Origin of the sequence: Streptomyces griseoruber (assembly GCF_001514205.1) — a bacterium.
GTDB lineage: Bacteria > Actinomycetota > Actinomycetes > Streptomycetales > Streptomycetaceae > Streptomyces > Streptomyces griseoruber.
The window spans coordinates 1-57,671 of record NZ_KQ948790.1 but is presented as its reverse complement, the minus strand read 5'-3'; the positions used below and the strand labels follow the sequence as shown (position 1 = coordinate 57,671).

Genomic DNA, 57,671 nt, shown 5'->3' with positions numbered 1-57,671 from the left:
CAGCGGCGGCGGACCCGGACCCCGCTCCTCCGGTTACGTCGACCCCAACAAGAGCGTCCCCGAAGCCCTGCGCGAGCACATCAACAGCAATGCCGGAGCGGCCCAGAGCTACTCCCGCATCCTCTACAGCAACGACAAGGACTCCCAGCCGGCCCTCGTCATCGGCAAACAGCTCAACGACCCCAACGGCGACCCCTACGAGCTGTACTACCTCTTCCCGCTCACCCAGGAGGAGAAGTCCCTCAGCCTCGTCAAGGGCACCCTCGCGACCGCCGGCCTCTTCGTCGTCGTACTCCTCGGTGCGATCGCCTGGCTCGTCGTACGGCAGGTCGTCACACCGGTGCGGATGGCCGCGGGCATCGCCGAACGGCTGTCCGCCGGGCGGCTTCAGGAACGTATGAAGGTCACCGGCGAGGACGACATCGCCCGCCTCGGCGAGGCCTTCAACAAGATGGCGCAGAACCTCCAGCTGAAGATCCAGCAACTGGAGGACCTGTCGCGGATGCAGCGCCGGTTCGTGTCCGATGTGTCGCATGAACTGCGGACGCCGCTGACCACCGTGCGCATGGCCGCCGACGTCATCCACGAGGCACGTGAGGACTTCGACCCCGTCACCGCGCGGTCCGCGGAACTCCTCGCCGACCAGCTCGACCGGTTCGAGTCACTGCTCGCCGACCTGCTGGAGATCAGCCGCTTCGACGCCGGCGCCGCCGCCCTGGAGGCCGAGCCCATCGACCTGCGCGAGGTCGTCCGGCGCGTCGTCAGCGGCGCCGCGCCCCTCGCCGACCGCAAGGGCACGACCATACGCGTCCTCGGCGACCAGCAGCCCGTCGTCGCCGAGGCCGACGCCCGGCGGGTCGAGCGTGTGCTGCGCAACCTCGTCGTCAACGCCGTCGAACACGGCGAGGGCAAGGACGTCGTCGTCAAGCTCGCCGCGGCCGGCGGGGCCGTCGCCGTCGCCGTGCGCGACTACGGCGTCGGACTCAAGCCCGGCGAGGCCACCCGTGTCTTCAGCCGTTTCTGGCGCGCCGACCCGGCACGCGCGCGTACCACCGGCGGCACGGGCCTCGGACTGTCCATCGCCCTGGAGGACGCCCGGCTGCACGGCGGCTGGTTGCAGGCCTGGGGCGAACCCGGCGGCGGCTCACAGTTCCGCCTGACCCTGCCCAGGACCGCCGACGAACCGCTCCGGGGCTCGCCGATACCCCTGGAGCCCAAGGACTCACGGCGCAACCGCGGCCTCGACGACTCCGGACAGGCCGGCCGGGGCGGCGAGAAGAGCGCCACCGTACCCGTGCAGCCCGCCCGGGAACCGCTCTCGGCCGCACACGCCCCGCTCGCCCCCCGCATGGCCACGGTCACGCCCACCGCCGACCCGACGGCCCTGCCCGGCAACGGCGCACGCGTGGTGCCCCGGCCCGCCGCCTCGGCCACCCGGAACACCGACGAACCGGCCGGGGGCACCGCCGCGGAACGCACCGACACGGCACGTGGCGACACGGCACACAGCGACACCATGGACCACACCCCGGACCGGCCGGACGCCGGACCGCAGGGCCCGGACAAGCAAGGGGAGGCATTCCGTGGGCGCTGACCGCCAGAAGCGCGACCGGCGCACACCGGCGCGCATGGTGGCGTACGCCGCTTGTGGCGTCGTACTGCTGGCCGGATGCGCCTCCATGCCCGACCGCGGCGATCTGCGTGACGTCGAGTCCACACCGCGCCAGGACACCCAGGTACGGGTGTTCGCCATGCCGCCCCGCGACGACGCACCGCCCTCGGAAATCGTCCAGGGCTTCCTCGAGGCCCTGACCAGCGACGACCCCAGCTTTGCGACGGCGCGGCAGTACCTGACCACCAAGGCCGCCCAGAGCTGGCAACCGGAACTCTCCACCACCGTCCTCGCCGACGGACCCGGTGCCGAGGCCGGGCGGTCGGGCGGCCGGGAGGATGGCGACGACTACTCCTTCACCCTGACCGGCACGAAGGTCGCCACCGTCGACGCCCAGCAGTCGTACACACCCGCCTCCGGCGGCTACGACCAGACGGTCCACCTCACCCGCGACAAGAAGACCGAACAATGGCGCATCGACGTGCTCCCCCAGGGAGTCGTCATGGGCAAGTCGGACTTCCAGCGCAACTACATGTCCGTCAACAAGTACTACTTCGCCTCCAACACCACCTCCGCCGCCTCCGGGCAGCCCATGGCCGTCGCCGACCCCGTCTACGTACGGGAACGTGTCGACCCCACGACCCAGATGGTCCGCTCCCTGCTCGGCGGACCCACCAGCTGGCTCCGCCCGGTCGTCAGATCCAGCTTCCCCACCGGCACGGCACTGCGGAAGGGCGTCAGCGCACTCACGCCCGACGACCAGAACAAGCTCACCGTGCCGCTCAACGACAAGGCCGCCCACATCGGCCGGAGCAAATGCTCCGAGATGGCCGCCCAACTGCTCTTCACCATCCAGAGCGTCACCCCCACCGTGGAGGAGATCGCCCTGCGGGCAGGGGGCCGGCAGCTGTGCTCCCTCAACGAGGACGCCGCCGCCGGCGTCGCCGCCCGCGGCAGCGAGGCCGACCCCGAATACCTCTACTTCATCGACGGCCACCACCAGCTCCTCCGCATGCCCGCCGGCGCCGGCGGCAACGCCAAGGCCGACCCCGTCCCCGGAGCGCTCGGCGACGGCACCAAACCACTGCTCTCGGTGGCCGTGGCCCGCGACGAACACAGCGCCGCCGGAGTCACCCTCGACGGCAGGAGCCTCTACGTCACCTCCACCGTGGCCAGCGGCTCCCTCGGCGACCCCCTCCTCACCAGCACCGGCAAGACCGAGGCCGACCGCCTCACCACCCCCACCTGGGACGCCCAGGGCGACCTGTGGATCGCCGACCGCAACCCCCTCGACCCCCGGCTCCTGCTCCTGCAGAAGGGCGGCGGCAAGCCCGTCGAGGTGCTCACACCGCGTCTGGACGGCCGTATCAACGCCGTACGGGTCGCCGCCGACGGGGCGCGCATCGCGCTCGTCGTGGACAAGGACGGCAAGCAGTCCCTGCTCATCGGGCGCATCGAACGGGCCGCGGGCAGCGGGGACCAGCCGTCCGTGTCCGTACAGGAACTGCGCTCCGCCACACCCGAACTGGAGCAGGTCACGGCCGTGGCATGGGCCGGCGACAGCCGTCTCGTCGTGGTCGGGCAGGAATCCGGCGGCGTCGAACAGGTGCAGTACGTGCAGTGCGACGGCTCGATCCCCGAGTCCGGGACCCTGCCCGGCCTCACCGAGGTCACCAGCATCGCCGCCTCCGAGGACGGCGACAAACCACTCTTCGCGACCTCCAAGGACGGACTGCTGTGGCTGCCCGGCGGGAGCGGGTGGCGCACGCTGAAGGAAACCGCCTCGGCCGCGTTTTATCCGGGGTGATCCCTTCGACGTCCGCCTTTCCGGGGCGGCCGTCCGATTTGGCCGGCTGAGCTGTCCGCGTGAGAGCTCGGTCGGCCTTTTATCTGACTTACCGGTCGGTTTTCCACAGGCCGGAGCCCGCGGCTTTCCACAGGGGTGGCCGCCGCCTCCACCACTCGGCACAGTGGACCACGTGGAAGGCGTTCGCAGGTGGTGGCAGGAGCTCGCCGGCCTGGTACTGCCGGCCGAGTGCGCGGGCTGCGGGCGGGTCCGTACGGCGCTCTGCCCGCAGTGCCGGGCCGCGCTCCACGGAAACCGGCCGCAGCAGGTACGGCCGGAGCCGGAACCGGCCGGGCTGCCCGCCGTCCACGCGGCGGCGCCCTACGCGGACGAGGTCAGGGCGGTGCTGCTGGCGCACAAGGAACGGGGTGGGCTGGGGCTGGCGGGGGTGCTGGGGGTGGCGTTGGCGGGGGCGGTGCGGGTGGGGTTGGGGGAGGCGGGGGTGGGGGTGGGGGAGGGGCCCCCACCCCCACCCCTCCTCCTGGTCCCCGTCCCCTCAGCCCCCGCCGCCACCCGCGCCCGCGGCCACGACCCCGCCCGCCGTATCGCGCTGACCGCGGCCGGTGAGCTGCGGCGGGCCGGGGTTCGGGTGCGGGTGGCCCCGGTGCTGCGGCAGCGCGGGGCGGTGGCCGATCAGGCCGGGCTGAACGCGCGTGAGCGGCAGGAGAACCTGGTGGGCGCGCTGGCGGTGGTGCGCGGGGGCGGGCGGTTGTTGTGCGGTGGGCCGGTGGTGCTGGTCGACGACCTGATGACGACGGGTGCCTCGCTCGCGGAGGCGGCGCGAGCGGTACGGGCCGCGACGGCGGCGCAGCCGGTGAGGCGGGCGCTGGGGCACCTCGGGACGGCGGCTGGGCGGCCGCGCGGGGCCGCCGGGGTGGGGGACACCGGTGTGGAGGGGGTCCTCGGGATGACGGGGGATCCCGGTCCGGAGGAGGTGTCGGGGGCGGCGGGGGATGACCGTCCGGAGGGGGTCCTCAGGGGTGGTAGTGGTGGGTCGGCCGTGTACGTGGGGGCGGGTCGGGAAGGGAGAGGGGTACGGCGGTTCGGGGCGACGGAGGGAGGTGTGGGCGTGGGACGTGGTGGTGACGTGCTCTGCGCGGCCGTGGTCGCGGCGTCGCCGGATTCCTTCGGAATAAACCGGAACTGACTGAGAACTTGCGTCGTTGCAGGTAATGACAGGGGCAATTCACCTGAACGGAGGTATGGCGCAGTAGAGGGTGACGACATCCGTCCGAGCGAGATATGTTCGGTTGTGAGGGAAAGCCGCAGGCCACACCTCTCATATCCGAATGCCGTGCTGCGGGTTGGGTAATCCTCCGTGGCACCTGGGGTGTAGATCTCGCCCATGGGGGAGGAGGAGGTGGAAGTCACCAAGTCCGAGGTTCCGGTGCTCACCGGGGCCTGGTGCAAAAGGGAGACGCTCCGCACTGAGGCGGAGTGATCCGGGAACGGAGTTCTGCGTGGACATCGTCGTCAAGGGCCGCAAGACCGAGGTGCCCGAGCGGTTCCGCAAGCACGTGGCCGAGAAGCTGAACCTGGAGAAGATCCAGAAGCTCGACGGCAAGGTGATCAGCCTCGACGTCGAGGTGTCCAAGGAGCCCAACCCCCGACAGGCCGACCGGTGCGAGCGGGTGGAGATCACGCTCCGCTCCCGTGGCCCTGTGATCCGGGCGGAGGCCGCGGCCAGCGACCCGTATGCGGCACTCGACCTGGCGGCGGAGAAGCTGGACGCCCAGCTGCGCAAGCAGCACGACAAGCGGTACACGCGCCGTGGCGCACGCCGGCTCAGCGCGGCAGAGGTTCCCGACCATGTTCCGGGCGTGGCGACGCTCAACGGCAACGGACACCCCGTTCCGGCCGAAGCGTCGGACAGCGTGCCGACGAAGAAGATCGGTTCGCTGGAAGTGCAGGGCGATGGCCCGCTCGTGGTCCGCGAGAAGACCCACGTCGCCGCTCCGATGACTCTCGACCAGGCCCTCTACGAGATGGAACTGGTCGGCCATGACTTCTATCTGTTCGTCGACTCCGAGACCAAGCAGCCGAGCGTCGTCTACCGGCGCCACGCCTACGACTACGGTGTGATCCACCTCGACACGGACCCGATGGTCGCCCAGGCGCACTCTCCCGAGGCGGGCGGGGCGCTGGGTGGCTGACCCCGCCCGGTGACAGTTGGTTGACGCGGTGTGCCCCTGGAGCGCTGTTGTGCGCCCCCAGGGGCACCCGTGCGCGACCCCTTGGGGCAGCGCTCTGTCACCGTGTTGTCGTACGGGCATGGAATCATGGCCGGTGTGGCTCAATCGGTGGGCCGCAGCCTTGGGTTGGCGATGGCTCAGGACCACAGCCGCAGCCTTCAGGGGGAGGAACGATGGCGGACAGCTTCGGACCGATGCGGGACGAGGATGCCGACGACGGCGTCGTCGGCATGGGCCCGGACGCGGGTGCTTCACGCAAGGAGCCGATCAGAGTCCTTGTCGTGGACGACCACGCCCTGTTCCGCCGGGGGCTGGAGATCGTGCTCGCGGCCGAGGAGGACATCCAGGTCGTCGGTGAGGCCGGGGACGGCGCGGAGGCCGTGGACAAGGCGGCCGATCTGCTGCCGGACATCGTGCTGATGGATGTGCGGATGCCCAAGCGTGGCGGTATCGAGGCGTGCACCTCCATCAAGGAGGTGGCTCCCAGCGCGAAGATCATCATGTTGACGATCAGCGACGAGGAGGCCGATCTCTACGACGCGATCAAGGCGGGTGCGACGGGCTATCTCCTGAAGGAGATCTCGACGGACGAGGTCGCCACCGCGATCCGGGCGGTCGCGGACGGGCAGTCGCAGATCAGCCCGTCGATGGCGTCGAAGCTGCTCACCGAGTTCAAGTCGATGATCCAGCGCACCGACGAGCGCCGGCTGGTGCCCGCGCCCCGGCTGACGGACCGTGAGCTGGAGGTGCTCAAGCTGGTGGCGACCGGGATGAACAACCGGGACATCGCCAAGGAGTTGTTCATCTCCGAGAACACCGTGAAGAACCATGTGCGCAACATCCTGGAGAAGCTCCAGCTGCACTCCAGGATGGAGGCGGTGGTGTACGCGATGCGGGAGAAGATCCTCGAGATCCGCTGAGGCCGCCGGGGGCCGGTGAGGTCGTTCAGCGCAGGGCGGTGACCAGGGCGCGCGTCACCGCCTGGGTGAGGGCGTCGCGCAGTTCCGGTGCGTCGACCCGTTCCACGCGTACGTCCGTGCAGTCCACCCAGCTCGCCGCCTCGACCAGTGCCTCCGCGACCGCGGGCACGGCCTTGGGGCTGTCCAGGCTGACCTGTCTGGCGACCAGGGTGCGGCCCTCGCGGGCCGGGTCCACGCGGCCCACGAGCCGGCCGCCGGCCAGGACGGGCATCGCGAAGTAGCCGTGGATCCGCTTGGGCTTGGGGACGTAGGCCTCGAGGCGGTGGGTGAAGCCGAAGATCCGCTCGGTGCGTGCCCGTTCCCAGATGAGTGAGTCGAACGGGGACAGCAGGGTGGTGCGGTGGCGGCCGCGTGGCGGTGTCGCCAGGGCCGCCGGGTCGGCCCAGGCCGGTTTGCCCCAGCCCTCGACGGTGACCGGGACCAGGCCCGAGTCGGCGATCACCGCGTCGACCTGTTCGCCCCTGATGCGGTGGTAGTCGGCGATGTCCGCGCGTGTGCCGACGCCGAGGGACTGGCCGGCCAGGCGGACCAGGCGGCGCAGGCATGCGGTGTCGTCGAGTTCGTCGTGCAGCAGGTCGGCGGGGACGGCGCGCTCGGCGAGGTCGTAGACGCGTTTCCAGCCGCGGCGCTCCACGCAGACCACCTCGCCGTACATCAGGGCGCGTTCGACGGCGACCTTGGTGCCGGACCAGTCCCACCATTCGCTGGTCTTCTTCGCGCCGCCGAGTTCGGTGGCGGTGAGGGGGCCTTCGGTGCGGAGCTGTTTGACGACCTGGTCGTAGGTGCCCTCGGGGAGGTCGTGGTTCCAGTGGGGGCGGTTGCGGTAGGCGCGGCGGCGGAAGGCGAAGTGGGGCCATTCCTCGATGGGGAGGATGCAGGCGGCGTGGGACCAGTACTCGAAGGCGTGGGTGTCCTTCCAGTAGGCGTCCTCGACGGTCGTGCGGCCCACGCGTCCGAGGCGGGCGTAGGGGATCAGTTCGTGGGAGCGGGCGAGGACGGAGATGGTGTCGAGTTGCACCGCGCCGAGGTGGCGGAGGATGCCGCGGACGCCGGCCTTGCGGTCGGGGCTGCCGAGGAAGCCCTGGGCGCGCAGGGCGATCCTGCGGGCTTCGTCTGCGGAGAGCTCGGTGGCGGGGCGCGGGGTCGTCATGGGGCGCACGATAGGCGGTGGCACTGACAGTGCGGGGTGAGCTGGGGATTCGTCCCGTGGGGGCCTATGGCGTGTGCCGGGCCGGTGGCGGCAGGTAGGGGGCCGCCGAGGGCAGGCCGAGGTCGGAGGGGAGGAGGGAGCCGACCCAGCAGTCGCGTCGTACGCCCTTGTTGTTGAGGGCGGAGCGGAGGGTGCCCTCCAGGGTGAAGCCGGCGTGCCGGGCGACCGCGAGGGAGGCCTGGTTGCCGACTTCGGCGCGCCATTCGACGCGGTCGACGGCTAGGTGGGTGAAGGCCCAGCGGGTGGCGCTGAGGGCGGCCTCGGTGGTGTAGCCGTGGCCGCGGTGTTCCTTGGCGGTCCAGAAGCCGATCTCGGCGGTGCCGAGGGAGCGCATGGTGAGTCCGAGCATGCCGGTGAGGGTTCCGTCGGGGAGGAACACGCCGAAGGTGTACATGGAGGCGTCGGCCCAGCCGTCGGGGGCGACCTGTTCGGTGAAGCTGCGGGCGTGTTCGGGGAGGTAGGGGGAGGGGATGGTGGTCCAGCGCCGGATGTCGGGGTCCTGGGCGGCGGCGTGGACGGCGTCGGTGTCCTGGGGGCCGAGGGGGCGCAGGACCAGGCGGTCGGTGGTGAGGGTGACGGGCTCCATCGGGAGATTGTGGTGGGGTCCGGCGGGCGGGCGCCATCGGTTTGCGGGCGGCGTCGGTGCGCGGGGTTCGCCGGTCGCGTGGTTGGCGTCCGTCCGTGGGGCCGGGGGCGTGTCGGCCGTGCCGGTTTTGCGGGGCGTGAGCGGGTGATCACAATTCGCGCAATTCGTGGAGGGGGAGCGGCACCATCGGCGGGGGCCGGACGTTGTCCTGTTTGAAGAAGATTTTGGCGCGTGTGCGCGACAGTGTGCGGTCCTCGTCACGGCAGGCCTCCCGGCGTGGCGGGGTCCTCGCATACGATGGCCGTTGCTCAGTGAGTCAAATGGAAACCGACCGTGCCAGGCCCGACCGGCAAGGAGACCAACCCCCGTGTCCGTCCTCTCGAAGATCATGCGTGCAGGCGAAGGCAAGATCCTGCGCAAGCTGCACCGCATCGCGGACCAGGTCAACTCCATCGAAGAGGACTTCGTCGACCTCTCCGACGCCGAGCTGCGTGCCCTCACCGAGGAGTACAAGCAGCGGTACGCCGACGGTGAGTCCCTGGACGACCTGCTGCCCGAGGCGTTCGCCACGGTGCGTGAGGCCGCGAAGCGTGTTCTGGGTCAGCGTCACTACGACGTGCAGATCATGGGTGGTGCGGCCCTGCACCTCGGCTATGTCGCCGAGATGAAGACCGGTGAGGGCAAGACCCTCGTCGGTACGCTGCCCGCTTATCTGAACGCCCTGTCCGGCAAGGGTGTCCACCTGATCACGGTCAACGACTACCTGGCCGAGCGTGACTCCGAGATGATGGGGCGCGTCCACAGGTTCCTGGGTCTGGAAGTGGGCTGCATCCTGGCCAACATGACGCCGGCCCAGCGGCGTGAGCAGTACGCGTGCGACATCACGTACGGCACGAACAACGAGTTCGGCTTCGACTACCTGCGCGACAACATGGCGTGGGCGAAGGACGAGCTGGTGCAGCGGGGCCACAACTTCGCGATCGTGGACGAGGTCGACTCGATCCTGGTCGACGAGGCGCGGACGCCGCTGATCATCTCCGGTCCGGCCGACCAGGCGACGAAGTGGTACGGCGATTTCGCCAAGCTGGTGCTGCGCCTGAAGAAGGGCGAGGCGGGCAACCCGCTGAAGGGTCTCGAGGAGACCGGCGACTACGACGTCGACGAGAAGAAGCGCACGGTCGCCATCCATGAGGCCGGTGTCGCCAAGGTCGAGGACTGGCTGGGCATCGACAACCTCTACGAGTCGGTGAACACGCCTCTGGTGGGCTACCTGAACAACGCCATCAAGGCGAAGGAGCTCTTCAAGAAGGACAAGGACTACGTCGTCATGGACGGCGAAGTCATGATCGTCGACGAGCACACCGGCCGTATCCTCGCCGGCCGCCGCTACAACGAGGGCATGCACCAGGCGATCGAGGCGAAGGAAGGGGTGGACATCAAGGACGAGAACCAGACGCTCGCCACGATCACCCTGCAGAACTTCTTCCGCCTCTACAAGCGGCACGACCACGACGGCAAGGACGTGCCCGGTCTGTCCGGCATGACCGGTACGGCGATGACCGAGGCCGCCGAGTTCCACCAGATCTACAAGCTCGGCGTGGTGCCGATCCCGACGAACAAGCCGATGATCCGCAAGGACCAGTCGGACCTGATCTACCGCACCGAGGTCGCCAAGTTCGAGGCGGTCGTCGACGACATCGCGGAGAAGCACGAGAAGGGCCAGCCGATCCTCGTCGGCACGACGTCCGTCGAGAAGTCGGAGTACCTCTCGCAGCAGCTCTCCAAGCGGGGTATCCAGCACGAGGTGCTGAACGCCAAGCATCACGAGCGTGAGGCGTCGATCGTCGCCCAGGCGGGTCGCAGGGGTGCGGTGACGGTGGCCACCAACATGGCCGGCCGTGGTACGGACATCAAGCTCGGCGGCAACCCCGAGGACCTCGCGGACGCGGAGCTGCGCCAGCGCGGCCTGGACCCCGAGGAGCACATCGAGGAGTGGGCGCACGCGCTTCCCGCCGCCCTGGAGAAGGCCGAGCAGGCCGTCAAGGCGGAGAAGGAAGAGGTCGAGGAGCTCGGCGGGCTGTATGTGCTGGGCACCGAGCGGCACGAGTCGCGTCGTATCGACAACCAGCTGCGTGGTCGTTCGGGTCGGCAGGGCGACCCGGGCGAGTCCCGGTTCTATCTGTCGCTGGGTGACGACCTGATGCGTCTGTTCAAGGCGCAGATGGTCGAGCGTGTGATGTCGATGGCGAACGTCCCGGACGATGTGCCGATCGAGAACAAGATGGTCACGCGTGCGATCGCGTCGGCGCAGTCGCAGGTCGAGCAGCAGAACTTCGAGACCCGTAAGAACGTTCTGAAGTACGACGAGGTCCTCAACCGTCAGCGTGAGGTCATCTACGGCGAGCGCCGCCGTGTCCTGGAGGGCGAGGACCTGCAGGAGCAGGTCGTGCACTTCATGGACGACACGATCGACGCGTATGTGTCCGCGGAGACCGCCGAGGGCTTCCCGGAGGACTGGGATCTGGACCGGCTGTGGGGCGCGTTCAAGCAGCTGTACCCGGTGAAGATCACGGTGGACGAGCTGGAGGAGGCGGCGGGTGACCGGGCGGGTCTGACGGCCGAGTTCATCTCCGAGTCCATCAAGGACGACATCCACGAGCAGTACGAGGAGCGTGAGGCGCAGCTCGGCTCCGAGATCATGCGTGAGCTGGAGCGCCGGGTCGTGCTGTCGGTCCTGGACCGCAAGTGGCGTGAGCACCTCTATGAGATGGACTACCTCCAGGAGGGGATCGGTCTGCGCGCGATGGCGCAGAAGGACCCGCTGGTGGAGTACCAGCGTGAGGGCTTCGACATGTTCTCCGCGATGATGGACGGCATCAAGGAGGAGTCGGTCGGCTATCTGTTCAACCTGGAGGTCCAGGTCGAGCAGCAGGTCGAGGAGGTTCCGGTCGAGGAAGCCGAGCCGGTCGACATGGAGAAGCAGGACGTGGTGCCGGCGCAGGCGGGTGCGCGTCCGGAGATCCGTGCCAAGGGGCTGGACGCTCCGCAGCGGCGGAACCTGCACTTCTCGGCGCCGACGGTGGACGGCGAGGGCGGCACGATCGAGGGTGACTTCGACGAGGAGGGCGAGCCGGTGCGGTCCGAGGCCGACGGTCTCACGCGGGCGGAGCGCCGCAAGCAGGCGAAGGCCCGGGGGCGTCGCAAGAAGTAGCCGTCGGCGGTGGTGAGGGCCGGGTCGCCTCGGGTGACCCGGCCCTTTCGTGTGTCCGGACCCGGGTGGGGTTCAGTCGTCCTGGTCGCGGGGCCTGCGGGGGCCGTCGAGTTCCACGGCGGTGCAGCGCCAGCGGTGGTCGGTGCCGAGTTCCAGGCGGAAGGCCATGGCGCGCAGCCGGTCACCGGTGCCGATGCGGGCGAAGGCCTCGATGGCGCCGGGGCGGGGGACGTAGTAGCCGATGTCCCGGACGGTCGGGCCGGCGCCGCGGGGGGTGCGCAGGGGGCCGCGTTCGGCGAGGTGGGAGAGGTCGTCGTAGGCGCTGCCCAGGGTGTGGCGGAGCATCGAGTGGACGGGGCGCCGGCCGCTGAGGACCGCGAGGAGGCGGTCGGCGAAGAGATCGGTGGGGCGGGGCTGGGGCGGGGCGGGAGAGGGGCGCTGGGGGCTGTGCGGATGGGTCTGGCGGGTGCGGGGTGGGGTGGCTGCGGGGCGGCGGGGGTCGCGGCGGCCCGGTGGGCGGGTGCCGGCGGTGCCGGGTGCCGTTGTGCCCGCCTGTGCCGTCCCGGCGGCACGACTGCCCGCCGTCGCACCTGTGACAGGGGTGGCGGCTCGGGTGGCGGGGGTGTGCTTCCTCGTCATGACCTTGTTCATCGTGTCCCCGTCGGATCGACTTGATGGGTTGGCCGGCCCGACCTTCTACCGGTCGGTAACTTGCCGTCGTCGATCTTGTATGTGGTTGCGGTGAGTGAGGGCAAGTGGGCGGAAAGTAGCCGAGGGGGTGGGGGGCGGTTCACCTATCAGGGTGGTCGGCGGAGGGGAAAGTCCCGGTGAGGGCGGTGTGGGGGGTGAATTTCGAGGCGTGGGGTGGACGCCTTGCGGTGTGCGGGGAGGGGCCCGAAAGGGGACGGCCGCACGTATCCTGAAGGTCCTCCGGGCCGAGCGTCCGGGCCGAATCCGACGACGAAAAGAGCGGCCTGCCATGCGCGTCTACGTCCCCCTGACCCTCCCCGGCCTCGCCGAGGCGCACAAGACGGGGGAGCTGGGGTCCGGGCCGCTCGTCGCCTACGCCGTCACGCCCGCGTTGCGCGAGTGGTACCTGTCCGACGACATCGAGGAACTGGAGTACGCGGCGCTGAGCCGGGCCGCGCTCGCCTCGCTGCGGCTGCTCGCGGCGGACCGGGGCGCGCCGCGCCGCAGGGTCGTGGTCGCCGTCGACGTGCCCGACCGCGCGACCGAGGTGGACCCCGACCGGGGGCTGGACCCGGCGGCGCTCGGCGAGGTGCGGGTGTCGGGGACCGTGACGCTGGCCAGGGCGGCCGCGGTGCACGTCGACGCCGGGGACGCGGAGGCGGACGTGGCCGCGGCGGCGGAGGCGCTCGGGGCGGCGGACGGCGGGGACGACGACGCCCAGTTCGTGGTGGACGGGGCCGAGGACCACGAGCTGCTGTGGTTCGCCACGCAGGAGATCCCGAACCTGGTGGGTGCCGGCGACTGAGGGGCGGAGGGCGACCGAGGGGGCGGGCGCCCGGAGCGGGGGCGCGAGGTGGTCTGCGCTCTTGACTGTCGGTGCCGGCGGGTACGTTTGCTGCATGGGGAAACAGCAGGTGGCGGCGCACATCGTCTGGGACTGGAACGGGACGCTGCTCAATGACAACGACGCGATCATAGGGGCGACGAACGCGGCGTTCGCGGAGCTGGGCCTGGAGCCGCTGACGCTGGAGCGGTACCGGGCGCTGTACTGCGTGCCGGTGCCGAAGTTCTACGAGCGGCTCATGGGGCGGCTCCCGACGGACGCCGAGTGGGAGCTCATGGACGAGATCTTCCACCGGTACTACGCCCAGCACCGGGTGAGGTGCGGGCTCACCGAAGGGGCGGTGGAACTGCTCACGGGGTGGCGTTCGGCGGGGCACAGCCAGTCCCTGCTGAGCATGTATGTGCACGAGGAGCTGGTGCCGGTGGTGCGGGGCTTCGGCATAGAGCCGCACTTCGTGCGGGTGGACGGACGGGTCGGGCCGTCCGGGGGGAGCAAGGCGGAGCACATGGTGCGGCATCTCGCCGCACTGGGGAGGTCGGTGGAGCCCGCCCGGACCGTGGTGATCGGGGATGCCGCCGACGACGCGGTGGCGGCGCTGCACGCGGGTGCGCACGCCGTGCTCTACACCGGCGGCTCGCACAGCCGGGCGAGCCTGGAGGCGGTGGGCGTACCGGTGGTGGACACCCTCGAGGAGGCGGTGGAGGTCGCCTCCCGGGCCGCCGCGTGACGGTCCGGGCCGAGGGCCTGTCCGGCTCGCGCATCGCCGAGGCGGGCGAGCGGGTCGGGGTCCGCGTCCCGTCCGGCCCGCGTTTCGGGGCCGACGGCGCCTTCGAGGGATTCGTCCGCCTCCCCCGCACGGCGGGCGGCGAGGCACCGCGCACGGTGCGGCGCCCCCGCGGAGCCGGCGCCGCACCCGGGAGCGGTCAGCCGGCCGGGGCCTTCTCACGCAGCACCCTCAGGAACGCGCGCATCCAGGCCGGGTGATCGGGCCAGACCCGGGCCGAGACGAGGGTGCCGTCGACCACGGCCTCGCTGTCCTGGAAGGTGGCGCCGGCCGACTGCATGTCGAGCTCCAGCGCGGGATAGGCGGTGACCCGGCGCCCGCTCAGCGCGTCGGCGGCGGCGGTGAGCAGGGGGCCGTGGCAGATCTGTGCCACGGGTTTGTCGGCGTCGAAGAACGACTTGAGGATCTTGCGGAGTTCGGGGTCGTTGCGCAGGTACTCGGGGGCGCGGCCGCCGGGGATGACGACGGCGGCGTACTGGCCGGGGTCGACCTCGGAGAAGGCGAGGTCGGCGGGCCAGGTGTAGCCGGGTTTCTCGGTGTAGGTGTCGAAGCCGGGCTCGAAGTCGTGGACGACGAACCGGAGCTTCTTTCGGGTGGGGGCGGCGATGTGGACCTCGTAGCCCTCTTCGCGCAGGCGCTGGTAGGGGTAGAGGACTTCCAGGGACTCCGCTGCGTCGCCGGTGACGATGAGGATCTTCGCGGACATGGTGGCGGCTCCTCTCTCGCGGGCGCTGTCAGCCTCAGGGTCCCTCGGCCGAGGCGCCGGCGTCGACTTCTCCGTCCCGGGCACCCTCGGTTCCCCGCCCCCGTCCCCGTCCCTGTGCAGAACGTCAAAGTTCTGCCCCTTGTTTTGTACACATACGGCTCATGACGGGTCCCCGGTGGGGAGCGATAGCCTTAGTGGCGTGATCAGCGCGATAGTTCGCGGGGGTTCTGTTGCCCCTGCCCTGCGCCCGGTGCGTGCGGACCATCTCCGCGGCCGGGCGGCGGACGCTGGTTCTTGCGGGCGGGACAGGGGCGCAAGGGACCCCGGGACGCCGGACACACGCACAGAAGGCGCGGCGCGGAGAGCAGCGTCACACCCTGCGGCGGTGTCGAGAATGGCCGATAACCCCCCGCTCATCTCATCTTGCGGCATAGCGTCGGAGCGGACCGGAGACCCCGGGCTGTGGCGTCGAGTCGCAAGGGAAGAGACCGTACTTCCTTCTACGTCACGCAACGGCGCGCGACAGGAGTCAGAGGACAATGCAGACCAAGCTGGACGAAGCCAAGGCCGAGCTGCTCGAGAGGGCGGCGCGGGTCGCTGAGAACAGCCCGGTCGGGGGGTACCTACCGACTGGGACGACGGGCGAGGGCACGCCAGGAGCTCCGGGCACCCCGGACCACGACGCCCTGCTCGCGTTCCTCCAGCGCTACTACCTGCACACCGCCCCGGAGGACCTCAAGGACCGCGACCCGGTCGATGTCTTCGGAGCCGCTCTCTCCCACTACCGGCTCGCCGAGAACCGACCGCAGGGAACCGCCAACGTCCGGGTCCACACCCCGACCGTCGAGGAGAACGGCTGGACGTGCAGCCACTCCGTCGTCGAGGTCGTCACCGACGACATGCCCTTCCTCGTCGACTCCGTCACCAACGAGCTGACCCGGCAGGGACGCGGCATCCACCTCGTCGTGCATCCGCAGGTCGTGGTGCGGCGCGATGTGACCGGCAAGCTGATCGAGGTGCTGCCCGCGGCGCCCGCCGCCGGTCTTCCGCACGACGCGCACATCGAGTCGTGGATCCATGTCGAGATGGACCGCGAGACCGACCGCGCCGACCTCAAGCAGGTCACCGCCGATCTGCTGCGGGTGCTCTCCGACGTCCGGGAGGCCGTCGAGGACTGGGAGAAGATGCGGGACTCGGCGCTGCGGATCGCCGACGGTCTCACCGAGGAGCCCAGGCCCGGCGATCTGCCCTCCGCCGATGTCGAGGAGGCGCGGGAGCTGCTGCGCTGGCTCGCCACCGACCACTTCACCTTCCTCGGCTACCGCGAGTACCAGCTGCGCGAGGACGACTCCCTCGCGGCCGTGCCCGGCACCGGGCTCGGCATTCTGCGCGCCGACCCGCACCACTCCGGTGAGGACGCCCACCCCGTCAGCCCGTCGTTCGAGCGGCTGCCGGCCGACGCCCGCGCCAAGGCCCGCGAGCACAAGCTGCTCGTCCTGACCAAGGCCAACAGCCGGGCCACCGTGCACCGGCCGTCGTACCTCGACTACGTCGGGGTGAAGAAGTTCGACGCCGAGGGCAACGTCGTCGGGGAGCGCCGTTTCCTCGGACTGTTCTCCTCCGCCGCCTACACCGAGTCCGTGGTGCGGGTCCCGGTCGTGCGGCGCAAGGTCGCCGACGTCCTGACGGGCGCCGGGTTCTCGCCCAACAGCCACGACGGGCGCGACCTGCTCCAGATCATGGAGACGTATCCCCGCGACGAGCTGTTCCAGACCCCGGTCGACGAGCTGCGCTCCATCGTCACCTCGGTGCTGTACCTCCAGGAGCGCCGCCGGCTGCGGCTCTACCTGCGCCAGGACGAGTACGGGCGCTACTACTCGGCGCTCGTCTACCTGCCCCGCGACCGCTACACCACCGGGGTACGGCTGCGGATCATCGACATCCTGAAGGAGGAGCTCGCCGGGACGAGCGTCGACTTCACCGCCTGGAACACGGAGTCGATCCTGTCCCGGCTGCACTTCGTGGTCCGGGTCGCGCCGGGCACCGAGCTGCCGGAGCTGTCGGAGTCCGACAAGGACCGTATCGAGGCGCGTCTCGTGGAGGCCGCCCGGTCCTGGGCCGACGCGTTCGCCGAGGCGCTCACCGCCGAACTCGGCGAGGAGCGGGCCGCCGAGCTGCTGCGCCGCTACAACAACTTCACCGAGGGCTACAAGGCCGACCACACCCCGCGCGCCGCGGTCGCCGACCTCGTCCACCTCGAACGGCTCACCGAGGAGCAGAGCTTCTCGCTCAGCCTGTACGAGCCGGTGGGCGCCGCGCCCGACGAGCGCCGCTTCAAGATCTACCGCAAGGGCGACGCGATCTCCCTGTCGGCGGTGCTGCCGGTGCTGAACCGGCTCGGTGTCGAGGTCATCGACGAGCGGCCGTACGAACTGCGCTGCTCGGACCGGTCGGTGGCCTGGATCTACGACTTCGGGCTGCGCATCCCCAGGGGGCTGGGCGGCGGGAGCACCGATCTGCTCGGCGACGACGGGCGTGAGCGGTTCCAGGAGGCGTTCGCCGCGACCTGGACCGGCCGCGCGGAGAACGACGGGTTCAACGCGCTGGTGCTGGGTGCCGGGCTGAACTGGCGGCAGGCGATGGTGCTGCGCGCCTACGCCAAGTACCTGCGGCAGGCCGGGTCCACCTTCAGCCAGGACTACATGGAGGACACCCTCCGTACGAACGTCCACACCACCCGCCTCCTCGTCTCCCTGTTCGAGGCGCGGATGTCGCCGGGCCGGCAGCGGGCCGGGCTGGAGATCGTCGACGCGCTGCTGGAGGAGCTCGACGCCGCGCTCGACCAGGTGGCCTCCCTCGACGAGGACCGGATCCTCAGGTCCTTCCTCACCGTCATCAAGGCGACCTTGCGTACCAACTTCTTCCAGACCACCGAGGACGGCGCGCCGCACGCGTACGTGTCGATGAAGTTCGACCCGCAGGTCATCCCGGACCTCCCGGCGCCCCGGCCGGCGTTCGAGATCTGGGTGTACTCGCCGCGTGTGGAGGGCGTGCACCTGAGGTTCGGGAAGGTCGCGCGCGGCGGTCTGCGCTGGTCGGACCGGAGGGAGGACTTCCGCACCGAGATCCTCGGCCTGGTCAAGGCGCAGATGGTGAAGAACACCGTCATCGTGCCGGTCGGCGCCAAGGGCGGCTTCGTCGCCAAGCAGCTCCCCGACCCGGGCGTGGACCGCGACGCGTGGCTCGCCGAGGGCATCGCCAGCTACCGCACCTTCATCTCGGCGCTGCTCGACATCACCGACAACATGGTCGCCGGGGAGGTCGTGCCGCCGTCCGACGTCGTACGGCACGACGAGGACGACACCTACCTGGTGGTCGCGGCCGACAAGGGCACGGCGACGTTCTCCGACATCGCCAACGAGGTCGCCGGATCGTACGGCTTCTGGCTCGGGGACGCCTTCGCCTCCGGCGGCAGCGCCGGCTACGACCACAAGGCGATGGGCATCACCGCCCGCGGCGCCTGGGAGTCCGTCAAGCGGCACTTCCGTGACATGGGCGTCGACACCCAGGTCGAGGACTTCACGGTCGTCGGCATCGGTGACATGTCCGGTGACGTGTTCGGCAACGGCATGCTGCTGTCCGAGCACATCCGTCTGGTCGCCGCGTTCGACCACCGGCACATCTTCATCGACCCCAACCCGGACGCCGCGGTCTCCTACGCCGAGCGCCGCCGGCTGTTCGAGCTGCCGCGCAGCTCCTGGGCCGACTACAACGCCGACCTGATCTCCACCGGCGGCGGCGTCTTCCCCCGTACGGCGAAGGCGATCCCCGTCAACGCGCACATCCGGCAGGCCCTCGGCATCGAGGCGGGCGTCACCAAGCTGACCCCGGCCGACCTGATGAAGGCGATCCTGTCCGCGCCGGTGGACCTGCTGTGGAACGGCGGCATCGGCACCTACGTCAAGGCGGGCACCGAGTCGAACGCCGACGTCGGCGACAAGGCCAACGACCCGATCCGCGTCGACGGCCAGGACCTGCGCGTCAAGGTCGTCGGTGAGGGCGGCAACCTGGGTCTGACCCAGCTCGGCCGGATCGAGTTCGCCCGCCAGGGCGGCCGGATCAACACCGACGCCATCGACAACAGCGCGGGCGTGGACACCTCCGACCACGAGGTGAACATCAAGATCCTGCTCAACGGGCTGGTCACGGACGGCGACATGACGGTCAAGCAGCGCAACAAGCTGCTCGCCGAGATGACCGACGAGGTCGGCGCGCTGGTCCTGCGCAACAACTACGCGCAGAACACGGCGATCGCCAACGCCCTCGCCCAGTCCAAGGACATGCTCCACGCCCAGCAGCGCTTCCTGCGCCACCTGGTGCGCGAGGGCCACCTCGACCGGGCGCTGGAGTTCCTGCCGACCGACCGGCAGATCCGCGAGCGCCTCGGCTCCGGCCACGGCCTGACCGGCCCGGAGACGGCCGTCCTGCTGGCGTACACGAAGATCACCGTCTCGGACGAGCTGCTGCAGACCTCCCTGCCGGACGACCCCTATCTGCGCGGCCTGCTGTACGCGTACTTCCCGACCGCGCTGCGCGAGCAGTTCCCGGAGCACATCGACAGCCACCCGCTGCGCCGTGAGATCACCACGACCGTGCTGGTCAACGACACGGTCAACACGGGCGGTACGACGTATCTGCACCGGCTGCGGGAGGAGACCGGGGCCTCGCTGGAGGAGATCGTGCGGGCGCAGACCGCGGCCCGGGCGATCTTCAGGTCGGCGCCGGTGTGGGACGCGGTGGAGGAGCTGGACAACACGGTCGAGGCGGCCGTGCAGACCCGGATCCGGCTGCACTCGCGCCGGCTCGTCGAGCGCGGTACGCGCTGGCTGCTCAACAACCGGCCGCAGCCGCTCCAGCTCGCCGAGACCGTCGAATTCTTCGCCGACCGCGTCGAGCAGGTCTGGTCGCAGCTGACCAAGCTGCTGCGCGGCGCGGACCTGGAGTGGTGGCAGAAGATCTACGACGAGCTGAGCGGCGCCGGGGTGCCGGACGAGCTGGCCTCCCGGGTGGCCGGGTTCTCCTCCGCCTTCCCGGCGCTGGACATCGTGTCGGTGGCCGACCGGATGGGCAAGGACCCGCAGGACGTCGCCGAGGTCTACTACGACCTCGCGGACCGGCTGCACATCACCCAGCTGATGGACCGCATCATCGAGCTGCCGCGGGCCGACCGCTGGCAGTCCATGGCCCGTGCCTCCATCCGCGAGGACCTCTACGCGGCTCATGCGGCGCTGACCGCGGACGTCCTGGCCGTCGGCAACGGCACCTCGACGCCCGAGCAGCGGTTCGAGGCGTGGGACGAGAAGAACGCGGCGATCCTGGGCCGGGCGCGGACGACCCTGGAGGAGATCCAGGGCTCGGAGACGTTCGACCTGGCGAACCTGTCGGTGGCGATGCGGACGATGCGGACGCTGCTGCGGACGCATTCGTGAGGGAACGCGGCATTTGCGGTAATGCGGTAGTGCAGTAATGCGGTAAGGGGCGCCTCCCAGGGAGGCGCCCCTTACTTTTCGTCCGGTCGGCTCAGACCGTCGCGGTCGGCTCGGGAGCCGGCTTCGCCGCCCGCTTCCGCGCGGCGGGCTTCTTCCTGGTCCGCTGGTCGCCGCTGAACTCCTCGTAGGCGTTCATGACCTCCTCCGTCGGACCGTCCATCCTCAGCTCGCCGCGCTCCAGCCACAGCACGCGTTCGCAGGTGTCGCGGATCGAGCTGTTGCTGTGGCTGACGAGGAAGACGGTGCCGGCGTGCTCGCGCATCTCGCGGATGCGGTCGGCCGAGCGCCGCTGGAACTTCGCGTCACCGGTGGACAGCGCCTCGTCGATGAGGAGGACGTCGTGGTCCTTGGCGGCGGCGATGGAGAAGCGCAGCCGGGCCTGCATGCCGGAGGAGTAGGTGCGCATCGGCAGGGTGATGAAGTCGCCCTTCTCGTTGATGCCGGAGAAGTCGACGATCTCCTGGTAGCGCTCCTTGATGTGTTCCCGGGGCATGCCCATGGCCAGACCGCCGAGGTAGACGTTGCGCTCGCCGGTCAGGTCGCTCATCAGGGCCGCGTTCACGCCGAGGAGGGAGGGCTGGCCGTGGGTGTAGATACGGCCGTTCTCCACCGGCAGCAGGCCCGCGACCGCCTTGAGCAGCGTCGACTTGCCGGAGCCGTTGGTGCCGATCAGCCCGATGGCCTCGCCCTTGTAGGCGACGAAGGAGACGTTCTTCACCGCGTGGACCCGGCGGACGCCCGCTGCCTGCTCGGCCTTCTTGCGGCGCAGGATGCGGTTGAGGGCGGCGGTGGCGGTGCCCCGGCCGGCGCCCGTGCCGTTGACCCGGTAGACGATGTCGACGCCGTCCGCGATGACGGTGGGGGTCGGCTCGGCGGTGCCGTGCCCGATGTGCGTTGAGTTCTCAGCCACGGCCGTACGTCTCCTCAGCCTTCCAGAAGTAGATGAAGCCGCCGACACCGGCGAGCAGCGCCCAGCCGGTCGCCCACACCCACACGTGCGGCGGCAGCTGGCTCGCGTGGAAGGTGTCGATCAGGGCGAAGCGCATCAGGTCGATGTAGACGGCGGCCGGGTTGGCGCGCAGCAGGTCCGTGGCCCAGGCCGGCCAGTCGCTGTGCTTGCTGAGGAGGTTGTCGATGCTCCACATCACGCCGGAGATGTACATCCAGGTGCGCAGCACGAACGGCATCAGCTGGGCGACGTCGGGAGTCTTCGCGCCCACCCGGGCGAGGATCATCGACACACCGGCGTTGAAGATGAACTGCAGCAGCAGGGCCGGCACGGCGAGGACCCACGAGACGGCCGGTGGCACCCCGACGGCGAGCAGGATGAACACCAGTGCGGCCATCGAGAACAGCAGCTGCTGGAGCTGCTGGAGACAGTACGAGATCGGCAGCGCGGCCCGCGGGAAGTGCAGGGCCCGCACCAGGCCGATGTTGCCGGAGATGGCCCGGGTGCCCGACATGATCGAGCTCTGCGTGAACGTCCACACGAACACGCCCGTGACCAGGAAGGGGATGTAGTCCGGGACGCCCTTCTTGGTCTGCAGCAGCACACCGAAGATGAAGTAGTAGACCGCCGCGTTCAGCAGGGGGGTCATCACCTGCCAGACCTGGCCCAGCTTCGCCTGGCTGTACTGCGCGGTCAGCTTGGCGGTGGCGAAGGCGGTGATGAAGTGGCGGCGCGCCCACAGCTGGCGGATGTACTGGGGCAGGGAGGGGCGGGCACCGCTGACCGCGAGGCCGTGACGGGCGGCGAGGGCCGCCAGGTCGTCGTCGGGGGGTCCGGCCTGCGTCGTGGGCGGTGTGTGGAGTACCTGGCTCACATCCGCTGCTTTCACTCGGGGGTGGGGGTGCGTGCAAGGTCGTTCCGGCTGCACTCTGCCGTCGCCCGGCGTTCTCTTACGCTTCTCTTTACGTTTTCTTACGTCGGGACGGGACCGTATCGTCGCAACGTGAGCGTAGGCCTATTCGACGTCGGAACGCAACCGTTTCGTCGTAACGCCCTATGCTGGAGGGCATGACGACGAACGCGACGAACGCCGACGAACCGCAGGCGAAGCCGCGCCGCCGGGCTCCGGCGGGCGCGGCCGTGCTTCGCGAGGATGTGACGGAAGCCATCCGGGCGGCCGTGTTCGAGGAGCTCGCCACCGTCGGCTACGCGCGGATGTCCATCGAGGGCATCGCCCGGCGCGCCGGCGTGGGCAAGACCGCGGTGTACCGGCGCTGGCGCTCCAAGCTGCACCTGGTCCTCGATCTCGTCTCGGCGCTCGCCGTGCAGGGCCTGCCGGCCCCGGAGACGGGGAGCCTGGAGGGCGATCTGCGGATGCTGTACGAGGTGACCTCCCGGGCGCTGCGGCACCCCGCGGCCTCGCAGATCATCCCGGACCTCCAGGCCGAGGCGGCCCGCAACCCCGAGATCGCCGAGGCGCTGCAGAAGACGCTGCGCGAGGGTCAGGAGGGGGTCGCGCTGAAGATCGTGGCGGCGGCGGAGCAGCGCGGCGAGGTCCGGATGGGCCTCGACGACGAGCTGGCGCTCGATCTGATCTCCGGTCCGCTTTACTGGCGTTCGGTGGTGATCCGCAGTCCGAAGCTGCCCAAGGGCTATCTGGGCGCGCTGGCGCGGGCGACCGCGGAGGCGATCAAGGCGCTGTGACCGGGGGAACTCCGGGCGCCGTGACGGGAGTCGACAGGGGTCGACGGGAGTCGAGGTGGCATGAGAGTCGTGTTGGCCGAGGACAACGCCCTGCTCAGGGAGGGACTCGTCCTGTTGCTGACGTCGGCCGGGCACGAGGTGGCGGCCGTCGCCGGCTCCGGCCCCGAGATCCTTCCGGCGCTGCTGGAGCACCGCCCCGATGCGGCCGTGCTCGATGTGCGGATGCCGCCGGGCTTCCGTGACGAGGGGCTGCGGGCCGCGCTGGAGGCCCGCGAGAAGATCCCCGGCCTCCCGGTCCTGGTCCTGTCCCAGTACGTCGAGGAGTCCTACGCGGCCGAACTGCTCGGCGGCGGCGCGAACGGCGTCGGCTATCTGCTCAAGGACCGCGTGGGCCGCGTCGACGAGTTCCTCGACGCCCTGCAACGGGTCGCGGGCGGGGGTACAGCCCTGGACCCCGAGGTGGTCACCGAACTGCTGACCCGCCGCAAGGACTCCCCCCTCGACCAGCTCACCCCCCGCGAGCGCGAGGTCCTCAAACTGATGGCCGAGGGTCACGACAACACCACCATCGCGGGCACGCTCGTCATCACCGAGCGCTCGGTCAGCAAACACATCGGCAATGTGTTCCTGAAACTGGGCCTGCCCCCGAGCGACAGCGGCCACCGCCGGGTGCTGGCGGTACTGGCGTATCTCAACAACGCCTAGGCCACGCGCGAGGCCCGTTCCGCCGGCCGGGCCTCCTCCGGCCCGAACCCGAACGGCGCCCCCGGTGCGTCCCCCGCGGCGGAGCCGACGGCACACCCGACGGCACGTGCGCTGTCGATCATCCCGTCGGTGTACGGGGCAGGCCGTGGGCCCGCCGCGCCTGCGGACGCAGTCGCAGCCACCCCTCCCAGGCCGACGTGATCATGTCCTGGACGTCGTGTCCCGCCTTCCAGCCCAGCTCTGTGGCGATGCGGTCGGCGGAGGCGATCACACGGGCCGGGTCGCCGGGGCGGCGAGGGGCGATCGCCGGGGGGCGGGTGTGGCCGGTGACGGTGTTGACGCGGTCGATCATCTCCCGGACCGAGACGCCCTCGCCGCGGCCGATGTTGAGGGTGAGGTCGCGGCCGGGGGAGGTCCGCAGGGCGTGGGCGGCGGCCACATGGGCCTCGGCCAGGTCGGCCACATGGATGTAGTCACGGACGCAGGTGCCGTCGGGGGTGGGGTAGTCGTCGCCGAAGATGCGGGGCCGCGCGTTCTCGGTGAGCCTTTCGAAGATCATCGGGATGAGGTTGAAGACGCCGGTGTCGGCCAGGTCGGGGGAGGCCGCGCCCGCCACGTTGAAGTAGCGCAGGCAGGCCGTGGACAGGCCGGTGGCCCGGCCGGTCGCGCGGACCAGCCACTCCCCGGCCAGCTTCGTCTCGCCGTACGGCGACATCGGCAGGCACGGGGTGTCCTCGGTGACGAGATCGACGTCCGGCATGCCGTACACGGCGGCCGAGGAGGAGAACACGAAGGACCCGACCCCGGCCTCGGTGACCGCCTCCAGGAGGACTCTGAGGCCCTCCACGTTCTCCCGGTAGTAGTGCAGGGGCCGCTCCACCGACTCGCCGACCTGCTTCTTCGCCGCGAGATGGACGACGCCGGTGACCGCGTGCTCGGCGAGGACGCGGGCGACCCGCTCCCCGTCCAGCGTCGAGCCCGTCACCAGCGGCACCCCCGCCGGCACGCGCGCGGCGATGCCGGTCGACAGGTCGTCGTACACCACCGCCCGCTCGCCCGCCGCGGTCATCGCCCGGACGACGTGCGCCCCGATGTAGCCGGCGCCGCCGGTGATCAGCCAGGTCATGTTGGATTCCCCCAAGCAGGATGGCCGGTTGCGGTGGGTTTCGTCCGCGATCGGCCCGTTCGTCTCACAGTGAAGCAGGCGTGCGGCTCTCCCGCAGGGCCTGTGGACAACTCCCGGCGCGCTCGGGGGCGCGCGCCGTGGTCGCGCGCCACAGGCGGACGTAGGACAGCACGGCCGCCGCGAGCAGCATGCCGTTGCGCAGGACCATCAGCCCGGTTCCGGTCCAGGTGCACTCGATGACCTTGCCGTACTCGACCGGGAAGATCACGGCGCTGACCGCGGTCGACGCGAGGATCAGCGCCACCACCGGACGCTGGGTGGTGTGCCGGGAGGTGAGGCAGACGGCGGCCAGGCCGACCAGCCAGATCATGTACTGCGGGCTGATCACCCGGCTGGTCACGGTGAACAGCAGGACCGCGCTCAGCGCGGCGTCGAAGGGCACGGCCTCGGTCCAGTGCCGGGCGCGGACCCGCCACAGCAGGAGCAGGCCGAAGGCGACGGCGGTCAGGGCGAGCGAGGCGTGCGCCACGCTGGAGACGTACGGCCCCGTGAACTCCATCGCGCCGTACCGGTAGTGGACCCTGCCCGGCCACCCGGCGTGGGTCGCCAGCGAGAGCAGCGTCCCGCCCAGGGACTCGATCTGCACGCCCCGGCCGCCCTGCTGGCGCACGAAGGCGAGCGGATTGCGGAACACGAACACCAGCAGCAGGAACAGCGAGGCCCCGGTCAGGGCCACCGACGACCACACCGACCGGGAGTCGCGCCCGCGCCGTACGCCGATCAGCACCAGCGCCGGCCACACCTTCACCAGCGCCCCCACGGCCGCGAACGCCCCGCACACGCGCGTGGAGCGGGCGAGCGCCAGCAGGGAGATCACCGCGAGCGCCGTGACCTGCACGTCGTAGCGGGCGAACGGGACGCGGACCAGCAGGGGCAGCCCGCCCACCCAGACCGCGGCCCCGGCCAGGGTGCGGCCGGGCCGGGTGCCCGCGTGGGCGAGCGCGCAGGCGACCGCCGCGTCCGAGAGGACGGTGAGGGCGACGAACGCCTGGAAGTACGTCCACCACGGCAGCACACCCGGCGACAGCAGTACGAGACCGGCGCCCGGCGGGTACTGCCACAGGGTGTCGTGCGCGGGGAAGGCGCCGTGCGCGAGGACGCCGTACCAGTGGTGGTACAGGTGCCACACCTCCCGGCCCACCCGGCCGCCCAGGATTCCCAGGGAGTCGTGGGCGAGCAGCCACAGCATCAGGGCGCGGGAGGCCAGCCAGGCGGCGCCGAGGGCGACGAGAAGGTGACGACGTCTCATGACGGCGGATCGTAAGGCGCCCGAATGCCTCTTTAGTTCAGATACTCCGTCAATAGCCAAGAAGCGGTACTAAATCCAACAAAATGGGGTCCGTGGACATCAGGAACAGGGCCGGCGCGGTGGTGCTCCCTCCCGTCGGCGCCGGGCTCGCGCTCGGTCTGTGGGGGCTGGACCGCGGGGGCATGTGGCGCGACGAGGCCGTCACCTTCCAGGTGGCGCGGCGCTCCGTGCCGCAGATCTGGCGGCTGCTGCACGGGGTGGACGCCGTGCACGGCCTGTACTACCTGCTCCTGCACGCCGTCCTCGCCGTCCGCCCCGGCGAGGTCCTCCTGCGCCTGCCGTCCGTCTGCGCGGCGGCCCTCGCGGCGGGCCTGGTCGCGGCCCTCGGCGCCCGGCTGGCCCGGCCGCGCGTCGGCCTGTGGGCGGGCCTGCTGTACGCCGTCACACCGCTCGTGGGTCACTACGCGCAGGAGGGCCGCTCCTACGCCCTCGTCTGCGCCGGCGCGGCCGGGGCGACCCTGCTGCTCGTCCGGGCGCTCCACGGGTGCTCCTGGTGGCCGTACGGCGTCGTCCTCGCCCTGACCTGTCTGCTGCACGAGCTGGCGGTGGCGCTGGTGCTCGCCCACGGGGTGACGCTCCTGCACGCGCGCGTGGGGAGACGGGACGGGGCGCGGTGGGCCGCGGCGGCCGGTGCCGCGGTGCTCGTCCTGACCCCGCTCGCCGTCGTGTCGCGGGCCCAGGCCGGCCAGGTGGCGTGGCTGCCCCGGCCGGGCACGGGCAGCGCGCTGCGGCTGCTGCACGCGTTCCTCGGGACGGGCGGGCCGGTCTTCTGGACCTGTCTGCTCCTCGCCCTCGCCGCCCTGCCGGGCCCCCGCCGGCTGACCCTCGCGTCGGTGGCCCTGCCCTGGGCGGTCGTCCCCCCGCTGACCCTGCTGGCCGTCTCCCAGCTCCGCCCGATGTACGACGACCGCTATGTGCTGTACGCCCTCGCGGGGGCGCCGCTGCTGGTGGCGGCGGGCGCCGACCGGGTGCTCGGGGCGAAGTCGCCCCTGGTCCCGCTGGCGGGAACCCTCGCCGTCGCCCTCGCGTTCACCCAGTACCTGCCCCTGTACCGCCAGGACCGCACCCTGCGCGGTCGTCCCGACACCCTCGCCGCCGTCTCGGCGCTGGCCGCGCGCGAGGTGCGGCCGGGCGAGGCCGTGGTGTTCCTGCCGGCCATCGGACGGCGCGCGAAGGTGTCGCACCCCGAGGGCTTCCGGGGGGTGCGGGACGTGGCGCTCGAGGCGTCCGGTCCCGCCTCCGGCACGCTCTACGGCCGGGAGCGGGGCGCCGCCGAGCTGCGCCGCGCGCTGCTCGCGCTGGACCGGCTGTGGGTGCTGGCCGAGCCCTACGCCCTGCGCTCCCCGTGGTACCCCCGCAATCCGGCCGAGCGGGTCAAGCTGACCGTGGTGACGGAGGAGTTCGTGCCGGGCGAACCGAGACGGGAGTTCGTCCGGGACGGGGTCACCCTGCGCCTCTACACCCGCCGCCCCGCTACCCCTGCCGGGCCCCCGGCTCCTCCTCCAGCGCCGCCGCGTCCAGGGCGCCGGTGAGCTGGTCCAGGCGCTCCCTCAGCTCGCTGATCTCCTCCAGTTCGAACCCGGTCGCCGAGACGATCCGCCGGGGCACCTGGAGCGCCCGCTCCCGCAGCGCGGCACCCTCCTCGGTCAGCCGGATCTCCACCGAGCGCTCGTCGCGCGCGCTGCGCTCCCGGATCACCAGGCCCGCCGTCTCCAGCCGTTTGAGCAGCGGCGACAGCGTGCCGGAGTCCAGGCGCAGATGTTCTCCGAGCTTCTTCACGGGCAGCTCGCCCTGCTCCCACAGCACCAGCATCACCAGGTACTGGGGGTAGGTCAGCCCCAGTTCCTTGAGGATCACGCGGTAGACGCCGTTGAAGGCACGCGAGGCCGCGTGCAGGGAGAAGCAGATCTGGCGGTCCAGGCGCAGCCAGTTCTCCGAGGGGGCGGGGGCGGAGAGAGGGGTCGACGTCGGGGTCATGTCTCCAGGGTAACTCCAGCGGGCCATTTAGTTGTGCGCAATTGAATTGTGTGCTCTACTTGTCCCCGTGAGCGGCCCGGACGCGAGAAGCGGCCGGACCGGCCACCCCCCGACACAGACTCATCCGAGAGGGACGGTTCATCAATGGACGCGCTCTACACCGCAGTCGCCACCGCCACCCACGGCCGCGAGGGCCGCGCCGTCACCAACGACGGGAAGATCGACCTCGCGCTCGCCCTGCCGGTGGAGATGGGCGGCAACGGTCAGGGCACCAACCCGGAGCAGTTGTTCGCCGCCGGCTACGCGGCCTGTTTCGGCAGCGCTCTCGGTCTCGTCGGCCGCCAGGCGAAGGTCGACGTCTCCGACGCCGCCGTGACCGCCGAGGTCGGCATAGGCAAGCAGGGCGAGGGCTTCGGCCTGAAGGTGACGCTGCGCATCGAGCTCCCGGACACCCTGGACGAGGCGACCGGCCGCAAGCTGGTCGAGACCGCCCACCAGGTCTGCCCCTACTCCAACGCCACCCGCGGCAACATCGACGTCGACCTCGTCATCGAGTAACCCCCGGAGGGGGCGCGAAGCCCCCGGCCCGAGGCCTCCCGCGGGACCCGGACCATCGGGCGACCCCTCGGGAGGCCTCTGTCCACCGGCACCCCGGGTCCGCGTGTCTCATCCCACCCGCGCCAGTACCTCCCCCGTCCGCCGGCTCCACGCCACCACCACGGCCTCCTCGGGCACCGGGTGCCAGCGCGTCAGCAGCAGCCAGCGGACCCGGTAGCGGCGGACGATCGCCGCCCGCCCGGCCCGTGTCGAGCCGGGGGCGAGATACGCCCGGACGTCCGCCATGCGGCGCAGCCTCGCCCGCTCGTCCAGCGCCGCGTCCGGCCAGGCGGGCGCGGCGAGGTTCGGCCCGTACCCGGCGATCGCGTGGACGGCGAAGTACCCGTCGGTGATCACCACCTCCCCGGGCCCGATGTGCCGCGCCGCCCAGTCGTACGCCGGCCAGCGCGGCGGCTGGTCGAAGCCCACCGGATCCAGCGCACGCGGCACGACCGCCCCCGCCTGCACGGTCAGCAGCCCCAGACAGGCCCCGGCGGCCGCCACCGCGCCCAGCGCCCTGCGCCACACCCCCCACGGCCGGGGCGCCGCCAGCTCCACCGCCAGCGCGAACTGCGGCGGCACCAGCGTCAGGCCGAGGATCCGCCCGTAGGTGTAGTGGCCGCTGACGAACCCGTACGCCACCACCAGACAGTCCAGGGCGAACATCAGCACCAGCGGATCGCGCGCCGAGCGCCGCGCCCGCGCCCACAGCGCCGGCAGGCCCAGCAGCGCCAGCCAGAAATGGCCGGTCAGATCGTCGTACAGCCGTCGGTGCATCCCGTCGACGCTGCCGTCCCCGGCCAGCGCGAACACATCGAAGTACGGCCAGGCGGCGGCGACCAGCAGTGCCGTCGTGGCCGTCACCGTCCACCGCGCCGCCACCGCCGGCCGCCACTCCCGCTGCCGGCCCAGGACCACCGCGACACCGCCCGTCACGGCCGCCACCGCGGTGATCGGATGCACCAGCAGGATCGCCCCGTACAGCGCGCCGACCCCCGCGTACCCGGTGAAGCCGCGCAGCCCGTCCGGGCCGACGTACCGGACCAGGCGTTCGTCACGCGCGCGTGCCGCCGTCAGCGCCCACGCCCAGAAGGCCAGCCCGATCGCGAAGGTGGACGGATAGCCGAGGTTGCCGGTCATCGACATCAGGCCCAGATAGCCGCTCCACCAGGCGCGTTCCGTGCCCCACAGCAGCGTCATCGCCGCCAGCGCGAGCACCGGCGCCCACGGTCTCGGCGTCAGCGCCCGCACGAACCGGCCGAGACCGGTCAGCAGCACGACCAGATTCACCGGCCCGGCGACCCGCAGCACCTCCCACCCCGTCAGCCCGGTCGGCCGGGCGAACACACCCTCGGCCACCGCGTACGGCGAGTAGTAGGGGCTGCCCGCGCCCGGCAGATCGGCCATCGGGTGCCGGGGGTGCAGCAGACCGGCCTTCAGGCGCTCCACGACGGCCGCGTGCACCCCCGCGTCGCAGCACAGCGGCACCCGCCAGAACGCCAGCGTCGTCACCAGCCAGAACAGGAAGCCGAAGACCTGGTACGGGCTCGGACGCCACACCCGCCGGCGGCGCAGCGCCCCGGCGCCGCGCGCCGGACGCCGGATCAGGACACCGGCGCTCACCGGGCGTGGACCAAAAAGTGACAAGCTGGGTCAAAGTTGCGCATGAGGGGCATTGGCCGTACCTTCCCTCCCGCATCAACGGCCTCGCCCCCTGTCACCCCGGCGGGTGAGCCCGAACGGAGTCATTCCCGCGAACGGGCCCCGCCGGACCGTTCGAGCCCGGTCCGGCGGACCCGGCCGGTCCTGCGCGGGCAGCGCGATCCGCTCCCGCGGCGGGACCGACTCCAGCAGCAGCGGCAGCCCCAGTACCGGCAGCAGCCACGCCAGCACGATCAGCCGGTCGCCCCAGATGCTGATGTCCGGATGCCCGGCCTGGGTGAGGACCCCGGTGAACGCGGCGGCCACCACGAACACCCCGGCCGGCCGCCGCCCCCGCAGCACCCCCCACGCCCCCGCCGCCACCGCCACGGCGAACAGCGGCTCCCACAGCTGACGGCGCGTCCACTCCACCCAGAAATTGACCTGGAGATGCAGGAACTCCGGCCACGCGCGCGTGCGGTCCGGCCGGGAGAAGTGCGCGGTCAGCAGATCCTGAAGGCTCTCCGACTCCGACGGAAGGTGCAGCAGCCGGGCCAGCAGCACGGTCCCCAGCACCCCGCAGCAGCCCACCGCCGTCACCGCGAGCACCCCCCGCCCCGGCTCCCGCCCGGCCCGCCGGCGCCGCATCGCGACCAGCGCGCCCGCGCCCGCCAGGCACGCCCCGAGGAACAGCGCCTGCGCGTGCTTGACCGTGAACAGCGCGGCCAGCGCGCCCCCGACCAGCCACAGTCCCGCGCGCACCCGCCGCGCGTCCCCGTCCAGGGCCAGCGCGCACCCCCACACCGCGGCCAGCGTCAGCGCCAGCAGCAGTCCCTCGGTCATCGGACGCATCGCGGTCGTGCCGCACGGCAGGACGTAGAACAGGGCCTGCCCCGTCAGGCACACGGGGGCCGCCGCGCGCAGGGTGCGCAGGACCAGGAAGACCAGCACCCCGCCCGCCACCGTCACCGCGACCCCCGCCAGCCACAGCCCCCACGTCACCCCGAACAGCGTCAGGAACGGCAGCAGGAACACCGGGTAGCCGGGCCGCGCCTCGAAGATCCGCATGAAACGCTCCGGCATGAACGGCGCGGTGCGCCCACCGCTCTGCCCCGCCCCGAGCCGCGCCTCGACGGCGCGCCACTCGCGCTCCCGGCACGCGGCCAGCACCCGCCCGGCCGGGTCCGGCCGGTGGAAGCGGAGCACGTCCACGCTCTGCCGCCGCGCCGCGATCGAGGCACCGCTGCGGCAGGCGTAGTCGATGCTCGCGGCCGCCGCCTCCCGCTTGCCCTCCCCGCGCAGACTCAGCGCGTACGACAGGTAGTTCTTGGTGTCCGGGGTGTCCCGGCCGGTGACGTTCGCGAGCTGGAGCACCGCGAACACACCGGCCAGGACCAGCACCCAGACCCGCGGCCGGACCGGACGGGCCGCGACGAGTGAGCGGATTCTACGAATATTCGTGACATTTAGGAGATTCAGGAGATTCAGGAGATTCACGGTATCCGGCCTATCACGCGGGCCCGCCGCTCAGGTCGACGCGAGCTCCTCGTGCGCCGCGCCCGGCGCGGGCACCTTCGCCGCCGCGACGTCCGGGAACTCCTCGCCCAGCAGCAGCCGCCGTACGACCCGTTCGGCGGCGTGTCCGTCGTCGTACGCGCAGAAACGCGCCCGGAACGCGGCCCGCAGCCGGGTGGAGTCCTCGTCCCGCCAGCTCCCGGAGGCCAGCAGCCGGGCCAGCTCGCCGAAGGAGCGCGAGACATGGCCCGGCGCCTCGGCGGTGATGTCGAAGTAGGTGCCCCGGCTCGCCGTGTACGCCTCCCAGTCGTCGGCGTGGACGACGATCGGCCGGTCCAGGTTGGCGTAGTCGAACATCAGGGCCGAGTAGTCGGTGACCAGTACGTCCGAGGCGAGCATCACGTCCTCCACGTGCGGCTCGTCCGTCGCGTCGACGAGCACCCCGCGCCGGTGCAGGTCCGCCAGGCCCATCCCGCGCGCGTGCCCGGTCGCCAGGGACGGGTGGAGCCGTACGACGAGGGTGTGGCCCTCGCCCAGCCCGGCGGCGAACCGGGCCAGGTCGATCCGGTCGACGTGCCCGCCCCGGACGTACTCCCGCCGCGTCGGCGCGTACAGCACCACGGTGTGCCCCGCCGGGATGCCCAGCCGGGCCCGCACCGCCGCGCCCGCCCCGGGGTCCGCGCCGACCAGCACGTCGTTGCGCGGGCTGCCGGTGCGGGCGGAGGCGAAGTGGCACGGGTACGCCCGCTCCCACACCAGCTCCGAGTGCCGGTTGGCGACCAGGCTGTGGTCCCAGCGGTCGGCGCGGCGCAGCATCTGCGGCACGTCCACCCCGTACCGCGCCCCGGGCCGGTTCAGCAGATCGGCGGCCATGTACTTCAGCGGGGTGCCCTGGTGGGTGTGGATGTGGACGCTGCCGGGGCGTTTGGCCAGCGCGCCCGGCCAGTTGACGTTGTTGACGAAGAAGCCCGCCCGCGCGGTCACCCGCCGGTACGCGGGCGAGTCCAGCAGGACGTGCTCGACGCCCTCCGGGAGCCCGGCGGCCGTCTCCTCGTCGCGCACCACCCACACCCCGCGCAACTGCGGCGCGATCTCCAGCGCCTTGCGGTAGACCGCCCCCGGGTCGCCCAGCACACCCCGGTGCGAGAACGCCGAGTACACGACCAGCTGCGGATCGATCGGCCGGCGGGCGCGCACCCCGTCCACCGCGCGCTGGGCACGCGCCCCGGCCGCCCGGCGTACGAGCGTCCTGCGCCGCGCCAGCTCCCGCCGCGCGCGCTCGGCCTGCCGCCGCGCCCGGTAGGCCGCGTATCCGTGCTCCAGCACCCGCAGTTCAGCCGGCACCGGTTCGCCGTCCGGCCGGCGGGAGCGGAACATCTCGGCCGTGCGGCGGAAGAACTCCTTCTTGTCGGACGGCGGCAGCCGGTCCGGCTTGGCCAGGATGTCCAGGCAGTGCTCGCCCATCTTGCGGTGCAGATACGGCCGCCAGCCCGCGAGCTCCGGGCGGGAGTCGACGAAGGCGAAGACCCGCTCGTACTGGTCGTGGATGTCGAAGTGCTTGCGGCTGGTGGTGGACAGGATGTTGCCCTGGCGGCGCTGGCGGTAGTTCAGGCAGATCCGGTCCAGCACGGCGATCCGCTCCGCGCTGAGCATGACCGGGAACGTCCAGGGCGTGTCCTCGTAGTAGCCGGGCGGGAAGGCGAAGCCGTTGCTCTCGACGAAGTCGCGCCGGTAGACCTTGTTCCACACCACCATCAGCAGATCGAGGATCTCGGGGCGTTCGGCGGCCGTGAAGGTGCCGTCCGTGCCGCCCCCGTTCCCGTTCCCGTTCCCGTTCCCGGCTCCGCTCCCGGCCTCGGCCTCGGCGAGGATGTGCGCGAGGGCGTTGCGGCGGGTGCCGCCCCACCAGTAGGTGCGCGCGTAGTCGAACACCAGTACGTCCGGGTCGGCGGACCCGGCCAGCCGGTCGGCCATCGCGCGCAGGGCGCCCGGGGTGAGGGTGTCGTCGCTGTCGAGGAAGAACAGGTAGTCGCCGCCCGCGTGCGGCAGGCCCGCGTTGCGGGCGCGGCCGAGGCCCACGTTCTCCGGCAGATGCAGCACCCGGACCCGCTCGTCGCGGGCCGCGTACTCGTCGAGGATCGCGCCGCAGCCGTCGGGCGAGCGGTCGTCGACGGCGATCACCTCGAAGTCCGCGTACGACTGCGAAAGCAGCGAGTCGAGACACTCGCGCAGGAATCCCTGCACCTTGAAACAGGGGACGATGACGCTGAAGCGGGGCACTGCGGGGGTCAGCTCCTCACGGGGGTGGCGGCGGGGGCCGGGACGCGTTCGGCGAGCGGCAGCACGGGCTCGATCGCCTCCGGGGGCTCGCCGAGCAGCACCCTGCGCACCACGCGCTCGGCGGCCCGGCCGTCGTCGAACTGGCAGAAACGGGCCCGGAACGCGGCCCTGAGCTCCCCGGACTCCGGCGAGGCGTACCCGCCGTCGCGGAACACCCGCGCCAGCTCCTCCGGAGTACGGGCCACCGGTCCCGGCGGCGCCGCCATCAGGTCGAAGTACACGCCCCGCGTCTCGGTGTAGACCTCCCAGTCGTCGGCGTACACGACGATCGGGCGGTCCAGGTTGGCGTAGTCGAACATGATCGACGAGTAGTCCGTGACCAGCGCGTCGGCGGCCAGGCACACCTCCTCGGAGGAGCGGTGGCCGGTGACGTCGAGGATCCGGCCCGTGCCGCGGGCGCGGCCCACGTCGTAGAAGTAGTGGGCGCGCAGCAGGACGACGACGTCCTCGCCGGCCGCCTCGCAGAAGGCCTCCAGGTCCAGGCCGCCCTCGAAGCCGGTCCGCCAGTCGCGGTGGGTCGGCGCGTACAGCACGGCCGTCCTCCCCTCGGGCACCCCCAGCTCCCGCCGGATCCGGGCCACGTCCTCGGCGGTCGCCGTGTAGAGGACGTCGTTGCGCGGATAGCCGTACTCCAGGTGCTCGTAGCGGCCGGGGAAGGCGCGCTCCCACACCTGTGTGGAGTGGGTGTTGGAGGAGAGGTTGAAGTCCCAGCGGTCCACCCGCCCGAGCAGCTTGGTGAACGAGCCGCTCGCGGCCGCCACCACCGGGTACGTCGACTGGTCGACACCCATCTTCTTCAGCGGGGTGCCGTGCTGGGTCTGCACATGCACACTGCCCTCCCGCTTGACCACGCCCTCCGCGAAGTTGGCGTTGTTGACCAGGTACGTGGCGCGGGCCAGGACCTGCCAGTAGCGGCGGCTGCCGATCACGGCGTGGTCGACGCCCTCGGGCACGGTGTGCGCCTGACCGGGCTCGACGAGGAACACCGAGCGGATGTGCGGGGCGAGTTCGGCGGCCTTCGCGTGGATCGCGGCCGGGCTGCACGCGTAACCGCGGCCCCAGTAGGCGCAGTACACCGCCAGGTTCGGGTCGAGACGGCGGCGCAGCTGGCGCCGGTAGAACAGGCGCGTGCGCAGCCCCCGGGGGCGCGCCAGGCGCTGGGCGGCGGCCGACAGCCGCTGGTTGGCGCCGCGCAGCGCACGGAACGCCGTGTACGCCCCTGCCGCGAGCAGCCGGTGCTGCACCCCGAGGCTCCCGCCCGGCCTGCGCAGACCGGCGGGGCGGTGGCGGCGGTACAGCCGGCCCGCGCGGCGGAAGAAGGCCCGGCGACGGCGGCCCGGCAGCCGGCGCGGGTGCGCGGCCGTCTTGAGGACGAGGGCGAAGAGCTGCTCGAACAGCGGCCCCGACCGGTCGGCGGGCAGACCGAGTGCGGCGGCCGCGGCCAGCACCGGCTCGATGCGGTCCAGCAGTTCGGTGTGGTGCTCGCCCGGAAGGTTGAGCCGGCTGCCCTGCCGGCGCAGCAGATGCCGCACGACGACCGAGCGCAGCACCGCGATCCGCTCGGCCCGCAGGGTGACCAGAGCGCCGAAGCCGATGTCGGTGAAGTGCCCCTCGGGGAAGGCGAGCCGCCGCTCGGCGAGGAAGGCGCGGCGGTAGGCGGCGCTCCAGGCGGGCAGCAGCACCCCGGTGATCCGGGGCGCCTCGGCCGGGGTGAAGGCGCCCTCGGGGGCCTTCGCCAGCAGCGGGGCCGCCGGGTTGGCCGGCTCGCCCTCCCACCACGGGACGCGCTCGTGCTCGACGTACAGGACGTCCACGTCACCGGTGGCGGCAAGGCGGGCGTCCAGCGCCGCCAGGGCGCCCGGGGCGAGGGTGTCGTCACCGTCGAGGAACAGCAGATACGTCCCGTGCGCCGCCCGCATCCCGGTGTTGCGCGCCCCGGCCAGGCCCGCCGACGGCGGCGAGTGGACCGGCGTCACCCGTGGGTCCCGCCCGGCGTACCCGGCGGCGAGGACGGCGGCCGGGGCGTCCGGCGCGTCGCAGACCGGGATCAGCTCGAAGTCGCCGAAGGACTGGGCGAGGACGGAGTCCAGCGCCAGGGACAGCCGGCCCGCGACCCCATGGGACGGGACGATGATGCTGAAGCGGGGCATGCTGCTCTTTCTCTGTCGGGCGTGCTGCGCCGGTGTGTTCGTCGGGCAAACGGTGTTCAGCGGCCGTCGGTGACGGGCTGCGCACCGGAAGGCTGCGGTACGGCGGTGAGCGGGGGGTGGCCCGAGGCCGCCGCCGACGGCACGGGCCGGCGCTCGGCGAGCGGCACGACCGGCGGCAGCTGGGTCTCGCCCAGCACGATCCGCCGTACGACCCGCTCGGCGGCGCGCCCGTCGTCGTACGGGCAGAACCGCTCGCGGAACCCGGCCCGCAGCTGCGTCGAGCGGGAGCCGCGCCAGTGGCCGGTGCTGAAGATGTCGATCAGCTCGTCCTCGCTGCGCGCCACCGCGCCCGGCGGGACGGCACGCAGATCGAAGTAGACGCCGCGGGCCGCCCGGTACGCCGCCCAGTCCTCGTCGGGGGCGTGCACCACGATCGGGCGGTCCAGGTTGGCGTAGTCGAACATGATCGACGAGTAGTCCGTGACCAGGGCGTCCGAGGCGAGGCAGAGCGACTCGACACTGGGATGGTCGCCGACGTCGATGACCCCGGGCGTGCGCTGTGCGAGGAGGGCGCCCTGCCAGTGGTGCGCGCGGGCCAGCACCACGAAGCGCGGGCCCAGGCGGCGCAGGACGCGCTCCAGGTCCAGGGCGGGGTACTGGGTGCGCCGGTGGTCGCGGTGGGTGGGCGCGTACAGGATCGCGACCGTGTCGCGGGGGATGCCGAGGGAGTCGCGCAGCCGGGCCACGTCCGCCGCGGTCGCCCGCTGGAAGACGTCGTTGCGCGGATAGCCGTACTCCAGGGTCCGGTACCGGCCGGGGTAGACGCGCTCCCAGGTCAGGGTGGTGTGGCGGTTGGCGGACAGCACGTAGTCCCATTTGTCGACGCCGCGCAGCAGCTCCTCGAAGTCCATGTCCCGGGCGGCCGCCGGGCGTTCCTGGAGGTCGAGGCCCATGTGCTTGAGGGGGGTGCCGTGCTGGGTCTGCACGAAGACCTGGCCGGGCCGTTTGACCAGCCTGCGGTCGAAGTTGACGTTGTTGACGAGGTACTTGGAGCGGGCCAGCGCCGTCCAGTAGGCGGCCGTGCCGGGGGTGAGGGGGCGCGGGCCCGGCGGGATCGCCTGCCGGTGCTCGGGGCGCGCGATCCACGCGGTGCGCACCTCGGGCGCGTAGGCGCGGAACGCGGCCTCCAGCGCGCCCGGGTTGCAGCCGTGCCCGCGCCCCCAGTACGCCCCGAACACCGCGCGGTCGGCGCGCAGGGGCAGCCGCAGCTGGACGCGGTAGTGCGTCTGGAGCAGGGCGGCCCGCAGGGCGCGGGCCAGCTTCACGGCGAGCTTCACGGCGCGGCGGCGCAGGGTCATGGCCGCCTGGAGCCCCCGGTAGGTGCGGTGCAGGCCGAGGTGGACGAGGGTGTGGCGCAGCCGGGAGCGCAGCGGGATCCTGGTGCCGGGGGTGAGGTAGCGGCGGTAGTGGGAGCGGGCCCGGCGCAGGAACTCGGCGCGCGCGGCACGCGGCAGCCGGTCCCGCTTGGCGAAGATCGTCGTGAAGTGGTCGACCATGCGGCGGAACAGCACCGGCCGCCAGCGCGCCAGCTCGGGGTGCTCCTCGACGAACGCGAAGACCCGGTCGTACTGCTCGAAGACGTCGAAGTGCCGGCGGCTGGTGGTGGACAGGATGTTGCCGCGGCGGCGCTGGCGGTAGTGCACACAGACCCGGTCGAGCGTCGCGATCGACTCCGCCGCCATCAGCGCCGGATACGTCCACGGCGTGTCCTCGTAGTAGCCCGGCGGGAAGGCCAGGCCCACGCGGTCGACGAACTCCCGCTTGCAGGCCTTGTTCCAGGCCACCATCAGCAGCCGGAACAACTCCGGGCGGTCCTCCAGCCGGAACGGGGCCGGACCCTGTTCGCCGAGCACGGCCGCGACCTTGTTGCGCTCGGCCTCGCCCGTCCAGTAGGTGCGCGCGTAGTCGTAGACCAGGACGTCCGGTTCGCCGGTCTCCTTCAGCCGGTCGGCGATCGCGCGCAGCGCGTCCGGGGTGAGGGTGTCGTCGGAGTCCAGGAACAGCAGATAGTCGCCGACCGCCACCCGCATCCCGGCGTTGCGGGCCCGGCCCAGACCCGCGTTCTCCGGCAGATGCACCGCGCGAACCCGTGGATCGCGCGCCGCGAACTCGTCGATGATCTCTCCGCAGGCGTCCGGCGAGCAGTCGTCGACGGCGATCAGTTCGAGATCGGTCCACGACTGGGACAGCACCGATTCGAGGCACTCGTGCAGATACGCCTGAACCTTGTACGCGGGGACGATGACACTGAACCTGGGCAAGGGGCATCCATGGGTCGGCGCGGGCAGGGCCTTGCCCGGGAACGGCCGATGGAGTGAATCGGTTACGGTTCGTACGGCATTCGGGGGATTCCGGGTGAACGAGCGGGGGCGGGACCGTGACGTCCCGCCCCCGTGGTGGTTATTTGACGGCTCCCGCCATCACCCCGGACACGAACTGCCGCTGGAACGCGAAGAACACGGCCAGCGGGATCACCATCGAGATGAACGCGCCGGGTGCCAGCACGTCGATGTTGTTGCCGAACTGCCGTACCTGCGTCTGGAGGGCGACCGTGATCGGCTGGCTGTCGGCGTTGGTGAACACCAGCGCCACCAGCATGTCGTTCCACACCCACAGGAACTGGAAGATGGCCAGGCTCGCGATCGCCGGACCGCCCAGCGGCATCACGACCCTGAAGAACAGGCGCAGTTCGCCCGCCCCGTCCAGCCGGGCCGCCTCCAGCAGTTCGCGCGGGATCTCCGCGAAGAAGTTCCGCAGCAGGAACACCGCGAACGGCAGACCGAAGCCGACATGGAACAGGACCACCCCGAAGACCGAGCCGAACAGACCTATCTTGCCGAAGAGTTCGGCGATCGGGATCAGCGCCACCTGCACCGGCACCACCAGCAGCCCCACGACGGCCAGGAACCACCAGTCGCGGCCCGGGAACTCCATCCAGGCGAAGGCGTATCCGGCGAGCGAGCCGATGAAGACGACCAGCAGCGTCGCCGGGACGGTGATCAGCACCGTGTTGACGAGGGAGTCGGTGATGTCGCCGTTCTCCAGCAGCTTGCGGTAGCTGTCGAAGGTGAGCTGGGAGGGCTTGCCGAACACCGTCCACCAGCCGCTCGCGCTCAGGTCCTCCGGGGAGCGCAGCGAGGAGATCAGCAGACCGATCGTCGGCACCAGCCAGAACAGGCCGACGACCAGGAGGAAGCCCCGGACCAGACCGCTGTTGACCTTCTCGATCAGCCACCTGCCCGCCGTCGTCATCGCCGCACCTCCCGCCTGAGCCTGCGCACGTTGAACCACATCACCGGGATCACCAGCAGCAGCAGGAACACCGCGATCGCGCTGGCGATGCCGGGCTGGTTCTCCGAGAAGCCCTTGCGGTACAGCTCCAGCGCCAGCACGTTCGCGTCGTCCTGCGAGGAGCCCGGGGCGATGATGAACACCAGGTCGAACACCTTCAGCACATTGATCATCAGGGTGACGGTGACGACCGCCAGGACCGGCGCGAGCAGCGGCACGGTGACCCGGCGGAACACCTGCCACTCGTTCGCCCCGTCGACCCGCGCCGCCTCCAGGAGTTCCCGCGGCACCCCGGCGAGCCCGGCCGCGATCAGCACCATCGCGAAACCGGCCCACATCCAGATGTACGACCCGATGATCGCCGGTGTGACCAGTGAGGGGCCCAGCCAGTCCAGGCCGTTGTACGGCTCCTCGAAGTTGCTCGCGGGCAGCCGCAGCCGGGCCCCGTCGGCCGCGGCGGGCAGGGTGAAGGTGCCGTCGTCGGCGGCCGTGGTGGCGGCGACCACCTTGCCGTCCTTGACCGCCTCGATCCTCATCCCGGCGTAGCCCAGCTCCGTGGGGTCCGGGGCGCCCAGGGTGCCGACGCCCTTGCCGCGGGTGAAGTCCTGCCAGGTGGTGCCGGTGATCCTTCCCGGGTCCGGCGCCGCCCGCACGGCCTTCTTCGCGCCGTCGGGCATCTGGTCGGGGGCGACGCCGACCAGGGGAAGGGCGACCGGGGTGCCGGTGCTGACCGTCGCCTTGGTGAGATAGCCGCCGTTGTGTGCGGTGAGCGGCGAGTCACGGCCCGGGTGGGCCTTCGGGAACGCGGACGCCTGGACGAACGTGTCGTGCACCCCCACCCACACCGCGTTCGCGACCCCCTTGTCCGGGTCCTGGTCGTACACCAGCCGGAAGATGATGCCGGCGGCGAGCATCGAGATCGCCATCGGCATGAAGACGACCAGCTTGAACGCCGTGCCCCAGCGCACCCGCTCGGTCAGCACCGCGAAGATCAGACCGAGGGCGGTCGCGACCGTCGGCGCGAACACCACCCAGATCACGTTGTTCTTCAGGGCCGTGCGGATGCCGGCGTCCGTGAAGAGGGCCTTGTAGTTGTCGACTCCGGCGAAACCGTCGCCGGACCGGTCGTAGAAACTGCGCACGACCGAGTACCCGATCGGGTACACCACGAGCGCGCCCAGCAGCACCAGGGCGGGCAGCAGGAAGAGCGCCGCCACGGTTTTGCGCGTGCCGGTTACGGACCGCCTCATCGCCGGGTCAGTTCCCGTACGCCGCCGCCGCGTCCGACTCCAGTTGCCTCTGGGTGCCGGCCACGTCCGTCGGGTTCTTCAGGAAGTCCTGGAGATCCTTCCACTCGCCCTTGCCGGGCGTGCCGCCGAAGGCCTGCGGGGCCTGGTCGGACATGTCGAAGCGGAAGTCGTCGCCGGACGCGATCAGCGCCTTGGCGATCTTCTGCTGGACCTCGTTCGGATACGAGGAGATCGCGACGTTCTTGTTCGGCGAGAGGTAGCCGCCCAGCTTGGCCTGGATCGTCGCGGCCTCCGGCGAGGCCAGGAAGGTCGCCAGCGCCTGCGCACCCTCGGAGTCCTTCAGGATGACCGCCGCGTCACCGCCGGAGACCACCGGCGCGGTGCCGCCGGCCTTCGGGAACGGGAACACCTTCGCGTCCGTGCCCACCTTCGCCTTGGTGTCCGCGATGTTGACCTGCACGAAGTCGCCCTCGTAGACCATGGCGGCCTTCGGCTGGTCGCCGCCGGTGAACGTCTGTGTCACCGAGGCCGGGAACTCCGTCTGGAGCGCGCCGCTCGCCCCGCCCGCGATCCAGTCCTTCTTGCCCCAGACCTGGGCCAGCGTGGTCAGCGCCTCCTTCACCGACGGATCCGTCCACTTGATCTTGTGCTGGGCGAGCTGGTCGTACTTCTCCGGGCCCGCCTGGGACAGATAGACGTTCTCGAACCAGTCGGTGAGCGTCCAGCCGTCGGCGCCGCCGACCGAGAACGGCGTGACACCGGAGTCGTACACCGTCTGCGCGGTGTTCAGCAGCTCGTCCCACGTCTTCGGCTCGCTCGCGCCCGCGTTCTCGAAGACCTGCGCGTTGTACCAGATCAGCGACTTGTTGGCGGCCTTGTAGTAGACGCCGTACTGCTTGCCGTCGACCTTGCCGATGTCCTGCCAGCCCTGCGAGTAGTTCTTCCGCAGCTCCTTCAGGGCGTCCGCGCCCAGCGGCTTCGCCCAGCCCTGGTCGACCGCCTGCTTGACGGCGCCGGGCTGGGGGAGCATCGCCACGTCCGGCGGCGAACCGCCCGCGATCTTCGACCCCAGGAAGTTGATGATCGGGTCCTGCGCGGGCACGAAGGTCACCTTCGCGCCGGTGCGCTTCTCGAACTCCGCCAGGACCTTCTTGAAGTTCGCCTGCTCCGAGCCCGTCCACACGGCGGCCACCTCGAGCGTGGTCCCGTCCAGCTTGGGCAGGCTCAGGCCGCTGCCGGTGTCCCCGGTGCCGGTGCCGCTTCCGTTGCCGGTGCTCTTGTCGTCGTCCCCGCCGCACGCGGTGAGCGAGAGCGCGAGGGCTCCCGCCGCGAGCGCGGCGGCCGTCTTCACGGTCCTGCGTGTCCGGATGGTGTTGCTCGTCCTGCGCATCACGACCCCGTTCTTCGGATCTCGTCGAACGTCGAGCGCTGTCCCGTGAGCACTGGTCTACGCCGGGTGACGGTGGTCGGCAAGAGCGCCCGCGCTGTCAACCGGGAGATCGTGACCGCGTCGTGACGGGCGGACGGTGTCGCGGTCGGCGCCCGGGGGGCTGCCGCCCCCGGGCCCCCGCTTCGGCCCTGAAGGGAACCCGTCCTCAGACGCCGGACGGGCTGGAGGTGCCGGACCGGTGCTTGTCGGTCGCCGCCGCCCGCTCCAGAGCGCTGGCCAGGAGCGCCAGGTCCGTCGGGCCGTTGCCCAGTTCGCGGACCGGGCGGCGGGTGGGCGGGTCGCCCATACGGTGCCATTCCAGGGGGACCACGGTGGGGCGCAGGGTCGCCGTGCGGGGGATGCGGCCCGTGACCCGGCCGCCCTGGAAGGCGGTGAGGCGGCCGTCCGCGCCCCTGAGGCGGCCCCGGCCGGGGGCCGGTTCGTCGGCGCCCGAAGCCGGGGGGTCGAGGCTGACCCGAACGGTGGAACGGCGGGCCGGTTCCGACTCGGCGGTCCGGGCGTCGGGAGCCGTCGCCGCCACCAGGTGCACACCGAGGCGGTCGCCCTCGCGGGCCACCGCCTCCAGCGCGCGCATCACCGAGCCCGCGGCGGGGCGGCCGGGGGAGCCCAGGGCGGGGGAGACCAGCGCGTCGAGGTCGTCGACCACGACCACCAGACGGGGCAGCGGCGCGGGCGTCTCCGCCTGCCGGCGGGCGGCCGCCGAGGGGCGCAGGCGGAGCGTGGAGCTGGGCGGGGTGTCGAGGTCGGCGGCGCCGGAGGACGAGGGCGCGGGGGCGGCCGGGGTGCGCTGCGGCACGATCCGGCCGGACACCTCGCGGTGCGTGTGCCACTCGGCGAAGTCGGAGAGCCCGAGCAGCTCGGCCCGCCGCTTCAGCTCGGCGCTCAGCGACTGCGCGAACTCCCGCATCCGGACCGGGTCGTTGGCGGTCAGATGGCCGGTGACATGCGGTACGTCCGTACAGACGCGCAGACCGTCGCCCTGGCCGCCGGTGCCCTTGCCGACGGTGTCGCCGCCGTCCAGCAGCAGCACGCTCAGCCGCTCCGGGCGCTCGGCGGCGGCCAGCGAGGCGACGACCGCCCGCAGCAGCTCCGTACGGCCGCTGCCGGACGGGCCCTCGATCAGCAGATGGGGGCCCTCGGCGGCGAGGTCCACCGCGACCGGACCGCGCGGGCCCGCGCCCAGCACGGCCCAGGCCCGTCCGCCGAGCGCCTCGGTGTCGTCGGCCGCGTCCGCCCAGCGGGCCATCAGGGAGGCCGGGGTGGCCCGGGCCAGGCCCAGTTCGTCGAGGAGCCGGGCGGACGGGGGCAGGGGGGCCGACACGCGGGTGTGCCGCTCGCCGCCGCCGTCGGGGCGCAGCGGGGCCAGGGCGCGCGCGAACCGCTCGGCCCAGGCGGGGGAGACCGCGTCCACGGCGGCGAGCGTGCCCTGGCCCACCGGGCCCGACCTGCCGTCGCCCTCCGGCGCCACCCGGAACAGCCGGAGCGCCGTCGCCACGTCCCCGCTCAGCAGCGCCACCGCCCCGCACGCGCGAAACGCCGGTGCCGCCGCGCAGGCCGTCTCGTACGCCCGCGTCACCGGGGCGGCCGGCGACACGGCGGACGTCTCGGCCAGACACAGCACATGGATGCCGGCCCGGGGGCCCGCCACCGCCAGCCGGGTGACCGCCTCGCGCAGATCGGCGCCGCCCGGGTCGCCGTCCACGACGACCACCGTGTACGGGCCGGGGAAGCCCGCCCCGTCCTCGGCCCGCGCCCAGGACGGGCGGTGCGCGGTGACGGGTGCGGGGGCGCCGCCGTCCGGCTGCCGGTCCGCCAGACGGCGCAGCAGCTCGTCGGTGCGGGCCGCCGCCTGGTCGTGGTCGTAGGCGAGCAGGAGACGGCAGTCCTGGCCGTGGCCGGGACGCAGATGGGGCAGCCAGCCGAGCCAGGCCCACTCCGCGGTGCGCTCCTGCTCGCTGCGCGCCCGGTCCGTGCTGATCAGCACGATCTCCAGGGCGTCCGGGGAGTGCAGCGCGGCGAGTTGCGCCAGCACCGCGCGGGCCAGCCCCGCGAGCCGCGGACGCGGCCCGGCCAGGCCCAGCGCCCCCGCCTCGCGCAGCCCCGCCGTCACCGGTACGGCCGGCAGCAGGCCCGAGCCGTCCGGCGCCGGCCGGTCCGCCGTGCCGAGCCGGACCGTCAGCGCCTCCGGATGGCCGGGGGCGCGCTCCCACAGCCGGGGGCCCGGGGCCAGGGCCGTCAGCAGCAGCGCCGCCGGGTCCGGCCAGGTCTCCGGCGCGGGCGCGGTCACGGCCGAGGAGGGCGTTCCGGCGCCCGGTGCGTCGTCGTAGGCATCGGTGTCCAGGCCGTCCTGCGCGCCGCCGCGTCCGCCGGCCAGACGGCGCGCCCACGCGGAGAGACCCCCGCGCCTGCGCACACCGGGCGGGATGTCGGTGCCGCGCAGGGGGGTGCCCTTGCGGCGGGACGCGGAGGGGGCGTCGTCGTCGGGGGCGGTGCCGTGCGGGCCCCGTGCGTCGTCCTGCGGCTCGGTGCCGTGGGGCTCGCCGCCGTGGGGCTGGGCGAAGGAGCCCAGGCCGGCGGAGCCGGCGTGGGTGTCGTGGGACGAGCCGGAGGAGGGCGCGCGGCGGGCTCCGCCGGGGGCCGGGTGGTTCTCGATGTGCGGGGCGCCGCCCTGGCCCGGCACCGAGGCGGTCTCGCCGGGGGCGGGGGTGCGGGCCCGCTCGGGGCGGGGGGCCGCGGAGGCGGTCCAGTCGACCGAGCCGTAGCCGTGGCCGGTCGGGCCGTGGGGCGGTGCGGGGGTGCCGACGGGCTCCGGGCCGTCGGTCCTCGCGCCCGGCACACGCGCGTGGGCGGGTCCGGCGGCGGCCGGACCGCCCGGCTTCCCGGCGGGCGTCTCGCGCACGGGCCCGCCGCCGGTGCGTCCCCCGGCGCCGTCCGCCGTGTCGCCGCAGGGCACGCGTACGTGGCCCTCGCCGTCCGGGGCGGTGGGCACGCGGGCGCCCGGGCCGCCGGGGGGAGCGAGCCGCAGCGCCGACTCACCGACCCTGAGCAGCGCGCCCGGGGTCAGCCGGACGGGGCGGGACTGGATGCGGCCGCCGTCCAGGGTGGTGCCGTTGGTGGAGCCGAGGTCGGTGACCGTGGCGCGCCCGTCGGGGGTCAGTGTCACCGCGCAGTGCAGCCGGGAGACGTCCGGGTCGTCCAGCGGGACGTCGGCCTCGGCGGAGCGGCCGACGCGGACCTGGCCGCCGTGCAGGAGGTGCACCCCGCCGGCGTCCGGGCCCGCGACCACGTGCAGCCGGGCGGGGGCGTCGTCGACCTCGGGATGTGGCTCGGGGTCGGCCGGGGCGCCCACGGCGAGGACCGCGCCGTCGATCAGCGGGGGCTCGCCGAGGGTGCAGCGCCGGCTGTCGAGCCGCTCCGCGCCCGCGTACAGGACGACGGGCGCGCCGCTCGCGCTCTCCCCGGAGACCGCGGCGGACAGGGCGGACGCGACCTCGGCCAGGGCCGTGCCGGCGGGCGCCGTGACCAGTACGTCGCAGCTCGCGGCGCGGCCCCGCCCCTCCGCGGACGCGCCCAGCGGGTCTACGACGGTCAGCCGGATCTGCATCGCCGTCAGCGGTCCCTTCTGCCCGGGCGCGGACAACCCCCCACCCCGCACGAGCACATCGGCCAGTACTGCAGGCATCCTCGCACCTGTCACCGACAATCCGCCCACCGCCCGAGTGCAAGTGATCTTGATTGGTCGGCTCTGCCCGCAAAAGTGCCTGACCATTCGATCGCCGGCGATCGGACGACGATCAGTTGAGATCGGTCACGCCGGGGTGCGGCAACCGGGGGACCGGGGTGCGCGTCTTCCCTTCGAACGGGCAGGGAAGAAGGCACGTAACCGTACGTAAGGCCCATAGGAAGAGGACAGCCCGGTACAGGGACCCCGGCACTACAGTGGGTCGGAACACAGGCAGAACAGCCAAGCAAGCAGCAAGCAAGCAGCAAGCAGCCAGCAAGCAGCAGGGAGCGCGTGACGTGCGGCCAGTCGGCAGCAAGTACCTGCTCGAGGAGCCGCTCGGACGCGGCGCCACGGGCACCGTCTGGCGAGCCCGCCAGCGCGAGACCGCGGGCGCCGAGGCGGCCGTGCCCGGTCAGCCCGGGGAGACCGTCGCGATCAAGGTCCTCAAGGAGGAACTGGCGAGCGACCCCGATGTCGTGATGCGGTTCCTGCGCGAGCGGTCCGTGCTGCTGCGCCTGACGCACCCGAACATCGTCCGGGTCCGCGACCTGGTGGTCGAGGGCGATCTGCTGGCGCTCGTCATGGACCTCGTCGACGGCCCCGACCTGCACCGCTACCTGCGCGAGAACGGCCCGCTGACGCCGGTGGCCGCCGCGCTGCTCACCGCCCAGGTCGCCGACGCGCTCGCCGCGAGCCACGCCGACGGCGTGGTCCACCGCGACCTGAAGCCGGCCAACGTCCTGCTGATGCAGGAGGGCGGCCAGATGCACCCGATGCTCACCGACTTCGGCATCGCCCGCCTCGCCGACTCCCCGGGCCTGACCCGCACCAGCGAGTTCGTCGGCACGCCCGCGTACGTGGCGCCCGAGTCGGCGGAGGGCCGTCCGCAGACCTCGGCGGTCGACATCTACGGCGCCGGCATCCTGCTGTACGAACTGGTCACCGGCCGTCCGCCGTTCGCTGGCGGCTCCGCGCTCGAAGTGCTCCACCAGCACCTCAGCGCCGAACCGCGCCGCCCCTCCACCGTCCCCGACCCGCTGTGGACGGTCATAGAGCGCTGCCTGAGCAAGACCCCCGAGGGCCGGCCGAGCGCCCAGAACCTCGCGCGCGGGCTGCGGATCGTCGCCGAGGGCATCGGGGTGCACGCCAACTCGATGCAGATCGCCGCCGCCGAGGGCGTCGTCCATCTCCTCGCCCCGGACCCGGCGCCCGCACAGGTGCCGGGCGCGGACGCGGGAGCGGGCCTGCCCCAGGGGGCGTACGACCCGAACGCCGCGACCAGCGTGCTCCCGCACACCGGTGCCGCCGGGCCCGCCGGCGCCGCCGACGCCACCGCCGTCCTGCCGCACACGGGCGGCCCGGGCGGTGCCGCCGACCCGACGGCCGTACTGCCGCCGGTGCCGCAGCACCAGCCGGGACAGCAGCAGCCCGAACAGCCGCACCCCTGGCAGACCCAGCTGCGGGCGGCCCGCGACCGCAACGAACAGACCCAGGTCCAGCAGTACCTCGACCCGGGCGAGGACCCGCTGCGCCGCCGACCCCAGCGGCAGGTGTCCCGGCCGCAGCAGCCGCCGCAGCGCCCGCAGCAGCGGCCCCAGCAGGGCGGCTACCCGCCCCAGCAGGGCGGCGGGTACGGCTACCAGCAGCAGCCCCAGCAGCAGTACGCCCCGCCGCAGCAGCCTCAGCAGCAGCCCCAGCGGTACGCACCGGCACCGGCTCCGCAGCCCCAGCCCCAGCGGCAGGCGCAGCGGCCCGCGCCCGAGCCCCGGCAGCCCCGCGAGCCGCGCCAGCGCGGCGCCAACCCGATGAAGATCCCCGGCCTCGGCTGTCTGAAGGGCTGCCTGTTCACGATCGTCATCTTCTTCGTGGCCGGCTGGCTCGTCTGGGAGTTCAGCCCGCTCCAGGAGTGGATCGGCACGGGCCGCACCTGGTGGGGCGAGCTGACCCACCTGTTCAACCAGTTCACGGACTTCGTCGGTGAACTCGGCAACCTCGGCGGCGACTCCGGCGGCAACAAGCCCTGAGGGCGGGCGGTCCCCGACCGCGAGTCTGTGGACTTGTCGACATCTGGCGGGTGATTTCCGTCTCCGCGGTGAAGGTTGGCTCGTAGGACGCGTACTTTGTTCGGCAACACGCGTCTGTAGGAGCAGTCTTGGCACGGAAGATCGGCAGCCGGTACACCGCCCACCAGATCCTGGGTCGGGGCAGCGCCGGCACGGTGTGGCTGGGCGAGGGACCCGAGGGGCCCGTCGCCATCAAGCTGCTGCGCGAGGACCTCGCCTCCGACGAGGAGCTCGTGGGCCGCTTCGTGCAGGAGCGCACGGCGCTGCTCGGCCTCGAACACCCGAACGTGGTCTCGGTACGGGACCTGGTGGTCGACGGCAACGACCTGGCACTCGTCATGGACCTGGTCCGGGGCACCGATCTGCGCACCCGGCTCGACCGGGACCGCAGGCTCGCGCCCGAGGCCGCGGTGGCGATCGTCGCCGATGTCGCGGAGGGGCTGGCCGCGGCGCACGCCGCCGGGGTGGTGCACCGGGACGTCAAGCCGGAGAACGTCCTGCTCGACATGCAGGGCCCGCTGGGCCCCGGCGGCTCGCACCGCGCGCTGCTGACCGACTTCGGGGTCGCGAAGCTGATCGACACCCCGAAGCGGACCCGGGCCACGAAGATCATCGGCACACCGGACTATCTCGCCCCGGAGATCGTCGAGGGACTGCCGCCGCGGGCCTCCGTGGACATCTACGCACTGGCGACCGTGCTCTACGAGCTGCTGGCCGGGTTCACGCCGTTCGGCGGGGGACATCCGGGGGCCGTGCTGCGGCGCCATGTCACGGAGACGGTCGCTCCGCTCCCCGGCATCCCCGACGAGCTGTGGCAGCTGATCGTGCAGTGTCTGGCGAAGGGGCCGGCCTCGCGGCTGCGGGCGTCCGAGCTGGCGGCGCGGCTGCGCGAGCAGCTGCCCACCCTGGCCGGGATGCCGCCGCTCGACGTGGACGAGCCGGACACCGAGCCGGCGGCGGAGGGCGGCGAGCCCGCGGACCCGGCCTCGCCCGCCCCGGCGGCGCCCTCCGGGCGGGCGCGGCGGGGGTCGGTGCCGCTGGTGCCGGGCGCCAAGCCGGACTCCAACCGGGACACCCACACGTCGATGCGGGTGCCGGCGCCCGACGAGCTGGCGGGCGGGGCGCACGGGACGGCGCGGGTGCCTAGGGCGGCGGGGGCACCCCGCCCGGGCTCCGCGCGGAACCGGGCCGTCACCCGGCGCCGCCGGATCACCCTGGGGGCGGCGGCGGTCGCGCTGGTCGCGGCGGTGGGCGTCGGCACCTGGGCGGCGACCTCGGGCGACGACGCGGGCGCGTCCCCCCAGGACACCGGCACCTCGGCCCCGTCCACCCCGTAGCCCCTCCGGGGCCGGGACCGGCGTCGGAGGGGAGCGGATGGCGGGTCCGTTACGCTGGAGGGCGTGGCAGTCGTCGATGTATCCGAAGAGCTCAAGTCCCTCTCCTCGACCATGGAGTCGATCGAGGCCGTTCTGGACCTCGACAAGCTGAGGGCAGACATCGCCGTGCTCGAGGAGCAGGCGGCCGCGCCGTCCCTGTGGGACAACCCGGACGAGGCGCAGAAGATCACCAGCAAGCTGAGTCACCTCCAGGCGGAGGTCAGGAAGGCCGAGGCCCTGCGCGGGCGGATCGACGATCTCGCCGTGCTCTTCGAGATGGCCGAGGAGGAGGACGACCCGGACACCCGTGCCGAGGCCGAGTCCGAGCTCGCAGCCGTCCGCAAGGCACTGGACGAGATGGAGGTCCGGACGCTTCTCAGCGGCGAGTACGACGCCCGCGAGGCGCTCGTGAACATCCGCGCCGAGGCCGGTGGCGTGGACGCCGCCGACTTCGCCGAGAAGCTCCAGCGCATGTACCTGCGCTGGGCGGAGCAGCACGGCTACAAGACCGAGATCTACGAGACCTCGTACGCGGAAGAGGCCGGCATCAAGTCGACCACCTTCGCCGTGCAGGTGCCGTACGCCTACGGAACCCTCTCCGTGGAGCAGGGCACCCACCGGCTGGTGCGCATCTCGCCCTACGACAACCAGGGGCGCCGCCAGACCTCCTTCGCGGGGGTCGAGGTGCTTCCCGTGGTCGAGCAGACCGACCACATCGAGATCGACGAGTCCGAGCTGCGGGTGGACGTCTACCGCTCGTCCGGACCCGGCGGCCAGGGCGTGAACACCACCGACTCCGCGGTGCGCCTCACCCACCTCCCCACCGGCATCGTCGTCTCCTGCCAGAACGAGCGCTCGCAGATCCAGAACAAGGCGACCGCGATGAACGTTCTGCAGGCCAAGCTCCTCGAGCGGCGGCGGCAGGAGGAGCAGGCCAAGATGGACGCCCTGAAGGGCGACGGCGGCAACTCCTGGGGCAACCAGATGCGGTCCTACGTCCTGCACCCGTACCAGATGGTCAAGGACCTCCGCACCGACTTCGAGGTCGGCAACCCCGAGGCCGTCTTCAACGGTGAGCTCGACGGGTTCCTGGAGGCAGGAATTCGCTGGCGCAAGCAGCGGGAGAAGTAGTTTTGTCGACAAGGCAACCGCCCCTGAATCAGGGGCGGTTGCCTTTTACGTCACATTCACAGCTCCAACATTGCGCAAAGGCCCCCGACTTGGACATTGCGGCCGCAACGACCTTGACGTTGCTTTGAAAAATCGGGAGGGTGCAGTGTGGCATGCGTATCTTCGGGGCGCATGTGAACCGGGGGGTTTCAGCCAGTAGTTCAGCTACCCCCGTCGATCACCGCCCCGAGCGCGCCCTCATCGACGATTCAGCTACTGGGGGTAGCAGCTATATGACAAAGAAGACGCGGATCCGGGTCGCGCGGCTCGCAGCCGGCGCCGTGATCGCCGCGGGCGCCTCCCTGACCGTGGCGGGCGTCGCCTCGGCCGTGGACGGCAACCTCGTTTCCACGGCCGACGACACCGAGGTCACCACCCAGGACGATCCCGACCCGTGCGACCCGATCGGGGTCTGCACCACCACGGGCACCACGGGGACCACGGGGACCACGGGCACCGACACCACCGGTACGACCGGCACCACGGGTACGGACACGACCGGCACGACCGGGACCACGGGCACCGACACCACGGGCACCACCGGTACGACCGGGACCACGGGCACGGACACGACCGGTACGACCGGCACGACCGGGACCACGGGCACCGACACCACGGGCACCACCGGTACGACCGGCACCACGGGCACGGACACGACCGGGACCACGGGCACCACCGGTACCACGGGTACGACCGGTACCACGGGTACCACCGGCACCACGGGCACCACCGGTACCACGGGCACGACCGGCGACGACTCCACCGGCGGCTCCAGCTCCACCGGTGGCTCCTCCAGCACCGGTGGGTCCTCCGCCGACGGTGGCAGCTCCTCCTCCACCAGCGGGGGCACCGACACCGACGGCACCTCCACCCAGGAGGAGGGCACCTCCGCCCTGACCGACACCTCGGACAGCGCCTCCGACACCACCGCCCAGGGCGGCGGCGGGGAGCTCGCCGAGACCGGTGCCGGCCAGACCACCTTCCTGATCATCGGCGCCGCCACCATGATCGCGGGCGGTGTCGCCTTCCGCGTCCTGCCGCGCGTCGTCGCGGGCCGCGGCGGGGCCGCTGCCTGACGGTGGCCGTACCTGCGCGTGACGTGAGGTGACGTACGCGAGAAGGGGCCCGGAGCCGATCGGCTCCGGGCCCCTTCTGTGTCTTCCGCGTCGTCTTCCGCGTCGTCTTCTACGTCGTGGGAGCGGCCGCTACGCGGTCTGGTGGGCCAGCAGTGCCACCGCCGCCACCAGGACCGCCAGCAGCGCGATCAGCGCCATGGGGTTCAGCCCCGCGAAGAAGTTCTCCTGCTGCAGCCGCTCGCGGTTCGCACGGCACACGGGGCACCGGCCCTCGCTCACGGGCGCCGCGCAGTTAGCGCACACCAGCCGGTCGTACGTCATGCGCCTCGCCCTCCTTGCACCGGTTCCATGTACTTCAACGCTCACGCAACCGAGAACGTTCCCCCTCCACTGTGCCAGGTTCCCGCCAGGGCCGCGCGGCCCTGCCGGAGAGGGGCCCGGACGAACTCCGGGACAAAGTCCCGTACAAAAACGCACAAGCCTGCCGCAACCTCTCCCGGCGACTGCGCCCACGCGCCCGGTTCGCGTATGGTCACGCTCATCTACCCCCGGCGACCCGTGGTGCACCCGTGATCCGATTCGACAACGTCTCCAAGGTCTACCCCAAGCAGACCCACCCCGCACTCAGGGATGTCTCCCTGGAAGTGGAGAAGGGCGAGTTCGTCTTCCTCGTGGGGTCCTCCGGCTCCGGAAAGTCCACCTTCCTGCGGCTGATCCTCCGCGAGGAGCGGTGCAGCCACGGCCAGGTGCACGTCCTCGGCAAGGACCTCGCACGGCTCTCCAACTGGAAGGTGCCGCAGATGCGCCGCCAGCTGGGGACCGTCTTCCAGGACTTCCGGCTGCTGCCGAACAAGACGGTGGCGGAGAACGTCGCCTTCGCGCAGGAGGTCATCGGCAAGTCCAAGGGCGAGATCCGCAAGTCCGTGCCGCAGGTGCTCGACCTGGTCGGGCTCGGCGGCAAGGAGGACCGCAGGCCCGGTGAGCTCTCCGGCGGTGAGCAGCAGCGCGTCGCCATCGCGCGGGCCTTCGTCAACCGGCCCAAGCTGCTGATCGCCGACGAGCCGACCGGCAACCTCGACCCGCAGACCTCCGTCGGCATCATGAAGCTGCTCGACCGGATCAACCGGACCGGCACGACCGTCGTGATGGCCACGCACGACCAGAACATCGTGGACCAGATGCGCAAGCGCGTCATCGAGCTGGAGAAGGGCCGCCTCGTCCGTGACCAGGCGCGCGGCGTCTACGGCTACCAGCACTGACCGCCCCCGCAGACGTTCACGGAAAGGCCTCAAGAACACGCCATGCGTGCCCAGTTCGTACTCTCCGAGATCGGTGTCGGTCTCCGGCGCAATCTGACGATGACCTTCGCCGTCATCGTGTCCGTGGCCCTGTCGCTCGCGCTGTTCGGCGGGTCGCTCCTCATGAGCGACCAGGTCAGCACCATGAAGGGCTACTGGTACGACAAGGTCAACGTCTCGATCTTCCTCTGCAACAAGAGTGACGCCGAGTCCGACCCCAACTGCGCCAAGGGCGCGGTGACGGACGACCAGAAGAAGCAGATCAAGACCGACCTCGGCAAGATGTCGGTGGTGGAGAAGGTGACGTACGAGTCGCAGGACGACGCGTACAAGCACTACAAGGAGCAGTTCGGCGACTCGCCGCTGGCCGCCTCCCTCACCCCGGACCAGATGCAGGAGTCGTACCGGATCAAGCTGAAGGACCCGGAGAAGTACCAGGTCATCGCGACCGCCTTCGACGGCCGGGACGGCGTGCAGTCGGTGCAGGACCAGAAGGGCATCCTGGACAACCTCTTCGGGCTCCTCAACGGCATGAACTGGGCCGCGCGCGCGGTGATGGCGCTGATGCTGGTGGTCGCGCTGATGCTGATCGTCAACACGGTGCGGGTCTCGGCGTTCAGCCGTCGGCGGGAGACCGGGATCATGCGCCTCGTCGGCGCCTCCGGCTTCTACATCCAGGCCCCGTTCATCGCCGAGGCCGCGGTCGCCGGCCTGATCGGCGGCACGGTCGCCTGCGGCTTCCTGGTGATCGCCCGGTACTTCATCATCGACCACGGTCTCGCCCTGTCCGAGAAGCTGAACCTGATCAACTTCATCGGCTGGGACGCGGTCCTGACGAAGCTTCCGCTGATCCTCGCCACCAGCCTGCTGATGCCGGCCCTGGCGGCGTTCTTCGCGCTGCGCAAGTACCTGAAGGTGTGACGCACGCCCCGCGAGCCGTACGGTCAAGCGACCGTACGGCTCTTCGCGTTCCCCTAGACTCACCGCCATGTCAGGCCGCGACCTGTTCTGCCAGCCCCGCCGTTTCGGCCGCGGGGCCGCCCTGACATTGGTGTTCGCGAGCGTGCTCGCCGCCGGTGCCGCGACCGGGGCGCTCCCGGGCGACGGGCGGCGGACCGCTTCCGGGCCGGCGCGTGAGGCGTCGGCCGGGCACTCCGAACAGGTGACCCGCGCGGCCGAGGAGGCCGCAGCGGTCGGCAAGTCCCCCATGGAGGCGGCGGAGCGCGCGGTCAGCCGCAGCGGGGACCGCTGGGCCGCCGTCTACTCCGCGGGCGAGTACGAGGAGTTCGAGGAGTCCCTCGACGGCCGTTACACGGGCGTCGGCCTGTGGGCGCGGCGCGACGCGCAGGGGCGGATCGAGGTCACCGAGGTGCGGCCCGGATCGCCCGCGGCCGGCGCCGGGATCCGTGCCGGGGACCGGCTGCGCAGCGTCGACGGACAAGAGGTCGACGGCCGTCCGGTCACCGAGGTCGTCTCCTTACTGCGCGGTGACGCCACGGACGCGGCCGCCGGTACGACCGTCACCCTGGGCCTGGAGCGCGGTACGCGCGCGTGGCGCGAGACGCTGCGCCGGGCCCTGCTGTCCACGGACTCCGTCACCGTCCGCCGCGCCTCCGGCGGCGCCGTCGTCATCAAGATCTCCGCGTTCACCAAGGGCGTCGGCTCCGCCGTCCGCTCCGCCGTCCGGGCGGCCCCGGCCGGCGCCGGAATCGTCCTGGACCTGCGCGGCAACTCCGGCGGGCTGGTCGCCGAGGCCACCGCCACCGCCTCCGTCTTCCTCGACGGCGGCCTCGTCGCCACGTACGACGTGGACGGCGCCCAGCGCGCCCTGCACGCCGACCTCGGCGGCGACACCGACCGCCCCCTCGTGGCCCTCGTCGACGGCGGCACCATGAGCGCGGCGGAGCTGCTCACCGGCGCCCTCCAGGACCGGGGCCGCGCGGTCGTCGTGGGCTCGCGCACCTTCGGCAAGGGCTCGGTGCAGATGCCGAGCGAGCTGCCCGACGGCTCGGTCGCCGAGCTGACCGTCGGCCACTACCGCACCCCCTCCGGCCGCGCGGTCGACGGCACGGGCATCACCCCCGACCTGGAGGTCACCGACGGGGCCCTGGAGCGGGCCGAGACGGTGCTCGGCGGCCTCGGGGACCCCTCGTGAGCGCGTCCGCGGTCCACGCGTAATCGGCTTTCCCTCCGACCCCCTCCAGGTGCGAAAATGGCGGGACTATGAGCAAGGGAATGTACGTACCGAAGGAGTCCCAGCCCAAGCAGGGCGGGACGGCCGCCAAGGCCAGGGACGGGGAGAAGGGCGGCAAGCGCAAGATCGTCGCCCAGAACAAGAAGGCCCGCCACGACTACGCGATCATCGACACCTACGAGGCCGGGATCGTCCTCACCGGCACCGAGGTGAAGTCGCTGCGCCAGGGGCGGACCTCGCTGACCGACGGCTTCGTCCAGATCGACGGCGGTGAGGCGTGGCTGTACAACGCCCACATCCCCGAGTACAGCCAGGGCAGCTGGACCAACCACTCCGCGCGCCGCAAGCGCAAGCTGCTGCTGCACCGCGAGGAGATCGACAAGCTGGCGGTGACGTCCGAGGAGACGGGGCACACCATCGTGCCGCTCGCCCTGTACTTCAAGGACGGCCGGGCGAAGGCCGAGATCGCGCTGGCGCGCGGCAAGAAGGAGTACGACAAGCGGCAGACCCTGCGCGAGCAGCAGGACCGCCGGGAGACGGACCGGGCGATCGCGGCGGCGAAGCGGCGGCAGCGGGGCGTCTGACCCGCGCGGAATACGGTGGCATCCGCGTGCGTCGGTCACGTACGATGGCATCGCACTCCAGCGAGGGTGCGGCTCCCTCTCCGGAGGGGTTTGAAAAATCAACATGGGGATGATCGGTTTCGACAGCGGCTGTCGAAGCAGGGGAAGCGTGTCGAGAAAGCGGCCATGATCTCGTAAACCACAGGCCGAAAAAAATAATCGCCAATTCCAAGAGCGATTCTCCCGAGCTCTACGCTCTCGCTGCCTGATCAGGTAGTGATCGTTTAGCTCCTTCATGGGAGTGTCAGCCCGGGCTCGTTCCCGACCCGGTTCCTGGCATCAGCTAGGGGACTAAACCTTGATCCCGGTCACGGGGTGAAGAGGGAAACCAAACAGTGACTGGGCCCGTCGGCGACTTGTTCGCGTGATCGCCGGGGCCGAGAAAATCACAGCGAACTGCGCACGGAGAAGCCCTGGTTCCGCACCGTTGGACGCGGGTTCGATTCCCGCCATCTCCACTCATCCCATGTGGACGAAGGCCCTGTCGCATCACGGCGGGGCCTTCGTGCTGCCCGGGCCCACGCCACCCTGGCATCACGTTTCTCACAATTCTCTCAGAAACCCTTGTCCTGAACCCGTCACATCTGCGTAAGGTGATCGCCGCGCCCGACGGAGCCGACCACTCCGTCATCGTGCGCGACCACAGGCGACCGGGGGGATGTCCGTCGCCACGGGGAGAGACAGACCGTTCGTCATGCCGCGAGCCGGCTCTTCACGCATGCCCTGACGCAGGGGAGGCCCCCGGTCGCCGTCCATGCGATGAAGGGATGCCTCTTGCGCCCCGTACGAGGGTTCATCAGGCCCGGATCACCACGGTCCGGGCCACTCACCACACTGCTGACGGCCACCGTCGCGGCCGCCGTACTGGGCGGCCTCGCCGTCCAGCCGTCGCTGCTCGGCCGGTACGCGGCCGACGACATGGCGCCCGTGGCCGACAGCTACGACGGCTTCGACGCGAAGGCGGCCGAACAGCTCCGCCAGGACCAGTGCCTCATGACCGAGGTCCTGCGCATGGGCGGACCGGCCATGTACGGCGTCGCCCAGAACGGACTGAACCAGCCACCGGACAAGCTGCACACGGCGGCCGACCGGCAGTACTGGAACACCACCGCGCTGAGCACCGCGTTCCAGAAGGACCGCGACGACATCGACAAGATCGACCTGTACGGGCGGCTCGGGGAGTGGAAGAAGCCCCTGTCCGGGCTCTCCTACCCGGGCGGCTTCCAGAGCGTCGCGGACTTCGTCGACCCGCCGGGCCTCGCCGGACGAGGCCAGGACTACTTCCAGCAGGTCGGCATCACCCCCTGGCTCGGCGCCCAGTGGTGGAAGAGCGAGGGCGACTACTACGAGGACCCGACCCCGAAGGCCGACGACGCGACCGCGAAGGCGGTCACCGACCTCGGCACCCCGCTCTACGGCAAGGACCCCGATCCGAGCCTTCCGCAGGCCGAGTGGAACCGGGCCCTGGCCGAGCAGCGGGCCTGGGAAGACCGCGTCTTCATGCACAAGCAGTGGGCCGACGACGCCCGCATCTTCCTCTCCTCCGGCGGCTTCCCGCGCACCGCGCCCGAGCCGGGCAGTGTCGAGCACCGCATCGCGGTCGAGGACCTGAAGTCCCGGTTCGCCTCCTGCGACTGGCACAGCCCCGCCGACCCGAACAAGGTCCTCGGCAAGCAGGTCGCGGACGCCTCCGCCGAGTGGCAGCAGGAGATCGCCGCCCAGGCGACCCAGCGCAACCAGATCCTGAACGCGAGCCGGGACGCCACCAAGTCCCTCGCCGACGGCGCCTCCGCGCTGGGCGAGATGCTGGGCC

At 71.8% G+C, this 57,671-nt stretch carries 41 protein-coding genes, 1 other RNA gene and 2 pseudogenes (1 of these 44 running past the window's edge); 24 read left to right on the top strand and 20 right to left on the bottom strand.

What is annotated here, in order from left to right; genetic code table 11:
* From mtrB to AQJ64_RS42480, 5 genes are all read left to right on the top strand, one after another.
* On the top strand, positions 1–1,594 hold the 3' portion of the coding sequence (gene mtrB, locus AQJ64_RS42500; protein ID WP_055637493.1) for an MtrAB system histidine kinase MtrB. It extends 527 nt beyond the left edge of the window; only the last 1,594 of its 2,121 coding nucleotides appear in the window; its start codon lies off the left edge, out of view; it ends in the stop codon at positions 1,592–1,594.
* Complete coding sequence (locus AQJ64_RS42495; protein WP_055637494.1) at positions 1,584–3,419, top strand: LpqB family beta-propeller domain-containing protein; 1,836 nt, start codon at positions 1,584–1,586, stop codon at positions 3,417–3,419. The genes mtrB and AQJ64_RS42495 overlap by 11 nt, the downstream gene beginning before the upstream one ends.
* A 172-nt stretch (positions 3,420–3,591) precedes the next feature.
* Complete coding sequence (locus AQJ64_RS42490; RefSeq protein WP_059203517.1) at positions 3,592–4,605, top strand: ComF family protein; 1,014 nt, start codon at positions 3,592–3,594, stop codon at positions 4,603–4,605.
* A gap of 313 nt (positions 4,606–4,918) precedes the next feature.
* Positions 4,919–5,611, top strand: coding sequence for a ribosome hibernation-promoting factor, HPF/YfiA family (gene hpf / locus AQJ64_RS42485; RefSeq protein ID WP_055638881.1), 693 nt, complete (start codon positions 4,919–4,921; stop codon positions 5,609–5,611).
* 212 nt (positions 5,612–5,823) lie between these two features.
* Complete coding sequence (locus AQJ64_RS42480) at positions 5,824–6,570, top strand: response regulator (protein WP_055638882.1); 747 nt, start codon at positions 5,824–5,826, stop codon at positions 6,568–6,570.
* A 25-nt stretch (positions 6,571–6,595) separates the two neighbouring features.
* Here the strand turns inward: AQJ64_RS42480 and AQJ64_RS42475 are convergent, their stop codons facing one another.
* Together AQJ64_RS42475 and AQJ64_RS42470 are read right to left on the bottom strand one after the other, a co-directional pair.
* Positions 6,596–7,780: a winged helix-turn-helix domain-containing protein gene (locus AQJ64_RS42475; RefSeq protein WP_055638883.1), complete on the bottom strand. Its 1,185-nt coding sequence runs from the start codon at positions 7,778–7,780 to the stop codon at positions 6,596–6,598.
* Positions 7,781–7,844: 64 nt separating this feature from the next.
* The gene (locus AQJ64_RS42470) at positions 7,845–8,426 is read right to left on the bottom strand and encodes a GNAT family N-acetyltransferase (protein WP_059203512.1); all 582 of its coding nucleotides are present in this window, start codon (positions 8,424–8,426) and stop codon (positions 7,845–7,847) included.
* 367 nt (positions 8,427–8,793) lie between these two features.
* On the opposite strand from AQJ64_RS42470, the gene secA reads away from it, so the two are divergent.
* A complete protein-coding gene (secA, locus tag AQJ64_RS42465) occupies positions 8,794–11,637 on the top strand; it encodes a preprotein translocase subunit SecA (protein ID WP_055638973.1) in 2,844 nt (947 codons plus the stop codon).
* A 72-nt stretch (positions 11,638–11,709) separates the two neighbouring features.
* Here secA and AQJ64_RS42460 read toward each other — a convergent pair whose 3' ends face one another.
* The gene (locus tag AQJ64_RS42460; RefSeq protein ID WP_079062283.1) at positions 11,710–12,288 is read right to left on the bottom strand and encodes an Rv3235 family protein; all 579 of its coding nucleotides are present in this window, start codon (positions 12,286–12,288) and stop codon (positions 11,710–11,712) included.
* 328 nt (positions 12,289–12,616) lie between these two features.
* Between AQJ64_RS42460 and AQJ64_RS42455 the strand changes: the two genes are divergently transcribed.
* The 3 genes and pseudogenes from AQJ64_RS42455 to AQJ64_RS52530 form a co-directional block, all read left to right on the top strand.
* A complete protein-coding gene (locus tag AQJ64_RS42455) occupies positions 12,617–13,132 on the top strand; it encodes a DUF6912 family protein (RefSeq protein WP_055637761.1) in 516 nt (171 codons plus the stop codon).
* A gap of 94 nt (positions 13,133–13,226) precedes the next feature.
* Positions 13,227–13,898 (top strand): HAD family hydrolase, encoded by a 672-nt coding sequence (locus tag AQJ64_RS42450; protein ID WP_055637764.1) that lies wholly within the window; start codon positions 13,227–13,229, stop codon positions 13,896–13,898.
* Between the two features lie 2 nt (positions 13,899–13,900).
* A pseudogene (locus AQJ64_RS52530) lies at positions 13,901–14,155 on the top strand (hypothetical protein); the annotation flags it as partial.
* Here the strand turns inward: AQJ64_RS52530 and AQJ64_RS42445 are convergent.
* Positions 14,095–14,661 (bottom strand): DJ-1/PfpI family protein, encoded by a 567-nt coding sequence (locus tag AQJ64_RS42445; protein WP_055637760.1) that lies wholly within the window; start codon positions 14,659–14,661, stop codon positions 14,095–14,097. The pseudogene AQJ64_RS52530 and the gene AQJ64_RS42445 overlap by 61 nt on opposite strands.
* 539 nt (positions 14,662–15,200) lie before the next feature.
* Between AQJ64_RS42445 and AQJ64_RS42440 the strand changes: the two genes are divergently transcribed.
* Positions 15,201–20,150 carry an NAD-glutamate dehydrogenase gene (locus tag AQJ64_RS42440; protein WP_055637759.1) on the top strand — a complete coding sequence of 1,650 codons (4,950 nt, stop codon included), beginning with the start codon at positions 15,201–15,203 and terminating at the stop codon, positions 20,148–20,150.
* Between the two features lie 91 nt (positions 20,151–20,241).
* On the opposite strand, the gene AQJ64_RS42435 is transcribed toward AQJ64_RS42440, so the two are convergent.
* Positions 20,242–21,120 carry an ABC transporter ATP-binding protein gene (locus tag AQJ64_RS42435; RefSeq protein WP_055637758.1) on the bottom strand — a complete coding sequence of 293 codons (879 nt, stop codon included), beginning with the start codon at positions 21,118–21,120 and terminating at the stop codon, positions 20,242–20,244.
* Positions 21,113–22,033, bottom strand: a complete 921-nt coding sequence (locus AQJ64_RS42430; protein ID WP_055637757.1) for an ABC transporter permease — start codon at positions 22,031–22,033, stop codon at positions 21,113–21,115. The genes AQJ64_RS42435 and AQJ64_RS42430 overlap by 8 nt, the downstream gene beginning before the upstream one ends.
* A 194-nt stretch (positions 22,034–22,227) precedes the next feature.
* Here AQJ64_RS42430 and AQJ64_RS42425 point away from each other — a divergent pair, with 194 nt between their 5' ends.
* Entirely contained in the window at positions 22,228–22,863 is a 636-nt protein-coding gene (locus AQJ64_RS42425; protein WP_055637763.1) for a TetR/AcrR family transcriptional regulator, read from the top strand.
* Positions 22,864–22,923: 60 nt separating this feature from the next.
* Positions 22,924–23,568 carry a LuxR C-terminal-related transcriptional regulator gene (locus AQJ64_RS42420; RefSeq protein ID WP_055637756.1) on the top strand — a complete coding sequence of 215 codons (645 nt, stop codon included), beginning with the start codon at positions 22,924–22,926 and terminating at the stop codon, positions 23,566–23,568.
* Here the strand turns inward: AQJ64_RS42420 and AQJ64_RS51935 are convergent.
* From AQJ64_RS51935 to AQJ64_RS42410, 3 genes are all read right to left on the bottom strand, one after another.
* Positions 23,565–23,690: a hypothetical protein gene (locus AQJ64_RS51935; RefSeq protein WP_280529297.1), complete on the bottom strand. Its 126-nt coding sequence runs from the start codon at positions 23,688–23,690 to the stop codon at positions 23,565–23,567. The two genes, AQJ64_RS42420 and AQJ64_RS51935, sit on opposite strands and share 4 nt — an antisense overlap.
* Positions 23,687–24,694 (bottom strand): UDP-glucose 4-epimerase GalE, encoded by a 1,008-nt coding sequence (gene galE, locus AQJ64_RS42415; RefSeq protein ID WP_055637755.1) that lies wholly within the window; start codon positions 24,692–24,694, stop codon positions 23,687–23,689. Before galE ends, AQJ64_RS51935 begins: the two co-directional genes overlap by 4 nt.
* A 64-nt stretch (positions 24,695–24,758) precedes the next feature.
* A complete protein-coding gene (locus tag AQJ64_RS42410) occupies positions 24,759–26,003 on the bottom strand; it encodes a glycosyltransferase family 87 protein (protein WP_055637754.1) in 1,245 nt (414 codons plus the stop codon).
* Between the two features lie 92 nt (positions 26,004–26,095).
* Between AQJ64_RS42410 and AQJ64_RS42405 the strand changes: the two genes are divergently transcribed.
* A complete protein-coding gene (locus AQJ64_RS42405) occupies positions 26,096–27,595 on the top strand; it encodes a glycosyltransferase family 39 protein (protein WP_338060015.1) in 1,500 nt (499 codons plus the stop codon).
* Here the strand turns inward: AQJ64_RS42405 and AQJ64_RS42400 are convergent.
* Positions 27,537–28,040 carry a MarR family winged helix-turn-helix transcriptional regulator gene (locus AQJ64_RS42400; RefSeq protein WP_055637753.1) on the bottom strand — a complete coding sequence of 168 codons (504 nt, stop codon included), beginning with the start codon at positions 28,038–28,040 and terminating at the stop codon, positions 27,537–27,539. The genes AQJ64_RS42405 and AQJ64_RS42400 overlap by 59 nt on opposite strands.
* 144 nt (positions 28,041–28,184) lie before the next feature.
* On the opposite strand from AQJ64_RS42400, the gene AQJ64_RS42395 reads away from it, so the two are divergent.
* Complete coding sequence (locus tag AQJ64_RS42395) at positions 28,185–28,598, top strand: organic hydroperoxide resistance protein (RefSeq protein ID WP_055637752.1); 414 nt, start codon at positions 28,185–28,187, stop codon at positions 28,596–28,598.
* A 108-nt stretch (positions 28,599–28,706) separates the two neighbouring features.
* On the opposite strand, the gene AQJ64_RS42390 is transcribed toward AQJ64_RS42395, so the two are convergent.
* From AQJ64_RS42390 to AQJ64_RS42350, 9 genes are all read right to left on the bottom strand, one after another.
* Positions 28,707–30,260 (bottom strand): hypothetical protein, encoded by a 1,554-nt coding sequence (locus tag AQJ64_RS42390; RefSeq protein WP_059203511.1) that lies wholly within the window; start codon positions 30,258–30,260, stop codon positions 28,707–28,709.
* A gap of 75 nt (positions 30,261–30,335) precedes the next feature.
* Positions 30,336–31,679, bottom strand: coding sequence for a hypothetical protein (locus AQJ64_RS42385; protein WP_244902730.1), 1,344 nt, complete (start codon positions 31,677–31,679; stop codon positions 30,336–30,338).
* Between the two features lie 126 nt (positions 31,680–31,805).
* Positions 31,806–34,073 (bottom strand): bifunctional glycosyltransferase/CDP-glycerol:glycerophosphate glycerophosphotransferase, encoded by a 2,268-nt coding sequence (locus AQJ64_RS42380; protein WP_055632816.1) that lies wholly within the window; start codon positions 34,071–34,073, stop codon positions 31,806–31,808.
* 8 nt (positions 34,074–34,081) lie between these two features.
* Positions 34,082–36,283: a bifunctional glycosyltransferase/CDP-glycerol:glycerophosphate glycerophosphotransferase gene (locus tag AQJ64_RS42375; RefSeq protein WP_055632817.1), complete on the bottom strand. Its 2,202-nt coding sequence runs from the start codon at positions 36,281–36,283 to the stop codon at positions 34,082–34,084.
* Between the two features lie 56 nt (positions 36,284–36,339).
* A complete protein-coding gene (locus tag AQJ64_RS42370; protein ID WP_055632818.1) occupies positions 36,340–38,604 on the bottom strand; it encodes a bifunctional glycosyltransferase/CDP-glycerol:glycerophosphate glycerophosphotransferase in 2,265 nt (754 codons plus the stop codon).
* 139 nt (positions 38,605–38,743) lie between these two features.
* Positions 38,744–39,595 carry a carbohydrate ABC transporter permease gene (locus AQJ64_RS42365; RefSeq protein WP_055632819.1) on the bottom strand — a complete coding sequence of 284 codons (852 nt, stop codon included), beginning with the start codon at positions 39,593–39,595 and terminating at the stop codon, positions 38,744–38,746.
* Positions 39,592–40,884: a carbohydrate ABC transporter permease gene (locus AQJ64_RS42360; protein WP_055632820.1), complete on the bottom strand. Its 1,293-nt coding sequence runs from the start codon at positions 40,882–40,884 to the stop codon at positions 39,592–39,594. Before AQJ64_RS42360 ends, AQJ64_RS42365 begins: the two co-directional genes overlap by 4 nt.
* 7 nt (positions 40,885–40,891) lie before the next feature.
* A complete protein-coding gene (locus AQJ64_RS42355) occupies positions 40,892–42,274 on the bottom strand; it encodes an ABC transporter substrate-binding protein (protein WP_055632821.1) in 1,383 nt (460 codons plus the stop codon).
* 205 nt (positions 42,275–42,479) lie between these two features.
* Entirely contained in the window at positions 42,480–45,938 is a 3,459-nt protein-coding gene (locus AQJ64_RS42350; protein WP_059203510.1) for an FHA domain-containing protein, read from the bottom strand.
* A gap of 416 nt (positions 45,939–46,354) precedes the next feature.
* Here AQJ64_RS42350 and AQJ64_RS42345 point away from each other — a divergent pair, with 416 nt between their 5' ends.
* From AQJ64_RS42345 to AQJ64_RS49440, 4 genes are all read left to right on the top strand, one after another.
* A complete protein-coding gene (locus AQJ64_RS42345; protein WP_059203509.1) occupies positions 46,355–48,082 on the top strand; it encodes a serine/threonine-protein kinase in 1,728 nt (575 codons plus the stop codon).
* Positions 48,083–48,210: 128 nt separating this feature from the next.
* On the top strand, positions 48,211–49,458 hold the full coding sequence (locus AQJ64_RS42340; RefSeq protein ID WP_059203508.1) for a serine/threonine-protein kinase: 1,248 nt from the start codon (positions 48,211–48,213) through the stop codon (positions 49,456–49,458).
* Positions 49,459–49,521: 63 nt separating this feature from the next.
* Positions 49,522–50,628 carry a peptide chain release factor 2 gene (gene prfB, locus AQJ64_RS42335; protein ID WP_059203507.1) on the top strand — a complete coding sequence of 369 codons (1,107 nt, stop codon included), beginning with the start codon at positions 49,522–49,524 and terminating at the stop codon, positions 50,626–50,628.
* A 272-nt stretch (positions 50,629–50,900) separates the two neighbouring features.
* The gene (locus AQJ64_RS49440) at positions 50,901–51,743 is read left to right on the top strand and encodes a hypothetical protein (RefSeq protein WP_059203506.1); all 843 of its coding nucleotides are present in this window, start codon (positions 50,901–50,903) and stop codon (positions 51,741–51,743) included.
* Between the two features lie 129 nt (positions 51,744–51,872).
* Here AQJ64_RS49440 and AQJ64_RS42325 read toward each other — a convergent pair whose 3' ends face one another.
* Entirely contained in the window at positions 51,873–52,064 is a 192-nt protein-coding gene (locus tag AQJ64_RS42325) for a hypothetical protein (protein WP_055639109.1), read from the bottom strand.
* Between the two features lie 248 nt (positions 52,065–52,312).
* On the opposite strand from AQJ64_RS42325, the gene ftsE reads away from it, so the two are divergent.
* The 6 genes and pseudogenes from ftsE to AQJ64_RS42295 form a co-directional block, all read left to right on the top strand.
* Positions 52,313–53,002, top strand: coding sequence for a cell division ATP-binding protein FtsE (ftsE, locus tag AQJ64_RS42320; RefSeq protein ID WP_059203505.1), 690 nt, complete (start codon positions 52,313–52,315; stop codon positions 53,000–53,002).
* A 42-nt stretch (positions 53,003–53,044) separates the two neighbouring features.
* On the top strand, positions 53,045–53,962 hold the full coding sequence (gene ftsX, locus AQJ64_RS42315; RefSeq protein ID WP_059203504.1) for a permease-like cell division protein FtsX: 918 nt from the start codon (positions 53,045–53,047) through the stop codon (positions 53,960–53,962).
* A gap of 67 nt (positions 53,963–54,029) precedes the next feature.
* Positions 54,030–55,196 carry a S41 family peptidase gene (locus tag AQJ64_RS42310; protein WP_079062281.1) on the top strand — a complete coding sequence of 389 codons (1,167 nt, stop codon included), beginning with the start codon at positions 54,030–54,032 and terminating at the stop codon, positions 55,194–55,196.
* 80 nt (positions 55,197–55,276) lie between these two features.
* Entirely contained in the window at positions 55,277–55,819 is a 543-nt protein-coding gene (gene smpB / locus AQJ64_RS42305) for an SsrA-binding protein SmpB (protein WP_059203502.1), read from the top strand.
* Positions 55,820–55,924: 105 nt separating this feature from the next.
* Positions 55,925–56,319, top strand: a transfer-messenger RNA (tmRNA) gene (gene ssrA / locus AQJ64_RS42300).
* A 313-nt stretch (positions 56,320–56,632) separates the two neighbouring features.
* Positions 56,633–57,671: pseudogene (locus tag AQJ64_RS42295) on the top strand (virulence factor); the annotation flags it as partial.

Coding starts and splice junctions, on each gene's coding strand:
- AQJ64_RS42365 (WP_055632819.1), bottom strand. CDS start 39,595: ATGACGACGGCGGGCAGGTGGCTGATCGAGAAGGTCAACAGCGGTCTG.
- AQJ64_RS42420 (WP_055637756.1), top strand. CDS start 22,924: ATGAGAGTCGTGTTGGCCGAGGACAACGCCCTGCTCAGGGAGGGACTC.
- AQJ64_RS42440 (WP_055637759.1), top strand. CDS start 15,201: ATGCAGACCAAGCTGGACGAAGCCAAGGCCGAGCTGCTCGAGAGGGCG.
- AQJ64_RS42310 (WP_079062281.1), top strand. CDS start 54,030: ATGTCAGGCCGCGACCTGTTCTGCCAGCCCCGCCGTTTCGGCCGCGGG.
- AQJ64_RS42475 (WP_055638883.1), bottom strand. CDS start 7,780: ATGACGACCCCGCGCCCCGCCACCGAGCTCTCCGCAGACGAAGCCCGC.
- AQJ64_RS42460 (WP_079062283.1), bottom strand. CDS start 12,288: ATGAACAAGGTCATGACGAGGAAGCACACCCCCGCCACCCGAGCCGCC.
- smpB (WP_059203502.1), top strand. CDS start 55,277: ATGTACGTACCGAAGGAGTCCCAGCCCAAGCAGGGCGGGACGGCCGCC.
- AQJ64_RS49440 (WP_059203506.1), top strand. CDS start 50,901: ATGACAAAGAAGACGCGGATCCGGGTCGCGCGGCTCGCAGCCGGCGCC.
- ftsX (WP_059203504.1), top strand. CDS start 53,045: ATGCGTGCCCAGTTCGTACTCTCCGAGATCGGTGTCGGTCTCCGGCGC.
- galE (WP_055637755.1), bottom strand. CDS start 24,694: ATGACCTGGCTGATCACCGGCGGCGCCGGCTACATCGGGGCGCACGTC.
- AQJ64_RS42375 (WP_055632817.1), bottom strand. CDS start 36,283: ATGCCCCGCTTCAGCATCATCGTCCCGTCCCATGGGGTCGCGGGCCGG.
- AQJ64_RS42470 (WP_059203512.1), bottom strand. CDS start 8,426: ATGGAGCCCGTCACCCTCACCACCGACCGCCTGGTCCTGCGCCCCCTC.
- AQJ64_RS42355 (WP_055632821.1), bottom strand. CDS start 42,274: ATGCGCAGGACGAGCAACACCATCCGGACACGCAGGACCGTGAAGACG.
- AQJ64_RS42455 (WP_055637761.1), top strand. CDS start 12,617: ATGCGCGTCTACGTCCCCCTGACCCTCCCCGGCCTCGCCGAGGCGCAC.
- AQJ64_RS42445 (WP_055637760.1), bottom strand. CDS start 14,661: ATGTCCGCGAAGATCCTCATCGTCACCGGCGACGCAGCGGAGTCCCTG.
- AQJ64_RS42325 (WP_055639109.1), bottom strand. CDS start 52,064: ATGACGTACGACCGGCTGGTGTGCGCTAACTGCGCGGCGCCCGTGAGC.
- AQJ64_RS42410 (WP_055637754.1), bottom strand. CDS start 26,003: ATGAGACGTCGTCACCTTCTCGTCGCCCTCGGCGCCGCCTGGCTGGCC.
- AQJ64_RS42480 (WP_055638882.1), top strand. CDS start 5,824: ATGGCGGACAGCTTCGGACCGATGCGGGACGAGGATGCCGACGACGGC.
- AQJ64_RS51935 (WP_280529297.1), bottom strand. CDS start 23,690: ATGATCGACAGCGCACGTGCCGTCGGGTGTGCCGTCGGCTCCGCCGCG.
- AQJ64_RS42400 (WP_055637753.1), bottom strand. CDS start 28,040: ATGACCCCGACGTCGACCCCTCTCTCCGCCCCCGCCCCCTCGGAGAAC.
- AQJ64_RS42360 (WP_055632820.1), bottom strand. CDS start 40,884: ATGAGGCGGTCCGTAACCGGCACGCGCAAAACCGTGGCGGCGCTCTTC.
- AQJ64_RS42350 (WP_059203510.1), bottom strand. CDS start 45,938: ATGCAGATCCGGCTGACCGTCGTAGACCCGCTGGGCGCGTCCGCGGAG.
- AQJ64_RS42425 (WP_055637763.1), top strand. CDS start 22,228: ATGACGACGAACGCGACGAACGCCGACGAACCGCAGGCGAAGCCGCGC.
- AQJ64_RS42395 (WP_055637752.1), top strand. CDS start 28,185: ATGGACGCGCTCTACACCGCAGTCGCCACCGCCACCCACGGCCGCGAG.
- AQJ64_RS42450 (WP_055637764.1), top strand. CDS start 13,227: ATGGGGAAACAGCAGGTGGCGGCGCACATCGTCTGGGACTGGAACGGG.